Below are 46,762 nucleotides of genomic sequence, written 5' to 3'. Positions count from 1 at the left end.
GGGGGCCGCTATCTTTGTGTATCGGGGCCCGGGCATTTTGTCTTAAAACGGGCTTGGGTAAGGGGATGAGCCGCGTACGGACGCCCTCACCGACGTCCGTACGCGGCATCTCCGCCTGCCGGGGCGCTCTGCGCACCGCTCACGCCCGTCCGCGTGTCATCGCGGCCGCGGCCTCCCCGGCGGCACCGCTCCCCGTCCCCAGGGGATCGGTGCCCGTCTTCGGCCGGCCCGTGAGGGCCGGTGTCCTGCCTCCCCGCTCAGCGGGTGATCAGATCGGCGACGGCCTCGGCCTGGCTCGCCATCTGCTCCCACCCACCGAAGAGCAGCACCAGGAGCACGGCGCACGGCAGGGCCATCGCCAGTGCCACGGCCGGGTGGCGCGTGGGCTGCTCGGTTGACCGGGACTGGACGAAGGGCTGCCGGCGGCGGCTGGGGGTTCCCGTGAGCTGCGGTGGCATGTCCTTGCTCCTGATCCGGTCGAGTTGGCGCGGTGGACGGCTTACCTCGGGGGACGAGCTCCCCGTCCACCGCTGAACACAACGCTATTGGCCGAGGGGTTGTCCGGGCGTCATGCCGTCGTACTGTTCCTCGGACGTCCCGGAGGATGACGATGAGACCAGAGGCCTACTACCGCAGGGGGACGGAAGCCTCATCCGGCCCCCGGGGGAACCCTGAGGGGCAACCCCGAGAAACCCTTCGGCGACTCTGTGACCTGCGATCCAGCTCAAGATCGGACAATCGCACGGCGGCTTGAGGTGTTGCGTATCAGCACACCGCAGCGGGCAGTCCGTAAGCTGTGCCAGACAGGAACTGACGATGGCCCAACCGACGGGGCCTCACCCACCGGCTGACGGGGAACGAAACATGGCGATGATGCGGCTGAGGCGTGAGGACCCCCGCATCGTCGGGCCGTACCGCCTGCACCGGCGACTGGGCGCCGGCGGGATGGGCGTGGTGTACCTCGGGTCCGACCGCCGCGGGCAGCGCGTCGCCCTCAAGCTGATCCGCGCCGAACTCGCCGAGGACCAGGAGTTCCGCACCCGGTTCGCCCGCGAGATCGCCGCCGCCTCCCGGATCCGGGGCGGCTGCACCGCGCGCGTGGTGGGCTCGGACATCGAGACCGACCGGCCCTGGCTGGCCACCGCGTACGTGCCGGGCCCCTCGCTCTACAAGCGGGTCGGCGACGAAGGGCCGCTGAACTGGCCCGAGGCGGCCCGGATCGGGGCCGCGCTGGCCGACGGGCTGGTCAAGGTGCACGAGGCGGGGGTGGTCCACCGGGACCTCAAGCCCTCCAACATCCTGCTCTCGCCCCGCGGCCCGCGGATCATCGACTTCGGCATCGCCTGGTCGCGCGGCGCCAGCACGCTCACCCACGTCGGCACCGCGGTCGGCTCCCCCGGCTTCCTCGCGCCCGAGCAGGTGCGCGGGGCCGCCGTCACCCCCGCCACGGACGTCTTCGCCTTCGGGGCCACGCTCGCGTACGCGCTCACCGGGGACACCCCGTTCGGGTCCGGCGCGTCCTCCGAAGTGATGCTCTACCGGGTCGTCCACGAGGAGCCCGACCTCTCGGCGGTGCCGCCCCAACTGGCGCCGCTGATCCGCGCCTGCCTGGCCAAGGAACCCGCCGAGCGCCCCGGGGCGGCCGCACTGCACGAGCGGCTCAGCGAGCTGGCGGCGCGCGGCGCGGCCGCGGGAGCCTCCGGTGGTGCCCGCGCGGCACGGCACGGGCGGGGCGCGGCGGCTCCGGCACCCGCACCGGCACCGGGTCGGCCCGAGGGCGCACGGCAGGGCGTCCCCGCCCCCGGGCGCTCGCCCGAGCCGCCCGCCGCGGCGCGGGCCAGGGCGACGGCGGGCCGCCCCGGCGCACAGGCGGCCGGGGCCGGGACCGCCGGACGGCGCCCGCAGGGAGCGGGCGCACCCCTCCCCCGGGCCGAGACCACACCGGTCACCCGTCCGCTGCGGCAGCGCCCGGACCGTCCCCAGACCCCGCCCCCCAACCGCCCCGGCCCCCACGACCGGGGACGCCCCCAGGCGCGGGCGCACCCCCGGGACCGGCAGCACACTCCCGCCCCCGGGGGACGGCCCGGCACCGCACGGCAGCGACTGCTGCGGCAGCGACTGGTGGTCTTCGTCACGGTGACGATCGGGGTGGCGCTGGCCATCGCGGCGGCGCAGGGGTGCGAGAACCGGGGCGACCAGAGCGTGCGGCCACCGGCCGGGGTGGTGACGACGGCCGGTACGGGCGGCGGCCAGCAGGCCGTACCGGGGACGTCGGTCGACGTCGCGCCGCAGTCCTCGGCCGCGCCGCTCCCGGCGGCCGCGCGCAACGGTGCGGACGCCGGGCTGACGCCCCCGCAGGCACCGGTGCCGGCGGTGGACTGGCCGAACCACAGCTACCCCGACGGGGCCGGCGGGCAGACCATCGCGCTGCAGAACGGGCACTCGGTCGGCGGCGGGCCGCAGGTCACGCTGAGCGCGGTGCTGCCGGCCCGGTACAAGGGCCTGCCGGCCGCGGTCGTCGTCCTGCGCCGGGCGGAGGGCTCGGCGCCGGTCGACCTCGTCCAGCTCTACTCCTTCAACGGGGACGCCCCCGTGGCCACCACCTCCCGCACCTCGGTGGCGGACCCGCAGGCGGCGGCCACCTGGCGGCTGGACGGCAGCACGGTCGTCCGCGAGGAGCGCGCGGCCGCCACCGGCGCGGTCACCTCCACCCGCTACGCCGTCCGCGCCGACGGCACCCTCGACGAGTCCTGGCCCGGCGCCACCACCCCGCCCCCCGCCGCCGCCCCCGCCCCACCCACCTCCCCCACCGGCTGAGCAGCACCAGGTCCTGTCCGGTCGATCTTGGGGGCCCGGCAAGACCGGCCGGACAGGATCCAGCCGGGGCCAGGCGGAACGGGCACGCGTGAGAAGTCGGGCCCGCCGACTTCCGGTGCGAAGGCGGCGCCCCGCACGAGCCCACTTCCGCTGAGCACCGCCGTGACAGGGCGACACCGGCGTGCGCGAGAAGTCCAGTGGGCCGACTCCTCGCGCGGCGGTGACGTGGGTGGGGTGGTTACGGGGTGGGGGCGGTGACGGCGTAGAAGGCCACGGCCGCGGCGGCGCCGACGTTGAGGGAGTCGATGCCGTGGGCCATCGGGATGCGGACGGGGTGGTGGGCGGCCGCGATGGCGCGGGGGGTGAGGCCGTCGCCCTCGGCGCCGAGCATGAGGGCGGCCTTGGGGAGGCGGTGCGGGGTGAGGGTGTGGAGGTCGACGGCGGTGTCGGCGGGGGTGAGGGCGAGGAGGGTGAAGCCGGCGTCGCGGACGGTGTCGAGGGCGGCCGGCCAGGGGTCCAGCCGGGCGTACGGGACGGCGAAGACGGCGCCCATGGAGACCTTGACGGCGCGCCGGTAGAGCGGGTCGGCGCAGTCGGGTGAGAGCAGGACGGCGTCCATGCCGAGGGCGGCGGCACTGCGGAAGATGGCGCCGAGGTTGGTGTGGTCGACCAGACCCTCCAGGACGGCGACCCGGCGGGCACCGGCGAGCACCTCGGCGGCGTCCGGGAGGGGCTTGCGCTCCATCGAGGCGAGCGCGCCGCGGTGCACGTGGTAGCCGGTGACGGCTTCGGCGAGCGCGGGCTCGACCACGTGGACGGGGGCGTCGGCCCCGGCGATGACGTCGCCCATCACCTCCAGCCACTTGGGGGTGAGCAGCATCGACCGCATCCGGTAGCCGGCGGCGATGGCGCGGCGGATGACCTTCTCCCCCTCGGCGATGAAGAGGCCTTCGGCCGGTTCGCGGCGGCGGCGCAGCTCGACGTCGGTGAGGCCGGTGTAGTCGGCGAGGCGGGGATCGGCCGGGTCGGTGATGGTGCGGGGTTCGGACACCCTGCGATCTTGCCAAGCCGGGGCGGGGAAGGCCAAACGGCCGAGGGAGCTGGGTGGTCCCCGGCTGCCCGTGGTGCAAACATGACCGTATGGCCCGATTTCCGGGCCGATCCCGGGCTCCGTCGGCCTCTGGCGCCACTGGCTCCACCGGCTCCTCCGGTGGGCGCCCACACGGTCGGCCACAGCTGCCACGCGCCAAGCGGCGGTGGCCGGTGTGGCACCGGTCGGTGGCCGGACAGGTGTTCGCGCTCCAGATCCTGGTCGTCCTGCTGCTGGTGGCGGCGGCCGCGGTGGCGCTGGTGGTGCAGTCGCGCAACGACTCCGAGCACGAGGCGCGCAACCGGTCGGTGGCGGTGGCGCAGGCCTTCGCCAACTCCCCGGGCATGGTCGACGCGCTGCGCTCCCCCGACCCGACGGCCGTCCTGCAGCCGAGGGCGCAGGCCGCGCGGGTCGGCTCGGGCGTGGACTTCATCGTCGTGCTGAACGACCAGGGCGTCCGCTACACCCATCCGAACCCGGCGCGGATCGGTGAGAAGTTCGTCGGCACGTACGCCCCCGCGCTGCGCGGGCAGGTGGTGACGGAGCAGGTGGCGGGAACTCTCGGCCCGCTGGTGCAGGTGGTGGTCCCGGTGTACGCGCCGGACGGCTCGGTGGCCGGGCTGGTCGCGGCGGGCGTCACGCTGCGGAACGTGAGCAGCGCGAGCGAGCGGCAGCTGCCGGTGGTGCTGGGCACGGCGGCGGCCGCGGTGGGACTGGCCACGCTCGGGACGGCGCTGATCAGCCGGCGGCTGCGGCGCCAGACGCACGGGCTGGGCCCGGTCGAGATGACCAGGATGTACGAGCACCACGCGGCGGTGCTGCACGCGGTGCGCGAGGGCGTGATGATCGTCGGCGGGGACGAGCGGCTGCTGCTCTGCAACGACGAGGCGCGCCGGCTGCTGGACCTGCCGCCGGACGCCGAGGGCCGGCCGGTGGCCGGGCTGGGCCTGGAGCGGGCGCCGCTGGAGCTGCTGACCGCCGGCCGTCCGGTGACCGACGAGGTGGTGCTGTCCGGGGAGCGGCTGCTGGCCGTGAACGTCCGGCTGATCGGTCAGGGGCCCGGGCCGCCCGGCTGCGTCGCCACGCTGCGCGACTCCACCGAGCTGGCGGCGCTGTCCGGCCGGGCCGAGCGCGCGCAACGGCGGCTGCGGCTGCTGTACGACGCCGGGGTGACGGTGGGCAGCACGCTGGACGTGACGCGGACGGCGGAGGAGCTGGCGCGGGTCGCGGTGCCGCGGTTCGCGGACTACGTCACGGTGGATCTCGCGGACCAGGTGCTGACCGGCGAGGAGCCGCCGCCGGGCCCGTCGCTGGGGCGGATGCGCCGTACCGCGGTGACGGGCGTCCGGGACGACGCGCCGTTCTACCCGGTCGGCACGGTGCTGGACGTGGTGCCCGAGACCCCCCTGGCCGGGGCGCTGCACAGCGGGGAGCCCGCCATCGAGCCGCGGCTGGCGGAGTCCGGCCGGTGGCGGGAGCAGGACCCGGAGCGGTCGGCGCAGGTACTGGCGTACGGGGTGCACTCGCTGGTGCGGGTGCCGCTGCGGGCGCGCGGGGTGCTGCTGGGGGTGGCCCGGTTCTGGCGGGCGCAGCGTGCCGAGCCGTTCGAGGCGGAGGACCTGGCGCTGGCCGAGGAGCTGGTGGCGCACGCGGCGGTGTGCATCGACAACGCCCGCCGCTACACCCGGGAGCACACCATGGCGGTGACGCTCCAGCACAGCCTGCTGCCGCGCAACCTGCCGGACCAGAGCGCGCTGGAGGTGGCGCACCGCTACCTGCCGGCCCAGGCCGGGGTGGGCGGGGACTGGTACGACGTGATCCCGCTGCCGGGCGCGCGGGTGGCGCTGGTGGTCGGGGACGTGGTGGGGCAGGGGCTGCACGCGGCGGCGACGATGGGCCGGCTGCGCACGGCGATCCACAACTTCTCGACCCTGGACCTGCCGCCGGACGAGCTGCTGGGGCACCTGGACGAGCTGGTGAACCGGATCGACCAGGCCGAGGCGGCGGGCGGCGAGCGCGCCGAGCTGGCCGGGGCGACCTGCCTGTACGCGATCTACGATCCGGTGTCGCGGCGCTGCACGCTGGCCACCGCCGGGCATCCGCCGCCGGCCGTGGTGGACCCGGAGGGCCGGGTGGTGTTCCCGGAGCTGCCGACCGGTCCGCCGCTGGGGTTGGCGGTGCTGCCGTTCGAGACCGCCGAGCTGGAGCTGGCCGAGGGCAGTCGGCTGGTGCTGTACACGGACGGGCTGGTGACGGACCGCGAGCGGGACGTCGACGAGGGGCTGGAGCTGCTGCGGGCGGCGCTGGAGGGGCCGGCGCGCACGCCCGAGCAGACCTGTGCGGACGTGCTCGGGGCGCTGCTGCCGGCGCACCCGCAGGACGACATCGCCCTGCTGGTGGCGCGGACGAAGGTGCTGGCGCCGGACCGGGTGGCGCGGTGGGAGGTGCCCTCCGACCCGGCGGCGGTGGGCGAGGTCCGGGCCGCCGTGGCGGAGCGGCTGACGGCCTGGGGGCTGGGGGAGGCCGCGTTCGTCACCGAGCTGATCCTGAGCGAGCTGGTGACCAACGCGATCCGGTACGGCTCCGGGCCGATCCGGGTGCGGCTGCTGCGGGACCGGTCGCTGATCTGCGAGGTGTCGGACGGCAGCAGCACCTCGCCGCACCTGCGGTACGCGGCGACCGAGGACGAGGGCGGGCGCGGGCTGTTCCTGGTCGCGCAGTTCGCGGACCGTTGGGGGACGCGGTACACGGCGACCGGGAAGGTCATCTGGACGGAGCAGCCGCTGGAGTAGGAAGTCGGACGGGCCGACTTCCCACTCCGGGGGCGGTGCGGTCAGTGCCGGAACGCGGCGGCCAGCACGTTGACCACGTCCCCGACGACGATGACCGCCGGGGGCTTGACGCCCTCGGCCTCGACCACCGAGGCGACGGTGCCGAGGGTGGCGTCCACCCGGCGCTGGGCGGCGGTGGTGCCCTCCTGGACGATCGCCACCGGGGTGTCCGCGGGCCGGCCGTGCTCGACCAGCCGGGCGGCGATCGCGCCGATCTTGTCCACGGCCATCAGCAGCACCAGGGTGCCGCTCATCCTGGCGGCGGCCTCCCAGTTGGTGAGCGAGCGCTCGTCGTCCGGGCCGACGTGGCCGGAGATCACGGTGAACTCGTGCGTCATGCCGCGGTGGGTGACCGGGACGCCGGCCGCGGCGGGCACGCTGATCGAGCTGGAGATCCCGGGCACGACGGTGACCGGGAGGCCGGCCTCGGCGCAGGCCAGCAGCTCCTCGCCGCCGCGTCCGAAGACGTACGGGTCGCCGCCCTTCAGCCGGACCACGAACCTGCCGGCCTTGGCGTGCTCGATCAGGGTGCGGTTGATCGCCTCCTGGGCCATGAACCGGCCGTACGGGATCTTGGAGGCGTCGATCACCTCGACGTGCTCGGGCAGTTCGGCGAGCAGTTCGCGCGGGGCGAGGCGGTCGGTGACCACCACGTCGGCGTCGGCGAGCAGGCGGCGGCCGCGCACGGTGATCAGGTCCGGGTCGCCGGGGCCACCGCCGACCAGGGCCACGCCGGCGCCGTGCGAGCGGTACTGGCGGGCGGCCAGCGAGCCGTCCCGCAGGCCGCCGACGATGGCGTCGCGCAGCGCGGCGGAGTGGCGCGGGTCTCCGGTGAGGACGGCGACGGTGGCACCCGCGTCGCGGCCGCTGGCCGGGGTCCAGGCGGTGGCCGCGGCGGCGTCGTCGCTGCGGGAGCAGAACACCCGCTCGCGCTCGGCCTCGGCGCTGACGGCCTCGTTGACGGCCGGGTCGTCGGTGGCGACCAGGGCGTACCAGGTGCCGGCCAGGTCGCCGTCCCGGTACGGGCGGGCGTGCCAGGTGAGCTCGCCGGCGTCGGCCATGGCCTGCACGGCCGGGGTGGTGGCCGGCGACACCAGGTGCAGGTCGGCGCCGGAGGCGATCAGGGCGGGCAGCCGCCGCTGGGCGACCTGGCCGCCGCCGACCACGACGACGCGGCGGCCGGCCAGCAGCAGGCCGACCGGGTACGGGGTGCGGCCCTCGGTGCTGGGGTGCGGGGTGGGCGCGGTCATCGGCGGTGCTCCTGATCGGGGGTGAGGGCGGGGGAACGGTACGGCACGACACCGCTCCGCGGTCCGGCGCGCCCTCGGGCCGGACCGCGGAGCGGTGACGGGATGCGTCAGGCCTTCTCGGTGACCCCGGCGGAGTCGAAGGTGGCTACATCGTGCATCGCCCGGGCCGCGCTCTGCACCAGCGGCAGGGCCAGCAGGGCACCGGTGCCCTCGCCGAGCCGCAGGTCCAGGTCGATCAGCGGCCGCAGACCGAGCTTCGCCAGCGCGGCCTGGTGGCCGGGCTCGGCGGAGCGGTGGCCCGCGATGCAGGCGGCCAGCACCTCGGGGGCGATCGCCTTGGCGGCCAGCGCGGCCGAGCCGGCGATGACGCCGTCCAGGATCACCGGGGTGCGCAGCGAGGCGGCGCCCAGCAGGAAGCCGGCCAGGGCGGCGTGCTCCAGGCCGCCGACGGCGGCGAGGACGCCGACCGGGTCGCTCGGGTCGGGCTGGTGCAGGGCCAGCGCGGCGCGGACGACCTCGATCTTGCGGGCGTGGGTCTCGTCGTCGATGCCGGTGCCGCGGCCGGTGACCTCGGCCGGGTCGAGGCCGGTGAACACCGAGATCAGGGCCGCCGAGGCGGTGGTGTTGGCGATGCCCATGTCGCCGGTGACCAGCGCCTTGTTGCCCGCCGCGACCAGGTCGCGGGCAGTCTCGATGCCGACCTCGATGGCCTTGAGGGCCTCCTCGCGGGTCATCGCCGGGCCCTGGGTCATGTCGGCGGTGCCGGGACGGACCTTGCGCGGCAGCAGGCCGGTGGCGCGGCCCTGCTGGACGGCGTCCGGCAGCTCGGCGGCGACGCCGACGTCGACCACGCAGACCTCGGTGCCGATCTGCTTGGCGAAGGAGTTGATCACCGCTCCCCCGGCCAGGAAGTTCCCGACCATCTGGGCCGTGACCTCCTGCGGCCAGGGGCTGACGCCCTGGGCGTGCACGCCGTGGTCACCGGCGAAGACCGCCACGCAGGCGGGCTCCGGGATCGGCGGCGGGCACTTGCGGGACAGGCCGCACAGCTGGGCGGAGATGATCTCCAGCATGCCGAGCGAGCCGGCCGGCTTGGTCATCCGCTTCTGCCGGTCCCAGGCCTCGCCGAGCGCCTTGGCGTCCAGCGGCCGGATGCCGCGCAGGGTGTCGGCGAGCAGGCTCTGCGGCTCCTCGCCGGGCAGCGCGCGGTTGCCGTACTGCTCCTCGTGGACGACCCAGGACAGCGGGCGCTTCTTCGCCCAGCCCTGCTGCTCCAGCTCGGGCTCGTCCGGGAACTCGTCGACGAAGCCGACGCACAGGTAGGCGACGACCTCCAAGTGCTCGGGCAGGCCGAGCTCGCGGACCAGCTCCTCGTCGTCGAAGAAGCTCACCCAACCGACGCCCAGACCCTCGGCGCGGGCGGCCAGCCAGAGGTTCTCGACGGCCAGGGCCGCCGAGTACGGGGCCATCTGCGGCTGGGTGTGGCGGCCCAGGGTGTGCCGGCCGCCGCGAGTGCGGTCGGCGGTCACCACGATGTTGACCGGGGTCTCGAGGATGGCCTCGATCTTGATTTCCTTGAACTGCTTGGCCCGGCCCTTGGGCAGCGAGTCCGCGTACGCCTCGCGCTGGCGCTCGGCCAGGGCGTGCATCCGCTTGCGGGTCTTGGCCGAGCGGATCACCACGAAGTCCCAGGGCTGGGAGTAACCGACGCTGGGCGCGGTGTGGGCGGCCTCCAGGACGCGGATCAGCACCTCGTGCGGGATCGGGTCCGGGCGGAAGCCGTTGCGGATGTCGCGGCGCTCGCGGATCACCTGGTGGACGGCGTCGCGGCCGGCCTCGTCGAAACCGGGGGCGGCCGGACCGCGCGGCTCGGCGGGCTCGGCGGGCTGCTCGAGCTCGGCGGGCTGCTGCTCCGGCTGCTCGGCCTGAGGCTCCTGCGGCTCCTGCACCCCCTGCGGCTCCTCGGCGGCGGGCTGCGCTTCGGCGGCCTGCTCCTCGGTGGGCTCCTCGACGGCGCCCTCGGCGGGCGCGGCCTGCTCGGCGGCGGCCTCCTCGACGACGGGCTGCTCGGCGTCGGGCTGCTCGGCGTCGGGCTGGGCAGCCTGCGGCTCCTCGACGGCTCCGGCGGCGGCCTCGGCAGCGGGTTGCTGGACGGGCTCGGCCTCGGTGGCGGCCTCCACGACGGCGGCGGGCTCGGCTTTGGCCGCGGCGGGCTCGGCTTGGGCCTGGGCCTGCTCGACGGGGGCCTCGGCCTCCGGGGTGGCGGCGGGCTGCTCGGTGGGCTGCTCGACGGCGCCCTCGGTGGGCGCGGCCTGCTCGGCGGCGGGCTGCTCGACGTCGGGCTGGGCAGCCTGCGGCTCCTCGACGGCTCCGGCCGGTTCCTCGGCGACCGGCTCGGCCAGCTCGACCACGGCAGCGGCGTCCGTGGGGGCCTCGGCGGCCTGCTCCACGGCCGGCTCGACCGACTCGGCGGGCGCCTCGGCCGGGACCTCGGCCTGCGGCTGCTCGCCCTCGGCGGCGGCCTCGGCGACCGCCTGGCCGGACGGCATCTCACCGGTGCCCGCGGCGGTCTCGGCCACCGGCTCGGTGACCGGTTCCGCGACCGGTTCCGCGACCGGCACGGCACCGGCCTCCGGCGCGGTCTCGGCCGGGTGGGCCTGCTCCACGGCCTGGTCGGCCGGAGCGGACTCGGCACCCGCCACAACCCCGGCGGCCTCGACGACCTGGGCAGCCTCGACGACCTCGACGGCCTGCGGCTCGTCGGCGGCCGCTATCGGCGCGGTCTGCTGCTGGGCCGTCTCCTCGACGGCCGGAGCCTGCTCGGCCGCCGCGATCTTGGGCAGGCCGTGCGAGGTGGGGGCGGCGAGGAAGGCGGAGATCCGCCGCGGCTGACCGGCCGGGGCCGCGGCCTCGGGCTGCTCCGCCGACGCGGCGGCGACACCCTCGGCGGCGACGGGCTCGGCGGTGACTCCCTCGGCGGCGACAGGCGCGGCGACGGGTGCGGCGGCCGCCTCGGCCACCGGCTGGGCGGCGACCTCGATCGGGACCGGCTGGGCCACGACGGCCTCCGCGGTGACCTCAGGGGCCGTCACGACCTGGGCGGTCTGGGCGACCTGGACCGCCTCCGGCGTCTCCATCACCTCGATCACCTCGATCGCCCCGACCGTCTCGACGGCCAGCACGGCCTCGACCGGCGGCGAGGCGAGCGGCACCTGCTGAGCCTGGTGGGCCTGCTCGATCTGCTCGCCCTGGTGAACCTGCTGGACCTGCTGGACCTGCTCGGCCTGCGGGAAGTCCTGAGCCTGCGGCACCTGCTGCCCGTCCACGACCGGAACCCCGGGAACCCCAGGGGCCACCGGAACGGCCTGCGGCACCGCGGCCTGCACCGGGGCGACGCCCTCGGCCACCGGCGGGCGGCCGACCACCGGGATGCCGTGCGCCGGCGTGCCGCCCTGCGAGGGGCCGCGGTCGGCGAGCGAGCGGACCGGCACCTGGCCGGTCATCAGCGACGGGTCCGGGATCGGCGGGCCGGCGTGCAGTGGGCGGCGCGGCTGCTGAGCCTGCGTCACCGGCTGCTGGACCTGCGCCTGCATCTGGACGGGCTGCTGCTGGACGGCGTGCTCGGCGCCGAACACCGGCGGGTCCACCGGCGGCCAGGACGGCTCGACCGGGGTGCCGTCCGGCTGCGGAGCGGCCGCCACCGGCTCGCCCCAGGAGCCCTGCGGGCCGGGCATCAGCAGCACGTCGTCATCGTCGTCCAGGCCGTCCGGCGTGTCGGGCTGGTCGAGGAAGTGGAAGGCCGGGCGCGGGGCGCCCTGGTCGACGGCCCAGCCCTCGCCGGGAACGCCGTAGCCGTGCTGGCCCTGCGGCGGGATGACGCCGGCGCCCGGGGGCACCACACCGGGGACGCCGCCGATCGGGGCCGCCGGGTTCGGGATCACGCCGCCGTCCGTCGCGACGCCCTGGAGGGGTGCAACGCCCGCGGCGCCCTCCGGTCCGCCGAGCGGGTCCGGCCCGGCGTTCAGGTGCTCCGGCATTCCCTCGCCCGGGACGTGGCCGCCATCGGTCATTGTCAAAGCTCCTTCCAGGCCGCTGCCGCGCCCTCGGCGACGCGATCACCGATCGCAACGCCCATCCGCGCGGGCCGAACCTGCACCGACCCGCCCCTAACCACGTGCGGCCGCCGCGCCGTGGCGCTGCGGCCCAAGTCCATCCGGTGCGCTGCGGCACCCCGGCCCGGCGCACCGCCCACCCGGGGCGGCACATCGTCTGAAACAACGACAACCCGGGGCAACCGGCACGACCGCACCGGACCCTACGGCATTCTCCAGGTCCGGCACGAGGCCCGTCGAATTGCCCACACTCCGAGCAGAAGCGGGTTGCACCACGTCAAAAAGGTGACAAACCGACTGAATCGGGTGGGACGCCGACCGTTGCGGCCACCAGGACGTCACACTACCGGCCCGGTGCGGTCACCTATCGAATCGGTGTCCGGATGCGACCTGGATCACCGTCGGCGCCACCGGCGGTCCCGGGGCACACTCCGGACGGGCCCCGGGTGTGCCCCGGGTGTGCCCCAGGTGTGCTGCGGGTGTGCGCGGGGCTTCACCCGATCTGCTCACCCCAGAGCACCAGTGCGCCGCTCCCGCCCGCCCCCAGGGCCAGTTCGTCGTCCTCCCCCACCGGCCGCAACGGGGTCGCCTGGAGCAGCGCGCCGTCCGCCCGGTACCCGGCCCCGACGATGGCCCGGCGGACCTCCTGCGCCTCGCCGAGGGTCCGGGGCAGCGCGACGAAGCGCTCGGGGCGGCGGGCCAGCACCGCGCGCACCACGTCGGGCCCGCCGGACTCCACCACCACCGCGTCCGGCTCCGGCAGGCCGCCCAGCACCTCGGGGCCGCTCCCGTGCACGGCCTCCACCTCGACGCCGTAGCGGCGGGCGTTGACGGTCAGCCGGGCGCAGGCCGAGCGGGAGGCCTCGACGGCGACCACGGCGGCGCCGAACCGGGCCGCCTCCACCGCGAGGGCGCCGCTGCCGGCGCCGACCGACCAGACCAGGTCCCCGGGGCGGGCACCCAGCCGGGCCAGCACCAGGGCGCGTACGTGAGCGGGCAGTGCCTCCGGCGCGCCCGCCTCGCCCTCCGTGCGCCCGGCGGCCGCGTAGGCATCGCCGGGGAGCGCCCAGCCACGGTCCGCGCCGGGGTAGCCGACCGGGCGCCCGGCGAGCCAGCCGGCCGCCTCGTCCACCGCGGACTGGGCGGTGCCGCCGATCACCAGCACCACGTTGGGGTCGCGCCACACGTGGTCGGCGATCCGGTCGGAGGTGAGGACGGTGACGGCCTCGTCCGGGGTGCCGAGGGCCTCGCAGACCACGAAGGTCCGGTGCACCCCGCGCAGCATCAGGGCGAGTTCGGTGGGCCCGGCGCCCGGCGCGGTGAGCACCGCGACCTTGGGGTGGGCCCGGCAGATGTTGGCCGCGCGGCGCAGCCGTCCGCCGTGCGCGCTGACCACCTGGGCGTCCTCCCACGGCATGCCGGCCCGGGCGAAGGCGGCGGCCACCGAGGAGACGGCGGGCAGCACTTCCAGTTCGAGGCCGTACTCGGGGCGGCGCAGGGTGCGCACCACGCCGAAGAAGCCGGGGTCGCCCTCGGCGACCACGACGGCCGCGCCGCGGTGCTCGGCGATCCGGCGGGCGGCCTGCCGGACGTTGCCGAGGGCGATCCGCTCGGCGGACTCCGGCACCGGGAGGGCGCTCAGTTGGTAGGGGGCTCCGGCCACCAGGGTCGCCGCGGCGAGGGCCGCGCCGGCGGCCTCGGTCAGCGGTGTGCCGTCCCACCCGATGACCGTGATCCGGTCAGCCATCTGCGGCCGTTCTCCCTCGACTCGGTGCGGCACTCGATCCGCCGTCGTGCGGTGCCGGTGCCGAGGCTACCGGGTGCGATACCCGGGAACCCGACATCTCGTACACATGTCCGCGCCGGGTGAACGGACAGGTGGACATACAGGTGAACCGACGGGCCGACAGCCGGACGGACGGACCGGGAGGGGATCCGGCCGGCTCAGTCGCGCAGCACGTAGCGGCCCTCGCCGTGCCAGCCCGCGTGCTGCAGCTCCGGCGTCTCCAGGTCCTCCGGGAGCAGGCTCCACAGGATCAGGTCGCTGCGGCTCTCTCCCCCGGCCCGGCGGCCCGCGGGCGCCTCCAGGGCCGCCTCGGCGGCCCCCTCCCGGACTATCCAGGCGCTGCGCAGCACGCCCTCGCTGATCCCGCCGACCTTCTGGGCGACCTGCTGGGCGGCGGTGTTCCCGGCGGCGGTGCGCAGCTCCAGGCGCAGGAAGCCGCGGTCCTCGAACAGCCACTGGGCGACGCCGAGGACGGCCTCCGGGGCGTAGCCCTCGCCGCGCGCCCAGACGGCGGTGACGTAGGAGATCTCGGTGCTGCGCAGCCGCCAGTCGGTGTTGCGCAGCTCGACCAGGCCGACCAGGCGCTGGGTCAGGTGCTCGGTGACGGCGAAGACGATGCCGCGCCCGGCGGTCCGGTGGGCGGGGGCGAGGGTGCGGGCGAGCTCGGTCGCGTACTCCTCGGTGAAGGGCTGCGGCAGGTCCGTCCAGGCGGCCACGAGGTCGTCGGCCATCATCGTGGCCAGGCCGGGGGCGTCGTCCTCCGCAAGGGGTCGCAGCAGCAGCCGATCGGTGCTGATGGCGGTCTCGGGGAAGCTCGCTGCCATGCCGTCTCTCCTCGCCGGGTCGTGAACACAACACCGTACGCCTCGGTCGTGCTCCGGGTGCCACACGGTGCGCCCGCCCGCACGACGGTACGTCAGATCGAACGACGGTGTGTCAGGTGGCGGCCGGCCGGGTCGTCCCTGGTGCATACTGCCCGACCGGGCCCCCGCCGAGGTGCGGCGGGGGCCCGGTCGGGTCGGGACGTGGTGCGAGCGCGGCTCAGAAGGCCGGGATGACGGCGCCCTGGAAGGTGTCGTCGATGTACTTCTTGACCTCGGCGGAGTGCAGCAGCTCGGCCAGCTTCTTCACCCGCGGGTCGTTCTCCTTGCCCTTCTTCACGGCGAGGATGTTGGCGTACGGGTTGTTCTCGGCCTTCTCCAGCACCAGGGCGTCGGTGGTCGGCTTCAGGCCGGCCTCGATCGCGTAGTTGCCGTTGATGACGGCGGCGTCCAGGTCGGAGATGGAGCGGGGCAGCTGGGCGGCCTCCAGCTCCTTCCACTTGAGGTTCTTCGGGTTGCCCGTGACGTCGGCCGGGGTGGCGGCGGTGCCGGCGCCGTCCTTGAGGGTGATCAGCTTGTTGTCGGCGAGCAGCTTGAGCGCGCGGCCCTCGTTGGTGGCGTCGTTGGGCAGGCCGACGGTGGCGCCCTCCGGCAGGTCGGCGAGCGACTTGACCTTCTTGGAGTAGGCGCCCAGCGGCTCCAGGTGGACGGTCTCGACCGAGACGATGTCCGTCCCGTTCTTCTTGTTGAAGTCCTCCAGGTACGGCAGGTGCTGGAAGTAGTTGGCGTCGGCCGAACCGTCCTGCACCGCCGTGTTGGGGGTCACGTAGTCGGTGACCTCCTTGATGTCGAGCTTGAGGCCCGCCTTCTCCGCGAGGTTGTCCTTGACGAACTTCAGGATCTGGCCGTGCGGGGTGGGGGTCGCCGCGATCTTGAGCGGCGCGTTCGGGTCCGAGGAGGAGGACCCGGAGCTGCCGCAGGCGGCGAGCGAGAGGGCGACGCCGGCGGTGGCGAGGATGCTGGTGAACTTCAGGGCGTTGCGCACGAAAAGTGCCTTTCTGCGTGGAACGGGGAGCCGCGTCCGGGGTCGGACGAGGGAGGTCTAGGGGGCGACGAGGTCCTCGTCGGCGGCGGGGCGCTGGCGGGGCAGCAGGCGGGTGCGTCCGCCGCTGCGGCCCCGGCCGTTCAGCCGGCGCACGGCGTAGTCGCCGGCCAGCTGGATCACGGTGACGATGACCGCGATCTCCGCCACGATGATCCACATGAAGGAGGTCTCGAACCGCAGGTAGCCGTACCGGTACGCGAGGTCGCCGAGACCGCCGCCGCCGACCGTGCCGGCCATCGCCGAGTAGCCGATCAGCGCGATGACCGTGGTGGTGACGGAGGCCACGATGCCGGGCAGGGCCTCGGGGACCAGCACCTTGCGGACCAGCGTCCAGGTGCCGCCGCCCATCGCGTGGGCGGCCTCGACGAGGCCGCGGTCGACCTCGCGGACGGAGGCCTCCACCAGCCGCGCGAAGAACGGGATGGCGCCGACGGTCAGCGGCACGGTGGCCGCCTGCCAGCCGAGGGAGTTGCCGGTCAGCCAGCGGGTGAAGGAGATCAGCGCGATCATCAGGATGATGAACGGCATCGAGCGCGTGAGGTTCACGATCGCGCCGAGCACCTTGTTCACCGGCTGGTTCTGGAGCACGCCGCCCTTGGCGGTGAGCACCAGCAGCACGCCGAGGGGCAGCCCGAGGAGGACGGTGCAGAGGGTCGATACGCCGACCATCTGGAAGGTCTCCCGGGTGGCGGGCCACATCAGCTCCTGCATCTGGTCCCAGGTCATGCCACCGCTCCGTTCGCCGTGCCGATGCCGTTCGAGCCGAGGACGTCCACCTGGAGGCCCTGCTCGCGCAGGTAGCCGATCGGCACCACGTTGTCCTGGTGGCCGCCGGGCAGCTCCACCCGCATCCGTCCGACCATCCGGCCGGCGATGGTCTCCACCGCGGCACCGAGGATGTTGATGTCGATCTGGTAGGTGCGGGCGAGCTGGGAGACGAACGGCTGGGCCGAGCTGTCACCCTGGAAGGTGATCTCCAGCACGGTGGAGCCGGCCCGGCCGGTGCCGAACTCGCTGAGCGGGAACAGCTCGCGGGCCAGTTCCGAGCCGGGCTCGGCCAGCAGGTCGGTGAGTTCGCCGGACTCGACCACCCGGCCGCCGCGCATCAGGGCGGCGGAGTCGCAGACGGACTTGATGACGTCCATCTCGTGGGTGATCAGCAGGACGGTGAGGCCCAGCTGCTGGTTGAGGTCGCGCAGCAGCTTGAGGATCGAACGGGTGGTCTCCGGGTCGAGCGCCGAGGTGGCCTCGTCGGAGAGCAGCACCTTGGGGTCGCCGGCCAGCGCCCTGGCGATGCCGACGCGCTGCTTCTGGCCCCCGGAGAGCTGCTGGGGGTAGCTGCGGGCCTTGTCGCCGAGGCCGACCAGGTCGAGCAGTTCGGCGGCCTTGCGGCGGCGCTCGGTGCGGTCCAGTCCGATGATCTCCAGCGGGAGTTCGACGTTCTGCTGGACCGTCCGCGAGGAGAGCAGGTTGAAGTGCTGGAAGACCATGCCGATCCGGCGGCGGGCCTCGCGCAGTTCCTTGCCGGCCCGGTTCTCGCCACCGGGCAGCGCGGTCAGGTCGACCCCGTCCACGGTGACCGTGCCGGAGGTGGGGCGCTCCAGCATGTTCACGCAGCGGATGAGGGTGGACTTGCCGGCACCGCTGGTGCCGACGACTCCGTAGACCTCGCCCGGGCGGACGTGCAGGTCGACGCCGGCGAGGGCGGTCACCTCGCGGCCTCGGGAACGGTAGACCTTCGTCAGGTCCGTGGTGGTGATCACAGCGGCTTTCCGTGGGTCGGGGGCGCGCGGCGCGAGTCGGCCGGCCGACCGGCTGTGCGGTCGGCGGCGGCGTCACGGCGCTGCGCCGGGGGGATCCGGACCTGTCACCCCGAGGGCGCGGACGCGGCCGGTGGGGCCGCGCGACGGCGTGGCCCTGACAGGTCACGGCGCCCGCGGGTGGGCGGGCACGCCAGGGGGACGGGTACGGGAGGAGCGGCGCGCTCGCACGGGCGGGAGCGGCGCCGGAGTCTCGCTTCGGGGCGCGAGGGGGAGGCACCCTCGACAGGGTGCCCGGGGGCGGTGGCCCTCAGCAGTGACACATTCGACGGCACATGGCACACTCACCTGCCGGCAGCGTGCCGGTGGGGGTCCAGTTCGTCGTCGCAGTCATGTGAACCAGTAAAACAGATGGGCGGAATTCCGCCCAATTCTTTTGCCGTTGCCGTCCGCAATGCGGACACCCGGTGCCGTGACCAGCGCGGATACGTTTCGGCGCCGCCACCGGTGATCCGGATGGTGGCGGCGCCGAGGAGCGTGCGGGGCGGCGGGCTCAGGCCGTCGCGGCGAGCGGCGCCGTGACGTCCTTCTCCAGGTGGACGACGCTCAGCCGGCCGCTGACCTGTTCGACCCGGGTCTGGCGGTACCCCTGCCGAGCGTACAGGCGCAGGTTGCCGAGGCTGCGGTGGCCGGTGAACAGCCGGTAGGCGCTCACCGGCCCGTCCTGGGCGAGGCGGCGCTCCAGGGCGTCCAGCAGCCGCCCGCCGAGGCCGTGGCGCTGCATCCGCGGGTGGACGACCAGGCGCCCTATCCGGCCGACACCGTCGTCGCCGATGCGGCCGCGGACGGTGCCGACGACCTCGTCGCCCAGCCGGGCGACCAGGAAGTGCTGCTCGGACAGTTCGGCGCGCAGGCTCTCCAGGCTCTGCGTCAGGGGCTCGATCGCCCAGTCGCCGTACAGCTCGGCCTCGGGCTGGTAGCCGAGGTACTGGAGCTTGAGGATCTGCTCCGCGTCCTCGACCTCAGCAGCCGAGATGATCACGCTCATGCCCATGTGGAGGGGCCTCCCCAGTCGTCGTGCGCGGCGCGCAGAGGGTGGCGCGCTCACGCTCAGTATCCGAGCGATCGCGCCACCGTCAAGAGCTGCGTTCGCCAGCGCTCTACCCGGGTGTCAGCTCCGCTCAACCTTCCGGGGGGCGGACGTGAGGAGGGTCACCCCTTGTGCCGCACGGGATCCGGCCGGGCCGCACGGGCTCCGCTCAGGGGTAGCGCTCGGAGTGGAGCAGCATCCGCAGGCAGGCCAGACAGCGGGAACGGGTGGGGCCGATCGAGCCACGGGGCATGCCGAGCCGCTCGGAGAGCTCACGGTAGGTGGGCGGCGGGTCCTCGGCAAGGGCCGCGACCAGCTGCGGGCAGCGGCCGGGCAGGGCGGCGACGGTCTCGCGGACCACGCGGCGGCGGCGGTCGGCGAGGTAGACGTCCTCGGCGGACGGGACGGGTGGGAGGGCTGTGCACACACCGTGCATGACGGTCCGGAGCGGGGCCGGTTACGCCCGGGCCGGGGCACGGACGCCACAGGGGCGCGACGGTCGTACCGCCGCGCCCCTCTCACGCCGTGCCGGGGGTCGGCCCCGGGACGGGCCCCGGCGACGGGTCAGCGCTTCGCCCACTCCTGCTGCCGCGCCATATCCGCCTTCACCTCGGCGAGCTGGACCGCGACCGCCGAGGGGGAGGTGCCGCCGCGCCCGTCACGGGAGGCGATGGCGCCGTGGACGCTGAGCACCGAGCGCACCTCGGGGGTCAGGTGCCCCGAGATCGCGGCGAACTGCTCGTCCGTCAGGTCGGACAGCTCGATGCCCTCGGCCTCGCAGACCTTGACGCAGGCGCCGGCCACCTCGTGCGCGACCCGGAACGGGACGCCCTGCTTGACCAGCCACTCGGCGATGTCGGTGGCGAGCGAGAACCCGGCCGGGGCCAGTTCCTCCAGCCGCTCCCGGTGCACGGTGAGGGTGGCCATCATCCCGGTGAACGCGGGCAGCAGCACCTCCAGCGTGTCGCAGGAGTCGAAGACCGGCTCCTTGTCCTCCTGGAGGTCCCGGTTGTAGGCGAGCGGCAGCGCCTTGAGGGTGGCCAGCAGGCCGGTCAGGTTGCCGATCAGCCGGCCGGACTTGCCGCGGGCGAGCTCGGCGATGTCCGGGTTCTTCTTCTGCGGCATGATCGAGGATCCGGTGGAGAAGGCGTCGTGCAGCGTGATGAAGCCGAACTCCTTGGTGTTCCAGATGATCACCTCCTCCGCGATCCGGGAGAGGTTGATGCCGGTCATCGCGGTCACGAAGGCGAACTCGGCGACGAAGTCGCGCGAGGCGGTGCCGTCGATGGAGTTGCCGACCGAGCCGCCCTCGAAGCCGAGGTCGGCGGCGACGGCCTGCGGGTCGAGGCCGAGCGAGGAGCCGGCCAGAGCCCCGGAGCCGTACGGCGAGACGGCGGTGCGGGCGTCCCACTGGCGCAGCCGCTCGGCGTCCCGGCCGAGGGCCTGCACGTGCGCGAGGACGTGGTGGGCGAAGAGCACCGGCTGGGCGTGCTGGAGGTGGGTGCGGCCCGGCATCGCGGTGTCCGGGTGCGCCTCGGCGAGGCCGACCAGGGCCTCCTGGAGGTCGACCAGCAGGCCGCCGATGATCTTCGCGTGGTCCCGCAGGTACATCCGGAACAGGGTGGCGATCTGGTCGTTGCGCGAGCGTCCGGCCCGCAGCTTGCCGCCGAGGTCCGGGCCGAGGCGCTCCAGCAGCCCGCGCTCCAGGGCGGTGTGCACGTCCTCGTCGGCGACGGTGCCGGTGAAGGTGCCCGCCTCGACGTCGGCGAGCAGCCGGTCCAGGCCGGCCAGCATGCCGGCCAGCTCCTCGTCGGAGAGCAGGCCGGCCTTGTGCAGGACCCGGGCGTGGGCCTTGGAGCCGGCGATGTCGTACGGCGCGAGGCGCCAGTCGAAGTGGACCGAGGCCGAGAGCCTGGCCAGTGCCTCGGACGGGCCGTCGGCGAAGCGCGCGCCCCAGAGGCGGACGTCGGCGGACTGCTGGGCGGTCATCGCTGGCTCCTTCACACTTGTGCAGTAGGTGGCATAATTATGCATGACTCCGTATGAAACACAAAACCCCGGCCGACGGGTCACCGTCGGCCGGGGTTCGGCGGGGAAGCGGACTACTGCGCCTTGGCCTGGGCCAGCTGCATGAGGTGGTCGGCGAGCGCCTGGCCGCCGGCCGGGTCGCGGCTGATCAGCAGGACGGTGTCGTCGCCGGCGATGGTGCCGATGATCTCGAACACCTCGGCCTGGTCGATCGCCGAGGCCAGGAACTGGGCGGCGCCCGGCGGAGTCCGCAGCACCACCAGGTTGCCGGAGGCCGTCGCGGAGACCATGAGCTCGCCCGCCAGCCGGGCCATCCGGCCCTCGCTGGCCGACTCCCCCATCGGCGCCCGGGGCGTGCGGTCGCCCCCCTCCGCCGGGACGGCGTAGATCAGCGCGCCGTCCCGGTTGCGGATCTTGACCGCGCCCAGCTCGTCCAGGTCCCGGGAGAGCGTGGCCTGGGTCACCACGAGACCGTCGTCGGCGAGCAGCTTGGCGAGCTGGCTCTGCGAACGCACGGGCTGGCGGGTGAGCAGGTCCACGATCCGCCGGTGGCGCGCGGTGCGGGTCTGCGGGACCTGCGGCGTCGCGCCGGTGGAGGATGCGTCGGGGTTGGATGCGGTCATGTGGTCATTCTCCCGGACGACGGTCAGCTCGCATCGGCCGGGGCGCCCTCGCGCACCGACCGGAGGATGCCCGGCAGCGCGGCCAGGAAGGCGTCCGCCTCCTGCTCGGTGAGCACCAGCGGCGGGATCAGCCGCACGGCGTTCGGGACGGCGGCGTTGACCAGGAAGCCCGCCTCCTGGGCGGCGGCCTGGATCTTCTCCGAGACCGGCTCGGTGAGCACGATGCCGAGCAGCAGGCCGGCGCCGCGCACGTGCGAGACCAGCGGGTCGCCGATCGCCTCGATGCCGGTGCGGAGCCGGTCGCCGATCTTGTGGACGTGGTCCAGCAGACCCTCGGCCTCGATGGTGTCCAGCACCGCGAGGCCGGCCGCGGCGGCCACCGGGTTGCCGCCGAAGGTGGTGCCGTGCTGGCCCGGGGTGAGCAGCTCGGCGGCCTCGCCGAAGGCCAGCACGGCGCCCATCGGCAGGCCGCCGCCGAGTGCCTTGGCGAGGGTGACGACGTCCGGCTCGACGCCCTCGTACGCCTGGTGGGCGAACCAGTGGCCGGTGCGGCCGATGCCGGTCTGGACCTCGTCCAGGACCAGCAGGGTGCCGGTGGCCCGGGTGATCTCGCGGGCCTCCTTCAGGTAGCCGTCCGGCAGCGGGATCGCGCCGTTCTCGCCCTGGACGGGCTCCAGGAAGACGGCGGCGGTCTCGGTGGTGACGGCCGCGCGCAGCGCCTCGATGTCGCCGAAGGGGACGTGGGTGACGTCACCGGGCAGCGGCAGGAAGGGGTTGCGCTTGCCGGGCTGGCCGGTGAGCGCCAGGGCGCCCATGGTCCGCCCGTGGAAGCCGCCCTGGAGGGCGACCACGTGGGTGCGGCCGGTGCGCCGGCCGATCTTGAAGGCGGCCTCGTTGGCCTCGGCGCCGGAGTTGCAGAAGAACACCCGGCCGCCCTCGCGGCCGTCCAGCTCCAGCAGCCGCTCGGCGAGCGCGATGGTGGGCTCGGCCATGAAGAGGTTGGAGACGTGGCCGAGGGTGGCGATCTGCCTGCCGACCGCCTCGACGATCGCCGGGTGGGCGGTGCCCAGGGCGTTGACGGCGATGCCACCGAGCAGGTCGGTGTACTCCTTGCCGTCGGCGTCCCAGAGCTTGCACCCCTCGCCGCGCACCAGCGGGACGCGGGGGGTGCCGTAGTTGTCGGTGAAGGAGTGCTGCCAGCGTTCGGTGAGCTGCTCGTTGCGGGTCATGCCAGTCCCCCGGTCACGGTCGGTTCGTCGCCCGGCACGACCATCGTGCCGATGCCCTCGTCGGTGAAGATCTCCAGCAACAGGCTGTGCGGGACCCGGCCGTCCAGCACGCGGGCGGTGCCCACGCCGGAGCGGACGGCGTGCAGGCAGCCCTCCATCTTGGGCAGCATGCCGCTGGCCAGGCCGGGCAGCAGCTTCTCCAGCTCGATCGCGGTGAGCTGGCTGATCACGTCGTCGGAGTTCGGCCAGTCCTTGTAGAGGCCCTCGACGTCGGTGAGGACGACGAGCATCTCGGCGTCGAGGGCGACCGCCAGGGCGGCGGCGGCGGTGTCGGCGTTGATGTTGTAGACGTGGCCGCCGGCGCCGCGGGCGATCGAGGAGATGACCGGGATGCGGCCGTCGGCGATCAGCGCCTTCACGGCACCGGCCTCGATGTTGACGATGTCGCCGACCAGGCCGATGTCGACCTGCTCGCCGTCCACCACTGCGTAGCGCTTGACCGCCGTCATGGTGTGGGCGTCCTCGCCGGTCATGCCGACCGCGAACGGCCCGTGCTCGTTGAGCAGGCCGACCAGCTCGCGCTGGACCTGGCCGGCCAGCACCATCCGGACCACGTCCATGGTCTCCGGGGTGGTCACCCGCAGGCCGTTGGTGAAGCTGGACTCCAGGCCCAGCTTGTCGAGCTGGGCGCTGATCTGGGGGCCGCCGCCGTGCACCACGACGGGGTGCAGGCCGGCGTAGCGCAGGAAGACGACGTCCTGGGCGAAGGCGGACTTGAGCTCGTCGTCCACCATGGCGTTGCCGCCGAACTTGATCACGACGGTCTTGCCGTGGAAGCGCTCCAGCCACGGCAGGGCCTCGATCAGCGTCATGGCCTTGGGCAACGCGGTGTTGTTGCGGGCCTGTTCGCCCTTGGGTGCGATCTGCACGGTTCCGGTGTCCTTGTCGGATCAGGTGGAGTAGGCGCTGTTCTCGTGAACGTAGTCGGCCGTCAGGTCGTTGGTCCACAGCGTGGCGCTCGCCGTACCGGCGTTGAGGTGCGCGGTGATGACCACCTCGCGGCCCTTCATGTCCACCAGGTCGCGGTCCTCGCCGACGCCGCCGGACTTGCAGACCCAGACGCCGTTGATGGCGACGTCCAGCTCGTTCGGGTCGAAGGCGGCGGAGGTGGTGCCGATCGCGGCCAGCACCCGGCCCCAGTTGGGGTCCTCGCCGTGGATGGCGCACTTGAGCAGGTTGTTGCGGCTGATCGTCCGGGCGACCTCGACCGCCTCGTCCTCGGTGGCGGCACCGGTGACGTCGATCCGGATCTCCTTGCTCGCGCCCTCGGCGTCGCCGATCAGCTGACGGGCCAGGTCACCGCTGACCGTGCGGACGGCCTCGGCGAACTCGGCCTGCTCCGGGGTGATGCCGGAGGCCGCGGAGGCGAGCAGCAGCACGGTGTCGTTGGTCGACATGCAGCCGTCGGAGTCGATCCGGTCGAAGGTGGTGCGGGTGGCGCCGCGCAGCGCGGTGTCCAGGGCGGCGGCGTCCAGGTCGGCGTCGGTGGTGAGGACGACCAGCATGGTGGCGAGGCTGGGGGCGAGCATGCCCGCGCCCTTGGCCATGCCGCCGACCGTCCAGCCGGCCGGGCTGGTGTACTGGGCGGTCTTGTGCACCGTGTCGGTGGTCTTGATGGCGATCGCGGCGGCCTCGCCGCCCGTCCCGCTGAGCTCGCCCGCGGCCAGGTCGACCCCGGGCAGCAGCAGGTCCATCGGCAGCCGGACGCCGATCAGGCCGGTGGAGGCGACGGCGACCTCGCCCGCGTCGAGGCCCAGCCGCGCGGCGGCGTGCTCGGCGGTGGCGTGGGTGTCCTGGAAGCCGAGCGGGCCGGTGCAGGCGTTGGCGCCACCGGAGTTGAGGACGACGGCGGCGACCTGCCCGCCCTTGAGCACCTGCTCGGACCAGAGCACCGGTGCGGCCTTGACCCGGTTGGCGGTGAAGACGCCGGCCGCGGCGAGCGAGGGGCCGTCGTTGACCACCAGGGCCAGGTCGGGGTTGCCGGAGGCCTTGAGGCCGGCCGTCACCCCGGCGGCGCGGAAGCCCTTGGCGGCGGTCACGCCGACGTTGCTGCGCCGGCTCACGGTGCGACTCCGTTCACGGGCAGGCCGAGCTCCTCGGGCAGGCCCAGTGCGATGTTCATGCTCTGCACCGCACCGCCGGCGGTGCCCTTGACCAGGTTGTCGATCGCGCTGATCGCGATGATCCGCCCGGCGGCGGCGTCCAGGGTGACCTGGACCAGGGCGGTGTTGGCGCCGTAGACGCTGCTGGTCTGCGGCCACTGCCCCTCGGGCAGCAGGTGGACGAAGGGCTCGTCCGCGAACGCCTCGGTGTAGGCGGCGCGCAGGCTCTGGGCCGTCACCCCGGGCTTGGCCTTGGCCGAGCAGGTGGCGAGGATGCCGCGCGGCATCGGGACGAGGGTGGGCGTGAAGGAGACGGTGACGGCCTCGCCCGCGAGCGGGGTGAGGTTCTGCGCCATCTCCGGGGTGTGCCGGTGGACGCCGCCGACGCCGTACGGGCTGACGCTGCCCATCACCTCGCTGCCCAGCAGGTGCGGCTTGGCGGCCTTGCCGGCACCGGAGGTGCCCGACGCGGCGACCACCACGGCCTCCGGCTCGGCGAGCTGCGCGGCGTACGCGGGGAACAGCGCCAGGGAGACGGCCGTCGGGTAGCAGCCCGGTACGGCGATCCGGTTGCTGCCCTTCAACGCGTCGCGGTGGCCCGGGAGTTCGGGCAGGCCGTAGGGCCAGGTGCCGGCGTGCGCGGAGCCGTAGAACTGCTCCCAGTCGGTGGCGGCCTTGAGCCTGAAGTCGGCGCCGCAGTCGATCACCAGGACGTTCGGGCCGAGCTCCTCGGCGACGGCGGCGGACTGGCCGTGCGGCAGCGCCAGGAACACCACGTCGTGGTCGGCCAGCACCTCGGGGGTGGTGGGCTCCAGGACGCGGTCGGCGAGCGGGAGGAGGTGCGGCTGGAGCGCGCCCAGCCTGGTGCCCGCGTTCGAGCCGCCGGTCAGCGCCCCGATCTCCACCTCCGGGTGGCCGAGCAACAGGCGCAGTACCTCGCCGCCCGCGTATCCGCTCGCGCCGGCGACGGCGACTCGCAATGCCATGGCGTTCCTCCTTGGTCTCGGCATGAATATACGCGCGGTAGAAAATTCATGCAAGGAGTCCGTGTCGGACCCCGCCCGTGTCGGACCCCGCCCGGGGCGGGATCGCCCGGCGGGGGGTCGCCCGGCGGGGGGTCGCCCGGCGGGGACCGGACGGCTCGGCGGGGGCGGGGTCGCCCGGCGGAGTGGCCCGGTCAGCGCTTGACGGCCCGCAGCACCACGAACTTGGGGTTCCCGGCGACCAGCCGGCAGTTGCCGAAGAGCCGGCGCAGCTTGACGTGGTAACCGAGGTGGCGGTTGCCGACCACCCAGAGTTCCCCGCCGGGCCGCAGCGCCCGCTTGGCGCCGGTGAACATCCGCCAGGCGGTGGCGTCGGTGGTCGCCTGGTGGGAGTGGAACGGCGGGTTGTTGAGCACCAGGTCCACCGAGCCGGGGGCGACCGCGTCCGCGGCCAGCGCGTCGGCGGTCAGGAACTCGGCCGGGGCATCCGGGCCCAGGTTGGCGCGGAAGGTCTCCTCCGCGGAGGCCACCGCCTGGTGCGACTCGTCCACGAACACCAGCTCCGCGCCGGGCCCGGCCAGCGCGGCGGCCGTACCGACCACGCCGTTGCCGCAGCCGAGGTCGACCACCCGGGCGCCGGGGGCGGGGGCGGGCAGGTGGGCCAGGAAGAAGCGGGTGCCGATGTCGAGCCGGTCCGCGCAGAAGGTGCCCGCGTGGTTGACCACCGTGCGGCCGGAGACGGGGCCGATGTCCGACGGCAGTGCATAGCGGTGCGGCCACGGGTTGGGGCCGGGGGCGAGCGCCGGGTCGGGGGTGCAGAAGACCAGCCGGGCCTTGCGGACGGCCGGCGAGGTGCGGGTCGGGCCGAGGATCCGCTCGAACAGCCGGAGGGTGGAGGTGTGGATCTCGGTGACCATGCCGGTGCCGACCACCACGGTGCCGGCGTGCAGCGCCGGGGCGAGCCGGTGCAGCTGGTCCTCCAGCAGGGCCAGGCTCTTGGGGACGCGCACCAGCAGCACGTCGATCCGCTCCGGCGGGGCGTCCCGGGTGGTGCGCAGCCGGTCCTCGTCGATCTCGGCGCCGGCCCGGGCCAGGTTGGCCAGGGTGGCCTGCCGGCCGAGGTGGGAGTCGGTGATCTGGATCGGCCGGTGCCCGGCGAGCGCGGTGGTGAGCGCCCCCCAGCGGTCGCCGAGGACGGCCACCGTACGGCCGGCCAGCTCCGTCGCGGCGCCGGCGGCGCTGTCCGCCTCCCCCGCGAGGTGCCGCAGCAGGTACTCGTCGGCGGCGTCCCAGGCCCGCAGCCGCTCGCGCGGGTCAGCGGGGAAGCGGGTGAGCTCGAAGGTGCCCCACGGGGTGGCGAAGGCGGTGTCCGGCGGGGTCGCGGCGGGCGTGGTCTGGGGATTCATCGTGTTCTCAGGCTATCGGACGGCTCCCGGCGGCGATTACGGACGGATACTGGAAGGGCCCGACCGAGAGGGGTGAGGGCGATGGAGTGGAGACTCGAAGTCGTGGTGGTCCCGGTGTCGGACGTGGACCGCGCGAAGCTCTTCTACGAGGAGCAGGCCGGGTTCACCGTCGACCACGACACCCGGCTGCGGGACGGGATCCGCGTCGTCCAGCTGACTCCGCCCGGCTCGCCGTGCTCGATCGTGGTCGGCACGGGCGTCATCGACGCCCCGCCCGGGTCGGTCAAGGGGCTCCAGCTGGTGGTGCCGGACATCGAGAAGGCGCACGCCGAACTGGCCGCGCGGGGCGTGCAGGTCAGCCCCGTCCAGCACTTCGTGACCGGAGGCCGGGTGGACGGGCACGGCGAGGCGTGGAACAACTTCGTGTTCTTCAACGACCCGGACGGCAACGGCTGGGCGGTGCAGGAGGCGCCGTCCGCCGTTTCGGTAGGCTCCGGGAATGGCTGAACACGAGGGAAGCGTGCGGGTGGACAGCTGGATCTGGTCGGTCCGGCTGGTCAAGACGCGGGCGCTGGCGGCGGCGGCCTGCCGCGCCGGGCACGTCCGGGTGAACGGCGAACGGGTCAAGCCCGCGCAGGCGCTGAAGCCCGGGGACGAGGTCCGGGTCCGCGAGGAGGGGTACGAGCGGGTCGTGGTGGTGCGGCAGCTGATCCGCAAGCGGGTCGGCGCCGTGGCGGCCGCGGAGTGCCTGGTCGACAACAGCCCGCCGCGGCCGCCGCGCGAGTTCGTCGCGGCGGCCGGGCTGCGGGACCGCGGGACCGGGCGGCCGACCAAGCGGGACCGCCGCGAGCTGGACCAGCTGCGCGGGCCGAACTGAGCGCGGTCAGCCGAGGGTGTCGGTGAGCACCCTGGCGAGGAACTCGCCGAGGTTGCCCACCGTCCGCTCGACCTGCTCCTCCACCGGCAGCGACTCGTTCGGCCGGGTGACCAGGGTGGACTTCTTCAGCCCGCGCACGTAGAGCGAACAGGCCAGGTCGGCGCAGATGTACGTGCCGACCGTGTTGCCCTCGCGACCGGCCGCCCCGGCCCGGCGGGCGGCCAGCAGCGCGACGCCCGACCCGGCGTGCGCGGTGATGCACAGCGAGCACACGTTGGTCTTGGTCAGGCTGCGCCGCACCATCGTCGAGCGCAGCGTCACCCCGACCGGCTCGCCCTCGTACGGTGCCACCAGGTACGCCCGGTCGGGTGCGCCCTGGTCCCGCCAGCCGAGGAAGTCCAGGTTCTCCCAGGGGAGTTCGGCCAGACCCCGGGGCAGGTTGAGCCGACGGGCCTCGCCCTTGGAACAGTTGACGAAGGACGCGCGGATCTCGTTCTCACTCAGGGGTTCCATGCGCGGAAGCTAACACCGGCCCGGCCGCCGTGTCGCGCCGATTTCTCCCGGCACTTGACCTGGTGGGCCGCCTGTCACGGACCCGGCGGGCCGCCCGCTACCGGAGCGGGTGGGCGGCCTGGACGGCGAGCCGCCGCGGGGCGTCCTCGCCGATGGCGGTGAGCAGGTCGTCCAGGGCGAGGAACGCCTCCCAGCGCTCCCGTCCGCCGGCGGCGGCGAGGCGGTCGACCACCCGGTCCTCCAGGTCCCGGACCCGCTTGTTCTTCCACGCCTTGTCGGCGAGGCTGACCAGCAGTTCCTCGACGGTGGTGCCGGGTTCGTCCCAGCTCGCGTGGCTGCGGGCGAAGCGGGCGAGGCGCTCGGGGACGCCGCGCGAGAGCAGCAGGGCGTGGCCGGCCGCCTCGTGCCGGGAGCCGGGCCCGGACAGCTCCTCGGGGTGGACGGTCTTGCCGATGTCGTGGGTGGCGGCGCCGTACCGGACGGCCTCGTGGTCGGTGGGCGACGAGCCGGGGCGGGGCGTCGAGGGCGCCCAGCAGCTCGGCGGCGTCGGGGGGCAGCGGCGGCAGGGTGGTGGTCACGCCGCAGGGTAGCCGCCGCGGTGAGGGATTGTCAGTGGGGTTCCGTAGGCTCCGAAGGCCGGTCCCGGCGCAGGAGGGGGGCGTCGGGACCGGCCGGGGTCTCAGTCCTTGAAGGCGACGCCGGCGTACGCCGAGACGTCCTGCCAGCCCTCGGGGAGCTCGGCGGTCCGGACGTGGCCCGCGGTGGGGCGCCAGAGCGGGAGCTGGACGAGCCCGGGGCCGACGAACTCCCAGTCGCCGAAGAAGGGTTCGACGCCGGCCCGGGAGCGCAGCACGAGCGGGGCGCTGGCGCTGCGGTAGATGCGGGTGCCCTCGGCGGCGCTCTCGCGGGAGGCGAAGTCGGGGCTGCCGTGGGAGAGGATCAGCGCGCTGCCCGGGGCCAGCGCGTCGCGCAGGGTGCGGACGATCCGCTGCGCGCCGTCCTCGTCGCGGATGAAGTGGAGGACGGCGACCAGCATCAGCGCGACCGGCTCGCCGAGGTCGACGGCTCCGGCCAACGCGGGGTGGGAGAGGATCGCGGCCGGGTCGCGCAGGTCGGCCTCGATCACCGAGGTGCGCCCGGCCGGGTGGCTCCCCAGCAGGGCGCGGGCGTGGGTGGCCACGATCGGGTCGTTGTCCACGTAGACCACCCGGGCGTCCGGGACGACCCGCTGGGCGACCTCGTTGGTGGAGCCGACCGCCGGGATGCCGGTGCCGATGTCGACGAACTGGCGCACGCCCCGGCTCGCCACGAACTCGACGGCCCGGCCGAGGAACTGGCGGTTGGTGCGGGCCAGCAGCGGCAGCGCGGGGTAGGCGGCTATCGCGGCCTGGGCGGCCCTGCGGTCGGCCTCGAAGTTGTCCTTGCCGCCGAGGTAGTAGTCGTACATCCGGGCGGTGTGCGGGACGCCGGTGTCCAGTTCGCCCGGCGGCTGCCAGTCGTCGGCTCTGGCCCAGTCCCAGTCCACGTCCGCGGTCCGGCCACCGGACATGCCGTCCTCGTACATCCTGTCCGCCCCCCATGCCCATGCGCGATGCCGGAAGAGTACGGCGATCGCCTGTCAACTCTCGGTGCGCGGCGATCGTATCCAAGGACACAGCGGGGAGACAGCGGAAGTTCAGGTTCACGCAACACTCCGGTGACGGAGTGTGTGCACGTCAAGAAAGCCGCGGACGACCGGCCCGGATCGCCCGCCGGGACCGTCCTCTCTATGCTGGCTGCCGATGACTGCCGACCGCCGCACCGTGCTGCGCGCCACCGCCCGACTCGCCGCCCTCGCCGCCACCAGCGGCCTGCTCGCCGCGTGCGGCACCGGCACGCCCCGCCGGGCCGACCCGGGGGCGTTCGCCGCGCACCCCGGCACGGTGGACCCCCAGCACACCACCGACCCGGCCTGGAGCGGCGGTGAGGGCCCGGCCTCCGCGGCGCCCGCCGCCCCGGCGGAGCCCCAGCCCGGCGGGGAGCCGGCCGTCGCCCAGCCCACCGCGCCGCCGGCCCCGCCCGCGCTGCCGCCGCTCGCGCCCGGTACCCCGGTCGAGGTCGCGTACGGCCCGCGCACCGGCAAGAACGTGGCGCTCACCGTCCACGGCAGCGGGGACCCGAAGCTGGCCACCGCCCTGCTGGAGGCCGCCGAGCAGCGCGGCGCCAAGCTGACCGTGATGGTCGTCGGCAGCTGGCTCGACCAGCAGCCGCAGATGGCCCGGCGGATCCTGGACGGCGGCCACGAGCTGGGCAACCACACCCAGAACCACCTCAACATCTCCGCGATGACGCCGGACCAGGCCCGTGCCGAGATCGCCCAGTGCGCGGAGCGCCTGCAGAGGCTCACCGGCTCGATCGGCCGCTGGTTCCGGCCCTCCGCCGCCCAGTACGCCACCCCGATAGTGCGCGAGCAGGCCAAGGCGGTCGGGTACGAGCACGTGCTGTCCTTCGACGTCGACCCGCGCGACTACAACGACCCCTCGGCCGCCGAGCTGCAGCGCCGGGTGCTGAACTCGGTGCGCGGCGGCTCGGTGGTGGCCCTGCACATGGGACACCAGTGCACGGTGGACGCACTGCCCGCCATCCTGGACGGTCTGGCGAAGGCGGGGCTCAAGCCGGTGACCGCCAGCCAGCTCTGCGCCTGACCGGCCCTTCGGGGTCAGTCGGCACGACGCGCCCGCCCGGGTGATCAGATCATCGGGTCGTCGTCCTTGTACGGGCGCAGCCGCAGCGTCCGGGCGTCCGCCGCGCGGATCGCGTCCGCCCGGTTGACCAGCTCCTCCAGGTCGTCCCGGCCCGCGTGGACGAACCGCCCGTGCAGCCCGTCGAAGCGGCCGCGGGCGGCGTCCACGGTGACCGCGACCATGTACGGGATGGACCCCCAGTCCTTGGTGTCCCGGAACATCGGCATCCCGGCGGTCATGTCGGTGGCCACCGCGCCCGGGCTGATGTCGAGCACGACGATGCCGTTGCGGGCCAGCGAGTCCGCCATGTTGTCGGACAGCTGGAGCAGCGCGCCCTTGGACGTGGCGTACGCGGTGTAGTTGCCTTCCGGGCGCAGCGCGAAGCCGGAGTTGAGGTTGACCACCCGGCCGCGCTTGCGGGCGACCATGCCCGGCAGCACGCAGCGCAGCAGGTTGTAGGGGCCGCGCAGGTTGGTCTCGATCACCTGCCACCACTGGTTGGCGTCGGTCTCCCAGAGCGGCACCTCGGCGCGGTCGACCAGGCCGGCGTTGTTGACCAGCAGGTCGATCGGCCCGAGGTCGCGCTCGACCACCCGGACCGCCTCGCGCACCGAGCCGGGGCGGGTGACGTCGGCGGTGACGGCGACGCCCCGGGAGCCGTGCCGGGCGCATTCCTTGAGGGTGTCGGTCAGCGTCTCGTGGGTGCGGCCGACCAGTCCGACGGCCATCCCCTCGGCTGCCAGGCCAATGGCGATCTCCCGGCCGATGCCCCGGCCGGCGCCGGTGACCAGGGCGGCCTGTCCTGCGAGCGATCCCGTCGACACCCTGTGCTCCCTTCGCGCCCCCGGCCCTGTCCACGGTCCGCCCCGGCCCGTCTGCGGCATTCTGTCCGCCGCCGGGCGGCGCCGGCCCCGGGCACACGGGTCGAGGCCGCTGCCTCACTCGTTCGGGCGAGGCCCCCAGGACGGGCCTCCCGCCCGGGGAGGGGGTGACCTACTGGCCAGTACGGAGTAGTAACGTCGTCGGGACGGTGTCCGGTGCACCCATTCCGGTACACCGGCCCGTTGACCAGCAGCTCGCTGGGCCACCAGTAGCTGGGCGACCCCCAGCACCACCGAAGGGCAACTGAGTGAGTGACATCGCGCGCGTCGGAGTGATCGGCTGCGGCCTGATGGGGTCGGGCATCGCCGAGGTCTTCGCCCGGGCCGGGCTGGACGTCCTGGTGTCGGAGGCCAGCGGTGAGGCGCTGGAGTTCGGCCGCACCCGGCTGACCAACTCCCTGGACACGGCGGTCAAGCGGGGCAAGCTGAGCCCCGAGGAGCGGGACGAGGCGCTGGCCCGGCTGTCCTTCACCGTGGAGCTGTCCGACTTCGCCGACCGCGACCTGGTGGTCGAGGCCGTCGCCGAGCGCGAGGACATCAAGGTCAAGATCTTCGAGACCCTGGACCGGGTGGTCGAGCGCCGCGACGCGATCCTGGCCTCCAACACCTCCTCGATCCCGATCGTGAAGCTGGCCGCCGCCACCAGCCGCCCGGAGCAGGTGATCGGCCTGCACTTCTTCAACCCGGCTCCGGTGCAGAAGCTGGTCGAGGTCATCCCGACCCTGACCACCTCGGCGACCACCACCGAGCGGGTCGAGGCCTTCGCCTCCCAGGTGCTCGACAAGGAGCCGATCCGCGCCCGCGACCGGGCCGGCTTCGTGGTGAACGCGCTGCTGGTGCCGTACCTGCTGTCCGCGGTGCGGATGTTCGAGTCGGGCGTGGCCACCGCCTCCGACATCGACAAGGGCATGGAGGCCGGCTGCGCCCACCCGATGGGCCCGCTGCGGCTGTGCGACCTGATCGGCCTGGACACCATCGTCTCGATCGCCGAGTCGATGTACGACGAGTACAAGGAGCCGCTGTACGCCGCTCCCCCGCTGCTCTCCCGGATGGTCGACGCGGGCCTGCTGGGCCGCAAGTCCGGCCGCGGCTTCTACGACTACACCGCGAGCGCCTGACGCCCGCGGCGGAGTCGGAACGGCGGAGTCGGAACGGCGGAGTCGGAACGGCGGGGCCCGGCGGCTGTGAACCAGTCGCCGGGCCCCGCTTATTGACGGCGCATCAGCTGTTGATGGCGTAGCTGTCGCCGTAGACCTTCCACTTCAGCGGCGGGTTGAGGTCGAAGTTCTTGGCGTTGAGGAAGACCAGCTGCTCGGTGTCGACCCGGCTGGTGTCGGAGTGGGCCTGCTCCTTCTTCATGACCACCTTGCGGGCGTCCAGGAAGGCCTTGAGGTAGGTGGCCTCGTCGCCGCCCTGGGCGGGGGTCTTGGCCTTCTTCATCGCGGCGGCGCGGATGCCGCCGAAGCTGTCCGAGCTGGTGCCCGGGCCGTGCATGACGATGGCGTCGTAGTAGGCGAACTGACCGAGCGCGCGCAGGCCGTCGCTCTTGGCCTGGTTGACGGCGGGGTTGAAGTACACCCGGTCGCGCTCGTCGTTCTGGGCCTGCTGGAAGACCGTGTCCGCGGCGGCGGTGACCCAGTCCTTCTCGAACGCGGAGCCGAGGCCGGCGTGCGACTCGGTGCCGTTGACCTTCTTCAGCGCCGGCAGGTACTTGGCCAGGATGTTGCCGGGCTTGAGGTCGGTGTAGTGCTGGACCAGCTCCAGCATGTCACCGGTGCCGGAACAGAAGCCGATGATGCCGGCGGTGTAGCCCCGGCCGTCCTTGATGTCCTCGATGTACTTGTACTGGGCCTTCCAGTCCAGCGACGAGTTCTCCGCGCTGGACACCAGCTGCATCGCGATGTCCTTCTTGTGCGGGTCGTCCAGCCCGGCCGCCTGGAGCCGGACGGCCCCGGCCGGCGACGGGGCGGCCTGGGCCGCCGAGGTGGCCGCGACGGTCAGCGGCGCGGCCACCAGAGCGGCGGCGAGGGCGATGCGGAGGGCACGACGGGGCTGAGGGCGCATGGGAGCTCCGATTCCTCGATGGGTTAGGAAACTTTCCTAACAAGAAGAAGGAAACGCCCTCGGCCGCACTCCCGCAAGGGTTTTGACAGAACCTCTTCAAGTGATCGGCGGAGCCCCGGGTCGGTACGGCAAGGAGACGGGCGACGGACTGAGGCACCGTCGAACCGGGAAACGGAAAGGGCCCCGCCCCGGACTCGTGGTCCGGGGCGGGGCCCTCGTCGTTCGGGCGCTGCCGGGTCAGGCGCCGCGCAGCACCGCGCCCGTACGGGCGACGGCCTCGGCGACGGCCGCCTCACGGGCCGCGGTGGCCTCGTCGGCGGTCAGCGTGCGGTCGACCGCGCGGAAGCGCAGGGCGTACGCCAGCGACTTCTTGCCCTCGCCGACCTGCTCGCCGGTGAACACGTCGAACAGCCGGATGGCCTCCAGCAGTTCGCCCGCGCCGGAGCGCAGCGCGGCCTCGACCTCGGCGGCCGGGACGGCGGTGTCGACGATCAGCGCGACGTCCTGGGTCGCCACCGGGAAACCGGAGACGGTCGGGCCGCTGACCCGCTCGGCGCCGTCGGCGGTGAGCAGGTCGATGTCGATCTCCATCGCGGCGGTACGGGCCGGCAGCCCGAGCGCCTTGACCACCCGCGGGTGCAGCTCGCCGGCGTGGCCGACCACCCGGTCGGTGCCGGCCACCAGCAGCTCGGCGCAGCGACCCGGGTGCCAGGGAGCCAGCTGGCCCTGGCGGACGGTCAGCTCGATGCCGGCCGCGCGGGCCACCGTGCGGGCCGCCTCGACGGCGTCCGCCCAGAAGGCCTGGGCGCCCTTGCCCCACCAGCCCGACGGCAGCCGCTCGCCCGCGAGGGCGACGGCGATCCGGCGCGGCTGGTCCGGCAGCGCGGCGTCCAGCTCGGCCAGCTCCTCGTCGCTGGGCCGGTGGTCGACGGCCGGACGCGGAGCCACGCTCAGCTCGTCCTTGGGCAGGAACACGGTGCCGGTCTCGAAGACCGCCAGGTCGGTGTTGCCCCGGCCGACGTTGCGGCGCAGCGCGCCGAGCAGGCCCGGCAGCAGCGTGGTGCGCAGCGCCGGCTCCTCGTCGTTCAGCGGGTTGACCAGCTTCACCGTGCGGCGGCGCCGGTCGTCCGACTCCAGGCCGAGCGCCTCGAAGGCGGCCTCGCCGAGGAACGGGTAGTTGTTGACCTCGACGTAGCCGGCCCCGGCCAGCGCGACGCCGATCCGGCGGTTCACCCGCTGGTCCTCGGTCAGGCCCTTGCCCGGAGGCACGTTGGGCATCCGGGCGGGGACGTTGTCGTAGCCCTCCAGCCGGATGACCTCCTCGGCGAGGTCGTACGGGTCGGTGAGGTCGGGGCGCCAGGTCGGCGGGGTGACCTCCAGGACGTCGGCGCCGGAGACCGAGCAGCCGATCTCCTGGAGGCGCCGGGTGACGGTCTCGCGGCCGTACACCGTGCCGGCCACCCGGTCGGGCAGGTCGGCGGCGATGGTGATGGTGCGCAGCGGGTGCGGCGCGGCGATGTCGGTGACCCCGGCCTCGGCGGTGCCGCCGGCGATCAGGACCAGCAGGTCGACGGCGCGCTGCGCGGCGGCGCGGGCGGCCTCCGGGTCGACGCCGCGCTCGAAGCGCTTGGACGCCTCGGAGGGCAGCTTGTGCCGCTTGGCGGTGCGGGCGATGGTGACCGCCTCGAAGTGCGCCGCCTCGATGATCACCTCGGTGGTGCCCGGACCGGCGGCCGGGTCGAGGATCTCGGTGGAGGCGCCGCCCATCACGCCGGCCAGGCCGATCGGGCCGCTGTTGTCGCAGATCAGCAGGTCCTCGGCGGAGAGCCTGCGCTCGACGCCGTCCAGGGTGGTGAGGGTCTCGCCCTGCTCCGCCCGGCGGACCGAGATCGGGCCGTTCACGCGCTGCTTGTCGTACGCGTGCAGCGGCTGGCCGACCTCCAGCATCACGTAGTTGGTGATGTCGACGGTCAGCGAGATCGGGCGGATGCCCGACTTCTGGAGCCGGCGCTGGAGCCAGATCGGCGACTTGGCGGTCGGGTCGAGGCCGATGACCGTACGGGCCACGAAGCGGTCGCAGCCGGTCGGGTCGTTGACCCTCACCAGGTAGCCGAAGGAGTTCGCCGGCGGCACGTCGAGCAGCGCCGGGTCGGCCAGCGGCAGCCCGTACGCGGCGGCGGCCTCCCGGGCCACGCCGCGCATGGACAGGCAGTAGCCGCGGTCCGGGGTGACGGCGATGTCGAGCACCTCGTCGACGAGCTGGAGCAGCTCGATGGCGTCGGTGCCGGCCTCGTACTCCGGCGGGAGCACGATGATGCCGTTGTGGTCGTCGCCCAGGCCCAGCTCGCGGGCGGAGCAGATCATGCCGGCCGAGGTGTGGCCGTAGGTCTTGCGGGCCGCGATCGGGAACGGGCCGGGCAGCACGGCGCCCGGAAGCACGACGACGACCTTGTCGCCGACGGCGAAGTTGGTCGCGCCGCAGACGATCTCCTGCGGCTCACCGGTGCCGTTGGCGTCGCCGACGTTGACGAAGCAGTGCCGGATCGGCTTCTTGAAGCCGGACAGCTCCTCGATGGAGAGCACCTCGCCGACCACCAGCGGGCCCTTGAGGTCCGCGCCGAGCTGCTCGACGGTCTCGACCTCCAGGCCGGCTCGGACCAGGCGCTCCGCCACGTCGCGACCGGTCTCGCCGGCCGGCAGGTCGACGTACTCGCGCAGCCAGGAAAGCGGGACGCGCATCAGATCTCCATCCCGAACGGGAGGGTGAAGCGGACGTCACCCTCGACCATGTCGCGCATGTCGGCGACGTTGTGACGATTCATCAGGATCCGCTCCAGGCCCAGGCCGAAGGCGAACCCGCTGTAGCGGTTGGGGTCGACACCGCAGGCGACCAGCACCCGCGGGTTGACCACGCCACAGCCACCGAGCTCGATCCAGCCCTCGGAGGAGCAGGTGCGGCACGGCCGGTCCGGGTTGCCGACGCTCTCGCCGCGGCACACGAAGCACTGGAGGTCGATCTCCGCGCTCGGCTCGGTGAACGGGAAGTACGACGGGCGCCAGCGCAGCTCCAGGCCACCGCCGATCAGCTTCTCGACCAGCACCTCGATGGTGCCCTTGAGGTCGGCGAAGGTGATGCCCTCGTCCACCGCGAGGCCCTCGACCTGGCGGAAGACCGGGGTGTGGGTGGCGTCCAGCTCGTCGGTCCGGTAGACCCGGCCGGGGCAGACCACGTAGACGGGGGGCTCGCGGTCGAGCATGGTGCGGGCCTGGACCGGGGAGGTCTGGGTGCGCAGCACCACGCCGGAGTCGGCGGAGCCGTCCGGGGCCTGGACGAAGAAGGTGTCCTGCATCGAGCGGGCCGGGTGGTCCGGGCCCAGGTTGAGGGCGTCGAAGTTCAGCCACTCGGCCTCGACCTCGGGGCCCTCGGCGACCTGGTAGCCCATCGCGACGAAGGTGTCCTCGATGCGCTCGGCCATGGTGGTCAGCGGGTGCCGGGCGCCGCGCGGAGCGCGGTCGTACGGCAGCGTGACGTCCACCGCCTCCTCGACCAGCACGCGGGCGTCCCGCTCCGCCTCCAGCTCGGCCTGCCGCTTGGCGAGGGCCTGGTTGACGGCCCCGCGGGCCTGGCCGATCAGCTTTCCTGCGGCCGCCTTGGCGTGCGGGGGCAGGGCGCCGATCTCGCGGTTGGCGAGCGACAGCGCGGAGCGGTCGCCGGTGTGGGCGACCTTGGCCTGCTTCAGCTCGTCCAGGGAGCCGGCGGCGGCGAAGGCGGCGATCGCCTCGTCGCGCGCCTGCTCCACCACCTCGGGCTTGAGGGCCTCGACCTCGACCGGGTCGTACGACTTGTTGGGTGCCGACATCTCTATCTTTCCCGTGCTCCTGCTCGTCCGTGCTCAAGGTCTTTGGGCCATCGCCAAAGGTCGAGTGTAGTCGCAGCGTGTAGCGCCGCTCGGCGCCGCTTCCCGGAGCCCGCCCCGGCGGCGCCCTCACGGCATGCCGTACTGATCGTTCATGCCACTCTCAGAGCATGCCGTACTGATCGTTCACGCCTCTTTCAGAGCATGCCGTGCTGATCGTTCATGCCTCTTTCAGAGCATGAAGTCGGGCACCCCGGCGGGCAGGATGAACCGGAACCGGGCGCCACCCCCGGGAGCCCGGTCGACGCGGATCGAGCCGCCGTGGGCCTCCACGATGCCCTTGACGATGTAGAGGCCGAGGCCGGTACCGCCGCGCTTGGAGCCGCGCCAGAAGCGGGTGAAGACGCGCGGCATCGAGTCCTCGGGGATGCCGGTGCCTTCGTCGCTCACGGTGACCGCCGTGCCTTCCACGATGCGGGGCGGGGTGCCGGAGCGCTCCCAGACGGGCGCCTCGACGACCTCCTTGGCGGGTGCCACCTCGATCGTGACAGTTCCCTCCCCGTGGCGCACCGCGTTTTCCAGCAGGTTGGCGAGCACCTGGTCGACCTTGTCCGGGTCGGCCCACAGCACGGTCAGCGGCTCGGCGATCCGGATGTCGAAGCGCTCCTCGGGGATGCCGGTGGCCACCTTGCGCTCGACGTGCCGGCGCACCGCCGCGGCCAGGTCCACCACCTGCTTGCGCAGCTCCAGCCGCCCGGCGTCGATCCGGGAGATGTCCAGCAGCTCGGCGATCAGCCGGGTGACCCGGTCGGCGTCGGCGTCCACCGTCTCCAGCATCAGCCGCTTCTGCCCGTCGGTGAACCGCTCCCACTTGGCCAGCAGCGTCGCCGTGAACCCCTTGACGCTCGTCAGCGGGGAGCGCAGTTCGTGCGCCACGGTGGCGATCAGCTCGGCGTGGCTGCGCTCGGTGCGGCGCCGGGCCTCGGTGCCGCGCAGGGCGATCACCAGGCGCTCCAGCGGCCCGCCCGGCACGGCGCGCACGTACGTGGCGGAGACCAGCACCTCGCGCCCGCCGGGCAGCAGCAGGTTGCGCTCCGGCTGGCGGGTGCGGATGGCCAGGCCGCCGTACGGGTCGGTCAGCTGCCACCAGCGGCGGCCGTCCAGGTCCTCCAGCGGGAGGACGTCCTCGACGGCGCTGCCGAGCGCGGCCTGCGGGAGCACGCCGGTGAGCCGGGCCGCGGCCCGGTTGAAGCAGACCACCCGGCCCAGCCCGTCGGCGACCACCAGCCCGTCCGGCAGGTCGTCCGGGTCGAGCTCGGGTCCGCTGCCGACCATGGGTTGCCTCCCCGATTACCCACCGTGCCGTTCCCCCCACAGAGGCAGACCCTAGCGTCTCCCAGGCGCCCGCAGTAGGGCTTGCAACGGGTGATCCCGGTGCGCCCCCGGAGAGGATCAGGCGTTCGAGCGGCAGCCACCGGGCGAGCGCTGGGCGCGGGCCGAGGCGTACAGGCAGACGGCCGCCGCGGTGGCCAGGTTGAGGCTCTCGGCGTGGCCGTGGATCGGGACGCGCACGACCTCGTCGGTCAGCGCGCGGGTCTCCTCCGGGAGCCCCCAGGCCTCGTTGCCGAACACCCATGCGCCCGGCGCGCCCAGGGTGCCCTCGTCCAGTTCCCGGTCCAGGTCGCGCTCCCCCGCACCGTCCGCGGCGAGCACCCGGACACCGGCCTCGCGCAGCTTGCCGACGGCCTCCTCGACCGGCACGCCGACCGCCACCGGCAGGTGGAACAGGCTGCCCACGGAGGCCCGGACGGCCTTCGGGTTGTAGAGGTCCACCGAGGCGTCGGTGAGCACCACGGCGTCCGCGCCGGCCGCGTCGGCGGTGCGCAGCACGGTCCCGGCGTTCCCCGGGTCACGCACGTGGGCGAGGACCGCGACCAGCTTGGGGCGGGCCTTGAGCACCTCGGCGAACGGGGTGTCGATGAAGCGGCAGAGCGCCACGATCCCCTGCGGGGTCACGGTGTCGCAGATGTCCGCGATCACCTCGTCGGTGGCGGTCAGCACGGACAGCCCCTCGGCCCGGGCGGCCTCGACGATCCCGGCGTGCCGCTCGGCGGCCTCCGGCGTCGCGTAGACCTCGACCACCGCGTGCTCGCCGGTTCCCGGCAGCCTGCCGAAGGCGACGGCCTCCCGGACGGCCTGCGGGCCCTCGGCCAGGAAGCGGCGCTCCTTGGTGCGCTGGTTGCGCTTGGCCAGTCGGCGGGCGGCGACGACGCGCGGCGAGCGCAGGGAGGTCAGCAGGGGGATCTCGGTGCTCGGCATGGTCTCGATCTCTGGAGGCGCTGGAGGAGGGGGTAAAGCAGGACCGGACCCGCAGGAGAGCCTGCGGGTCCGGTCAGAGCTCAACCGATCTCGGAAGATCAGGCGGCGTCCGCGGCGGCCTTCGGGGCGTTCACGTCGGCCGGCAGCGCCTTCTGGGCGACCTCGACCAGGGAGGCGAACGCACCCGGGTCGTTGACGGCCAGGTCGGCCAGCATCTTGCGGTCGATCTCGACGCTGGCGGCCTTCAGGCCCTGCACGAAGCGGTTGTAGGTGATGCCGTTGGCACGGGCCGCAGCGTTGATGCGCTGGATCCACAGCTGACGGAAGTCGCCCTTGCGCTTCTTGCGGTCGTTGAAGTTGTAGACCAGCGAGTGGGTGACCTGCTCCTTGGCCTTGCGGTACAGGCGCGAGCGCTGGCCACGGTAGCCGCTGGCGCGCTCCAGGATGACCCGGCGCTTCTTGTGGGCGTTGACTGCCCGCTTGACGCGTGCCACTTGATTACTCCTTGGATTGGACCACGGACTACTTCACGTGGTCCGTCATTCGAATGGGTCGGGAAGGATCAGCTGCCCCGCTCGCGGCTCGCGCCGGGCGGGAGGGCGATCACTTGCCGAGAAGCTTCTTGATCTTCTTGGCGTCAGCGGGGGCCAGCTCGATCGTCCCGGCCAGCTTGCGGGTCAGCGTCGAGGGCTTGTGCTCCAGGAGGTGGCGGCGGCCGGCGCGCTCGCGCAGCACCTTGCCAGAGCCACTGATCTTGAAGCGCTTGCTGGCGCCACTGTGCGTCTTCTGCTTCGGCATTTCGCCGTATCTCCTCGTCGGTCCCGTCCACGCCCGCGCGGCTGCTGCCACGCGGGCGCGAACTGGATGGATCTGCGGTGACCGGGCGGGTCGCCCCGTCACCCTGTGGGCCGGTCTCCCGGACCTCCTGGCCGGTGAAGGCTCAGGCGCCCTGGGAGGCGGCCGGCTGCTCGACCGGAGCGTCGGCCTCGACGGCCGGCGCCTCGGCCGGGGCGTCCTGCGCCTCGGTCTCGACGTCCTCGGTCACGACGTCGTCGACCTCGGTCTCGACGTCCTCGGTCACGATGTCGTCGAGCTCGTCCTCCGCAGCGGCGTCGGAGCCGACGGTGCGGCCCTGACGCTCGGCCTTGCGGGCGTCCGCGAGGGCGCGGGCCTCGGCCATCGCCTCGGTCTTCTTCTTGTGCGGACCAAGGACCATGATCATGTTGCGGCCGTCCTGCTTGGGCGACGACTCGACGAAGCCCAGGTCCTGGACGTCGTCGGCGAGCCGCTGGAGCAGACGGAAGCCCAGCTCGGGGCGGGACTGCTCACGACCACGGAACATGATCGTGATCTTGACCTTGTCGCCCTGCTTGAGGAACCGGACGACGTGACCCTTCTTGGTGTCATAGTCGTGCGGGTCGATCTTCGGCCGGAGCTTCATCTCCTTGATGACCGTGTGCGCCTGGTTCTTGCGCGCCTCACGGGCCTTCATGGCCGACTCGTACTTGAACTTGCCGTAGTCCATGAGCTTGCACACCGGCGGCCGGGCGGTCGCCGCGACCTCGACCAGGTCGAGGTCGTACTCCTGCGCGAGCTCCAGCGCCTTGGCAAGCGGCACGATGCCGACCTGCTCGCCGCTGGGACCGACGAGTCGCACCTCGGGGACGCGAATCCGGTCGTTGATGCGGGGCTCGGTGCTGATGGGGCCTCCTCGGTTGCACCTTCTGCGATGCGGCCGTCGGACGGCGGTCGCACGTAGTGGACTCGACCACTGGGCGGGGCTTCATTCGTGCTGCGCTGTCCGGTACGTACACCGCCACACGAAAAAAGCCCCGCTCGGTACAAGCGGGGCTCCACACAATCCGGGGGCGGCGCCCGGTGAGGGGCGCTGCGGCGACTCGGCGCCAAGGGCGCCCGTCGCGGACCGGGACCCGTCGACCGTGAGGTCGATCGGGTGGGAGACTTTCGCGGTTGCCCTCTCGGGCCTCCTCAGTGGAGCCTCCACTTGCTGGCCGAGTGCCCACGCGGGATCCCGGCCGGTCAGTCTCGAAGCTTACAGCGTCGGGGGGTCGAACGCTATTCCGGCTCGGCGTGGGGCCCCTTGTACGCTCCAGGTGTACCCACACGACACGATGGAACGAGCCCCCCTTGAGCAGCGAGCCCACCCAGAACCCCGGCGCGGACGACGACGCGATCGGCTTCGACGACCTCACGCGTGACATCGCCGAGGTCCCGGCCGTCGAGGTGATCACCACCGTCGCGGTGCACCTGATGAGTGCCGCCGCCGTCAAGTGCGGTCTCGCCGAGGGCGGCGAGAAGGACAAGGACCTGGACGAGGCCCGCAAGCTCATCACCGCGCTGGCCGGGCTGGTCACCGCCGGCGCCCCGGAGATCAGCAACTTCCACGCCGCGCCGCTGCGCGACGGACTGCGCTCGCTCCAGCTCGCCTTCCGCGAGGCCTCCATCGTCCCGGACGCCCCGGGCGCGGGCCCGGGCGAGAAGTTCACCGGGCCGGTCTACTCCTGAATCCTGCACCTACTCACATGAGTAGGTGCCAGGAAAGGGCCAGCCCACTGGTCAAGTGGGCTGGCCCTTTTCCGTGCTCCTACCGCTGTTCCTACCGCTTGTAGAGCGGCTCCCCCGGCAGCTCCGCGCCGGCCGGCAGCACCGCGAGGTCCAGCCCCCGGTCCAGCCGCACCCGCAGCAGCGGATCCGCCGCCACCGCCCGCCCGACCCGCTGCGCGGCCGCCTGGAGCCCCGCCTGGTCCAGCGCCGGGTCGAACACCACCGCGAGCACCCCGTCCGAGCCCTCCGAGGCCTCCAGCAGCCCGGTGACCACCTGCGGCTCGGCCGCCAGCAGCCCGCGCACCGCCTCGCGCACCTCCGGGTCCCGGGCCGGCGGCAGGAACGGGCGGTTCTCCGCGAGCGCCCGCAGCCGGGCACCGCTCAGCTGGAACGGCACCGGCCCGGCCGGGTCGACCAGCAGGGTGTCGGCGCGCTCCGAGAAGGCGACCATCGCGGCCTGCGGGGCCGCCGTCGGCGCCGGGCGGGCGTCGGCGCGCCAGCGGGCGAGCGACTCCAGCGACGTGAAGGCCGGCAGCGCGCGGCGCCCGTCCGGGGCCTCCAGCACCGGGACGGCCATGTCGCTGGTCTTCTCGTGCCGGTGCCCGTTCGCGTCCACCTCGACCTCGCCGAGGATCGCGACGATCGGGACCATCAGCCGGGTCGGGGTCAGCGCCGCCAGTACCTCCGGCTCGGCCGCGCGGTCCCGCGACCAGCGGGCGAGGGCCTCGGTGAGCGCCTGGTCGGCGGTGCCCTCGTCGTCGGAGAAGCCGGGATTCGGGATGCTCTTGCCGACGAACGCCGGGTTGGAGAAGTCTTTGCGGTCCACCCGCCCGACCCTATGCCACCGTGCCCGAGCGTCCCCATTTCCCTGCACGTTCCCCGTGTCCCTGCACGTTCCCCGCGCACGAGGCCTACCCACCGGTAGTGCGGTGTGGCACCCTGCGCCCATGGTGATCCTCGACGCGCCCGCGACCGCGCCCGCCCCGGTCTCCGACCGCCTCCGGTACGACCGCGCCACCGCCCACCTGGACGGCCCGGTGGCCGTCGTGGACCTCGCCGCGTTCGACGCGAACGCCGCCGACCTGGTGCGCCGGGCGGGCGGCAAGCCGATCCGGCTGGCCAGCAAGTCGGTCCGCTGCCGGGCGCTGCTGGACCGGGCGCTGGCCGTGGACGGCTTCCTCGGGGTGATGAGCTTCACCCTCGACGAGTCGCTCTGGCTGGCCCGCACCGGCGTCCGGGACGTCCTGCTCGCCTACCCGTCCGCCGACCGGGCCGGCTTCGCCGAGCTGACCGCCGACCCGGAGGCCGCCCGCGAGATCACCGTCGTCCTGGACGACCCGGCCCAGCTGGACCTGATCGACGCGGCCCGGGCCGGCGACGCCGAGGTGCGGGTCTGCCTGGAGCTGGACACCTCGCTGCACCTGCTCGGCGGCCGGGTCCGGGTCGGCGCCCGCCGCTCGCCGCTGCGCACCCCCGAGGAACTCGGCGCCTTCGCCGAACTCGTCCAGCGCCGCCGGGGCTTCCGGGTGGTCGGCCTGATGGCGTACGAGGGGCACGTCGCCGGGGTGGGCGACCGGGTGCCCGGACGGCCGGTGCGCTCGCGGCTGATCCGGCTGATGCAGGCCAAGGCCCGCACCGAACTGGCCGAGCGGCGCGCGGCGGCGGTCCGGCGGCTGCGGCAGGTGGCCGACCTGGAGTTCGTCAACGGCGGCGGCACCGGCAGCGTGGAGTCCACCGTGGCCGAGCGCGCCGTCACCGAGGTCGCCGCCGGCTCCGGGCTGTTCGTGCCGCAACTCTTCGACCACTACCGCTCGTTCCGGGGCCGACCGGCCGCGCTGTTCGGCCAGCCGGTGGTGCGCCGCCCCGGCCTCGGCGTGGTGACCGTGCTCGGCGGCGGCTACCCGGCCTCCGGCGCGGCCGGCCCGGACCGCTCGCCGGTGCCGTACCTGCCGGCCGGGCTGCGCTACGACCCGATGGAGGGCGCCGGGGAGGTGCAGACCCCGCTGCTCGGTCCGGCCGCGGACGACCTGCTGATCGGCGACCGGGTCTGGTTCCGGCACGCCAAGGCGGGCGAGCTGTGCGAACGCTTCGCCGAGCTGCACCTGATCGAGGGCGACCGTGTCGTCCGGACGGTGCCGACGTACCGGGGCGAGGGTAGGACGTTCCTCTGACGCTTCGCCCGTCGTTGCCCTACCGTGGTGCCGACACTGCGAACGCGAAGGGGGCGGCATGGACGCCGGGCTCGTACAGGAGATGGTGAGGTCCGGGGCGACCTCGGTGGCCGGTCTGATGGCCACGGCCGCCTGGAACCAGGCCAGTTCGCGGATCGCCCGGTTGTTCGGGCGCGGCGAGCGGGACGAGGAGGCGAGCGCCGAGCTGGAGGTGATCCGCGCCGAGGTGCTGGAGGCGGGCGGCGACGAGGAGGTCCTGGCCGACCAGGCGGCGGCCCTTCGCAACCGGCTGCGCGCGCTGTTCCGGGAGAACCCGCAGGCAGCCGAGGAACTCCGGGAGATCCTGGCGGAGTTCATGCCGAAGCCACCCCAACAGGTGGTCCACAACACCTACAACCAGACGATCAACAACGGGACCTACAGCGGGCCGGTGGTCATGGCGGGCAAGATCAACAACATGAACACCTGACCTTTCCGGAGCCTTAACAGGGCCCGATGGAACGGCTAACCCCAGCGTTCCGTCGGGCCTTTGCGCTGCTCGTGGGCCTACAGTCCGTCAACAAGCACAGTGCGCCCGACTATTGCCTTATGGTCCAGACCAATCCTACGCTCTGGCCCGGGGGCCGTGCGCCGGGCCGGCGGCTCCCGAACGGGCAGGCGTGTCCGTTCCCCCACACCCGCCCGGAACGACGGTCAAGGAGCCCCACCCCATGTCCATCAAGCGAAGTGCCCTGTCCGTCGGCGTGATCGGCGCCGCCGTCCTCGCGGTGGCCGGTGCCACCGCCGGCACCGCCAGCGCCCACGGCACGATGACCAACCCCGTGAGCCGCGTCGCCGCCTGCTACGCCGAGGGCCCCGAGCACCCGGTGTCCCAGGTCTGCAAGGACCTCGTCGCCGCGAGCGGCACCCAGCCGCTCTACGACTGGAACGAGGTCAACATCGCCAACGCCGCCGGCAACAGCCAGGCGCTGATCCCGGACGGCAAGCTCTGCTCGGCCAACCGCGACAAGTACGCGGCGCTGGACTGGCCGCGCGCCGACTGGCCGGCCACTGCGGTGAAGCCCGGTGCGTTCACCTTCCAGTTCCGCACCACCGCGCCGCACGTCGGCACCCAGACCGTCTACATCACCAAGGCGAGCTACGACCCCACCAAGCCGCTGAAGTGGTCGGACCTCGACCCGACCCCGGTGGCCCAGGTGCAGGTCGACCGCAACGCCGTCAACGGCTCCTACAGCTACTCCGGCACCCTGCCGCAGCGCACCGGCCGCCAGGTCCTGTACACGGTGTGGCAGCGCAGCGACAGCCCGGAGGCCTTCTACGCCTGCTCCGACGTCGACTTCGGCGCCAAGACCGCCGCCGTGTCGGCGCTCGCCGCCCAGGCTCCGGCCGCGCCCAGCGACGCCCAGATCGCGGCCGACGCCTCGAAGTCCACCGTCGCCCACCACGGCCACGGCGGGGACCCGGACTCCCCGGCCGGCCAGGTGATCCCGACCGCCTCGGCGGCCGTGGGCGGCACTTCCTCCACCGGCCCGCTGCTGCTCGCCGGCGCTGCCGCGATCAGCGTCGGCTGGGCCGGCATGGTGCTCCGGCGCCGTCGCGTCGAGGCTGTTCGACGCGACTCCTGACGCCGGGCGCGGGACCGGGCCGGCCACTCCCCCGTCCGGCCCGGTTCCCGTGACACGCGCGACCACGAGAAGGC

The 46,762-nt window shown here is 73.7% G+C and carries 40 protein-coding genes and 2 pseudogenes; 10 read left to right on the top strand and 32 right to left on the bottom strand.

Going from position 1 to position 46,762, the window contains the following annotated elements:
• Positions 1–257: 257 nt before the first annotated feature.
• On the bottom strand, positions 258–458 hold the full coding sequence (locus tag ACFRAR_RS25615; RefSeq protein WP_380700524.1) for a hypothetical protein: 201 nt from the start codon (positions 456–458) through the stop codon (positions 258–260).
• Positions 459–864: 406 nt separating this feature from the next.
• Between ACFRAR_RS25615 and ACFRAR_RS25610 the strand changes: the two are divergent.
• Positions 865–2,184: pseudogene (locus ACFRAR_RS25610) on the top strand (serine/threonine-protein kinase); the annotation flags it as partial.
• Positions 2,185–3,055: 871 nt separating this feature from the next.
• Here ACFRAR_RS25610 and ACFRAR_RS25605 read toward each other — a convergent pair.
• Entirely contained in the window at positions 3,056–3,868 is an 813-nt protein-coding gene (locus ACFRAR_RS25605; RefSeq protein WP_380700523.1) for a TrmH family RNA methyltransferase, read from the bottom strand.
• 89 nt (positions 3,869–3,957) lie between these two features.
• On the opposite strand from ACFRAR_RS25605, the gene ACFRAR_RS25600 reads away from it, so the two are divergent.
• Entirely contained in the window at positions 3,958–6,699 is a 2,742-nt protein-coding gene (locus tag ACFRAR_RS25600; RefSeq protein WP_380700522.1) for a SpoIIE family protein phosphatase, read from the top strand.
• A 41-nt stretch (positions 6,700–6,740) separates the two neighbouring features.
• On the opposite strand, the gene cobA is transcribed toward ACFRAR_RS25600, so the two are convergent.
• The 16 genes from cobA to ACFRAR_RS25520 form a co-directional block, all read right to left on the bottom strand.
• Complete coding sequence (gene cobA, locus ACFRAR_RS25595) at positions 6,741–7,988, bottom strand: uroporphyrinogen-III C-methyltransferase (RefSeq protein ID WP_380700521.1); 1,248 nt, start codon at positions 7,986–7,988, stop codon at positions 6,741–6,743.
• 107 nt (positions 7,989–8,095) lie between these two features.
• On the bottom strand, positions 8,096–12,058 hold the full coding sequence (gene cobT, locus ACFRAR_RS25590; RefSeq protein WP_380700520.1) for a nicotinate-nucleotide--dimethylbenzimidazole phosphoribosyltransferase: 3,963 nt from the start codon (positions 12,056–12,058) through the stop codon (positions 8,096–8,098).
• 535 nt (positions 12,059–12,593) lie between these two features.
• Complete coding sequence (gene cbiE, locus ACFRAR_RS25585; RefSeq protein WP_380700519.1) at positions 12,594–13,847, bottom strand: precorrin-6y C5,15-methyltransferase (decarboxylating) subunit CbiE; 1,254 nt, start codon at positions 13,845–13,847, stop codon at positions 12,594–12,596.
• A gap of 197 nt (positions 13,848–14,044) precedes the next feature.
• A complete protein-coding gene (locus ACFRAR_RS25580) occupies positions 14,045–14,710 on the bottom strand; it encodes a GNAT family N-acetyltransferase (protein ID WP_380700518.1) in 666 nt (221 codons plus the stop codon).
• A gap of 217 nt (positions 14,711–14,927) precedes the next feature.
• The gene (locus ACFRAR_RS25575; RefSeq protein ID WP_380700517.1) at positions 14,928–15,752 is read right to left on the bottom strand and encodes a MetQ/NlpA family ABC transporter substrate-binding protein; all 825 of its coding nucleotides are present in this window, start codon (positions 15,750–15,752) and stop codon (positions 14,928–14,930) included.
• Positions 15,753–15,809: 57 nt separating this feature from the next.
• A complete protein-coding gene (locus tag ACFRAR_RS25570) occupies positions 15,810–16,538 on the bottom strand; it encodes a methionine ABC transporter permease (protein WP_380700516.1) in 729 nt (242 codons plus the stop codon).
• A complete protein-coding gene (locus ACFRAR_RS25565) occupies positions 16,535–17,575 on the bottom strand; it encodes a methionine ABC transporter ATP-binding protein (RefSeq protein WP_380700515.1) in 1,041 nt (346 codons plus the stop codon). The genes ACFRAR_RS25570 and ACFRAR_RS25565 overlap by 4 nt, the downstream gene beginning before the upstream one ends.
• Before the next feature lie 550 nt (positions 17,576–18,125).
• Positions 18,126–18,626 (bottom strand): GNAT family N-acetyltransferase, encoded by a 501-nt coding sequence (locus tag ACFRAR_RS25560; protein ID WP_380700514.1) that lies wholly within the window; start codon positions 18,624–18,626, stop codon positions 18,126–18,128.
• 205 nt (positions 18,627–18,831) lie between these two features.
• Positions 18,832–19,089, bottom strand: coding sequence for a hypothetical protein (locus ACFRAR_RS25555; RefSeq protein ID WP_380700513.1), 258 nt, complete (start codon positions 19,087–19,089; stop codon positions 18,832–18,834).
• Between the two features lie 137 nt (positions 19,090–19,226).
• Positions 19,227–20,651 carry an argininosuccinate lyase gene (argH, locus tag ACFRAR_RS25550; RefSeq protein ID WP_380700512.1) on the bottom strand — a complete coding sequence of 475 codons (1,425 nt, stop codon included), beginning with the start codon at positions 20,649–20,651 and terminating at the stop codon, positions 19,227–19,229.
• A 113-nt stretch (positions 20,652–20,764) separates the two neighbouring features.
• Complete coding sequence (locus ACFRAR_RS25545; RefSeq protein WP_380700511.1) at positions 20,765–21,313, bottom strand: arginine repressor; 549 nt, start codon at positions 21,311–21,313, stop codon at positions 20,765–20,767.
• Positions 21,314–21,336: 23 nt separating this feature from the next.
• Complete coding sequence (locus tag ACFRAR_RS25540) at positions 21,337–22,542, bottom strand: acetylornithine transaminase (RefSeq protein WP_380700510.1); 1,206 nt, start codon at positions 22,540–22,542, stop codon at positions 21,337–21,339.
• On the bottom strand, positions 22,539–23,414 hold the full coding sequence (gene argB / locus ACFRAR_RS25535; protein WP_380700526.1) for an acetylglutamate kinase: 876 nt from the start codon (positions 23,412–23,414) through the stop codon (positions 22,539–22,541). Before argB ends, ACFRAR_RS25540 begins: the two co-directional genes overlap by 4 nt.
• Positions 23,415–23,492: 78 nt before the next feature.
• Positions 23,493–24,665: a bifunctional glutamate N-acetyltransferase/amino-acid acetyltransferase ArgJ gene (gene argJ, locus ACFRAR_RS25530; RefSeq protein WP_380700509.1), complete on the bottom strand. Its 1,173-nt coding sequence runs from the start codon at positions 24,663–24,665 to the stop codon at positions 23,493–23,495.
• Entirely contained in the window at positions 24,662–25,690 is a 1,029-nt protein-coding gene (gene argC, locus ACFRAR_RS25525) for an N-acetyl-gamma-glutamyl-phosphate reductase (RefSeq protein WP_380700508.1), read from the bottom strand. Before argC ends, argJ begins: the two co-directional genes overlap by 4 nt.
• A gap of 191 nt (positions 25,691–25,881) precedes the next feature.
• Complete coding sequence (locus tag ACFRAR_RS25520) at positions 25,882–27,093, bottom strand: methyltransferase (protein WP_380700507.1); 1,212 nt, start codon at positions 27,091–27,093, stop codon at positions 25,882–25,884.
• Between the two features lie 81 nt (positions 27,094–27,174).
• Here ACFRAR_RS25520 and ACFRAR_RS25515 point away from each other — a divergent pair, with 81 nt between their 5' ends.
• Together ACFRAR_RS25515 and ACFRAR_RS25510 are read left to right on the top strand one after the other, a co-directional pair.
• Complete coding sequence (locus ACFRAR_RS25515) at positions 27,175–27,600, top strand: VOC family protein (RefSeq protein ID WP_380700506.1); 426 nt, start codon at positions 27,175–27,177, stop codon at positions 27,598–27,600.
• Positions 27,593–27,970 carry an RNA-binding S4 domain-containing protein gene (locus ACFRAR_RS25510; protein WP_380700505.1) on the top strand — a complete coding sequence of 126 codons (378 nt, stop codon included), beginning with the start codon at positions 27,593–27,595 and terminating at the stop codon, positions 27,968–27,970. The genes ACFRAR_RS25515 and ACFRAR_RS25510 overlap by 8 nt, the downstream gene beginning before the upstream one ends.
• A 6-nt stretch (positions 27,971–27,976) precedes the next feature.
• On the opposite strand, the gene ACFRAR_RS25505 is transcribed toward ACFRAR_RS25510, so the two are convergent.
• The 4 genes and pseudogenes from ACFRAR_RS25505 to ACFRAR_RS25490 form a co-directional block, all read right to left on the bottom strand.
• Positions 27,977–28,483, bottom strand: a complete 507-nt coding sequence (locus ACFRAR_RS25505; protein WP_380700504.1) for an FBP domain-containing protein — start codon at positions 28,481–28,483, stop codon at positions 27,977–27,979.
• 97 nt (positions 28,484–28,580) lie between these two features.
• The gene (locus tag ACFRAR_RS25500) at positions 28,581–28,715 is read right to left on the bottom strand and encodes a hypothetical protein (protein WP_380700503.1); all 135 of its coding nucleotides are present in this window, start codon (positions 28,713–28,715) and stop codon (positions 28,581–28,583) included.
• 99 nt (positions 28,716–28,814) lie between these two features.
• Positions 28,815–28,937: pseudogene (locus ACFRAR_RS25495) on the bottom strand (phosphohydrolase); the annotation flags it as partial.
• A 225-nt stretch (positions 28,938–29,162) separates the two neighbouring features.
• Entirely contained in the window at positions 29,163–30,032 is an 870-nt protein-coding gene (locus ACFRAR_RS25490) for an SAM-dependent methyltransferase (protein ID WP_380700502.1), read from the bottom strand.
• A gap of 232 nt (positions 30,033–30,264) precedes the next feature.
• Between ACFRAR_RS25490 and ACFRAR_RS25485 the strand changes: the two genes are divergently transcribed.
• Positions 30,265–31,167 (top strand): polysaccharide deacetylase family protein, encoded by a 903-nt coding sequence (locus ACFRAR_RS25485; RefSeq protein WP_380700501.1) that lies wholly within the window; start codon positions 30,265–30,267, stop codon positions 31,165–31,167.
• A 44-nt stretch (positions 31,168–31,211) separates the two neighbouring features.
• Here the strand turns inward: ACFRAR_RS25485 and ACFRAR_RS25480 are convergent, their stop codons facing one another.
• Entirely contained in the window at positions 31,212–32,030 is an 819-nt protein-coding gene (locus ACFRAR_RS25480; RefSeq protein ID WP_380700500.1) for an SDR family NAD(P)-dependent oxidoreductase, read from the bottom strand.
• A gap of 305 nt (positions 32,031–32,335) precedes the next feature.
• On the opposite strand from ACFRAR_RS25480, the gene ACFRAR_RS25475 reads away from it, so the two are divergent.
• Positions 32,336–33,205 carry a 3-hydroxybutyryl-CoA dehydrogenase gene (locus tag ACFRAR_RS25475; RefSeq protein WP_380700499.1) on the top strand — a complete coding sequence of 290 codons (870 nt, stop codon included), beginning with the start codon at positions 32,336–32,338 and terminating at the stop codon, positions 33,203–33,205.
• Between the two features lie 103 nt (positions 33,206–33,308).
• Here the strand turns inward: ACFRAR_RS25475 and ACFRAR_RS25470 are convergent, their stop codons facing one another.
• The 8 genes from ACFRAR_RS25470 to infC all read right to left on the bottom strand — a co-directional run bounded on the left by ACFRAR_RS25470 (position 33,309) and on the right by infC (position 42,029).
• A complete protein-coding gene (locus ACFRAR_RS25470; protein WP_380700498.1) occupies positions 33,309–34,151 on the bottom strand; it encodes a chitosanase in 843 nt (280 codons plus the stop codon).
• A 237-nt stretch (positions 34,152–34,388) separates the two neighbouring features.
• Complete coding sequence (gene pheT, locus ACFRAR_RS25465; RefSeq protein ID WP_380700497.1) at positions 34,389–36,890, bottom strand: phenylalanine--tRNA ligase subunit beta; 2,502 nt, start codon at positions 36,888–36,890, stop codon at positions 34,389–34,391.
• Positions 36,890–38,011: a phenylalanine--tRNA ligase subunit alpha gene (gene pheS / locus ACFRAR_RS25460; protein WP_380700496.1), complete on the bottom strand. Its 1,122-nt coding sequence runs from the start codon at positions 38,009–38,011 to the stop codon at positions 36,890–36,892. The genes pheT and pheS overlap by 1 nt, the downstream gene beginning before the upstream one ends.
• 228 nt (positions 38,012–38,239) lie before the next feature.
• Complete coding sequence (locus tag ACFRAR_RS25455) at positions 38,240–39,343, bottom strand: ATP-binding protein (RefSeq protein ID WP_380700495.1); 1,104 nt, start codon at positions 39,341–39,343, stop codon at positions 38,240–38,242.
• A 117-nt stretch (positions 39,344–39,460) separates the two neighbouring features.
• Positions 39,461–40,327 carry a TrmH family RNA methyltransferase gene (locus ACFRAR_RS25450; protein ID WP_380700494.1) on the bottom strand — a complete coding sequence of 289 codons (867 nt, stop codon included), beginning with the start codon at positions 40,325–40,327 and terminating at the stop codon, positions 39,461–39,463.
• 98 nt (positions 40,328–40,425) lie between these two features.
• A complete protein-coding gene (gene rplT / locus ACFRAR_RS25445; RefSeq protein ID WP_030055649.1) occupies positions 40,426–40,821 on the bottom strand; it encodes a 50S ribosomal protein L20 in 396 nt (131 codons plus the stop codon).
• Positions 40,822–40,930: 109 nt separating this feature from the next.
• Positions 40,931–41,125, bottom strand: a complete 195-nt coding sequence (rpmI, locus tag ACFRAR_RS25440) for a 50S ribosomal protein L35 (RefSeq protein ID WP_045701618.1) — start codon at positions 41,123–41,125, stop codon at positions 40,931–40,933.
• A gap of 142 nt (positions 41,126–41,267) precedes the next feature.
• Positions 41,268–42,029 carry a translation initiation factor IF-3 gene (infC, locus tag ACFRAR_RS25435; protein ID WP_380700525.1) on the bottom strand — a complete coding sequence of 254 codons (762 nt, stop codon included), beginning with the start codon at positions 42,027–42,029 and terminating at the stop codon, positions 41,268–41,270.
• 446 nt (positions 42,030–42,475) lie between these two features.
• Between infC and ACFRAR_RS25430 the strand changes: the two genes are divergently transcribed.
• A complete protein-coding gene (locus ACFRAR_RS25430; RefSeq protein WP_316520291.1) occupies positions 42,476–42,853 on the top strand; it encodes a DUF1844 domain-containing protein in 378 nt (125 codons plus the stop codon).
• A 91-nt stretch (positions 42,854–42,944) separates the two neighbouring features.
• Here the strand turns inward: ACFRAR_RS25430 and ACFRAR_RS25425 are convergent, their stop codons facing one another.
• Positions 42,945–43,718: an SseB family protein gene (locus ACFRAR_RS25425; protein ID WP_380700493.1), complete on the bottom strand. Its 774-nt coding sequence runs from the start codon at positions 43,716–43,718 to the stop codon at positions 42,945–42,947.
• Between the two features lie 121 nt (positions 43,719–43,839).
• Here ACFRAR_RS25425 and ACFRAR_RS25420 point away from each other — a divergent pair, with 121 nt between their 5' ends.
• The 3 genes from ACFRAR_RS25420 to ACFRAR_RS25410 all read left to right on the top strand — a co-directional run bounded on the left by ACFRAR_RS25420 (position 43,840) and on the right by ACFRAR_RS25410 (position 46,688).
• A complete protein-coding gene (locus tag ACFRAR_RS25420) occupies positions 43,840–45,063 on the top strand; it encodes an amino acid deaminase/aldolase (protein ID WP_380700492.1) in 1,224 nt (407 codons plus the stop codon).
• A gap of 58 nt (positions 45,064–45,121) precedes the next feature.
• The gene (locus ACFRAR_RS25415; protein ID WP_380700491.1) at positions 45,122–45,532 is read left to right on the top strand and encodes a hypothetical protein; all 411 of its coding nucleotides are present in this window, start codon (positions 45,122–45,124) and stop codon (positions 45,530–45,532) included.
• Positions 45,533–45,773: 241 nt separating this feature from the next.
• On the top strand, positions 45,774–46,688 hold the full coding sequence (locus ACFRAR_RS25410) for a lytic polysaccharide monooxygenase (RefSeq protein ID WP_380700490.1): 915 nt from the start codon (positions 45,774–45,776) through the stop codon (positions 46,686–46,688).
• Positions 46,689–46,762: the final 74 nt, after the last annotated feature.

The organism is Kitasatospora sp. NPDC056651 (genome assembly GCF_042792155.1).
Taxonomy (GTDB): Bacteria; Actinomycetota; Actinomycetes; order Streptomycetales; family Streptomycetaceae; genus Kitasatospora.
Note: the sequence above shows the minus strand (reverse complement) of the source record. Positions and strands in the feature narration are given on the sequence as shown.

Excerpts from the sequence above, each read along its gene's own strand:
- ACFRAR_RS25615 (WP_380700524.1), bottom strand. The coding sequence starts at position 458 with ATGCCACCGCAGCTCACGGGAACCCCCAGCCGCCGCCGGCAGCCCTTC.
- ACFRAR_RS25600 (WP_380700522.1), top strand. The coding sequence starts at position 3,958 with ATGGCCCGATTTCCGGGCCGATCCCGGGCTCCGTCGGCCTCTGGCGCC.
- cobA (WP_380700521.1), bottom strand. The coding sequence starts at position 7,988 with ATGACCGCGCCCACCCCGCACCCCAGCACCGAGGGCCGCACCCCGTAC.
- cobT (WP_380700520.1), bottom strand. The coding sequence starts at position 12,058 with ATGACCGATGGCGGCCACGTCCCGGGCGAGGGAATGCCGGAGCACCTG.
- cbiE (WP_380700519.1), bottom strand. The coding sequence starts at position 13,847 with ATGGCTGACCGGATCACGGTCATCGGGTGGGACGGCACACCGCTGACC.
- ACFRAR_RS25580 (WP_380700518.1), bottom strand. The coding sequence starts at position 14,710 with ATGGCAGCGAGCTTCCCCGAGACCGCCATCAGCACCGATCGGCTGCTG.
- ACFRAR_RS25570 (WP_380700516.1), bottom strand. The coding sequence starts at position 16,538 with ATGACCTGGGACCAGATGCAGGAGCTGATGTGGCCCGCCACCCGGGAG.
- ACFRAR_RS25560 (WP_380700514.1), bottom strand. The coding sequence starts at position 18,626 with ATGGGCATGAGCGTGATCATCTCGGCTGCTGAGGTCGAGGACGCGGAG.
- argH (WP_380700512.1), bottom strand. The coding sequence starts at position 20,651 with ATGACCGCCCAGCAGTCCGCCGACGTCCGCCTCTGGGGCGCGCGCTTC.
- ACFRAR_RS25545 (WP_380700511.1), bottom strand. The coding sequence starts at position 21,313 with ATGACCGCATCCAACCCCGACGCATCCTCCACCGGCGCGACGCCGCAG.
- ACFRAR_RS25540 (WP_380700510.1), bottom strand. The coding sequence starts at position 22,542 with ATGACCCGCAACGAGCAGCTCACCGAACGCTGGCAGCACTCCTTCACC.
- argB (WP_380700526.1), bottom strand. The coding sequence starts at position 23,414 with ATGACGCTGATCGAGGCCCTGCCGTGGCTGGAGCGCTTCCACGGCAAG.
- argC (WP_380700508.1), bottom strand. The coding sequence starts at position 25,690 with ATGGCATTGCGAGTCGCCGTCGCCGGCGCGAGCGGATACGCGGGCGGC.
- ACFRAR_RS25520 (WP_380700507.1), bottom strand. The coding sequence starts at position 27,093 with ATGAATCCCCAGACCACGCCCGCCGCGACCCCGCCGGACACCGCCTTC.
- ACFRAR_RS25515 (WP_380700506.1), top strand. The coding sequence starts at position 27,175 with ATGGAGTGGAGACTCGAAGTCGTGGTGGTCCCGGTGTCGGACGTGGAC.
- ACFRAR_RS25510 (WP_380700505.1), top strand. The coding sequence starts at position 27,593 with ATGGCTGAACACGAGGGAAGCGTGCGGGTGGACAGCTGGATCTGGTCG.
- ACFRAR_RS25505 (WP_380700504.1), bottom strand. The coding sequence starts at position 28,483 with ATGGAACCCCTGAGTGAGAACGAGATCCGCGCGTCCTTCGTCAACTGT.
- ACFRAR_RS25490 (WP_380700502.1), bottom strand. The coding sequence starts at position 30,032 with ATGTCCGGTGGCCGGACCGCGGACGTGGACTGGGACTGGGCCAGAGCC.
- ACFRAR_RS25485 (WP_380700501.1), top strand. The coding sequence starts at position 30,265 with ATGACTGCCGACCGCCGCACCGTGCTGCGCGCCACCGCCCGACTCGCC.
- ACFRAR_RS25470 (WP_380700498.1), bottom strand. The coding sequence starts at position 34,151 with ATGCGCCCTCAGCCCCGTCGTGCCCTCCGCATCGCCCTCGCCGCCGCT.
- pheT (WP_380700497.1), bottom strand. The coding sequence starts at position 36,890 with ATGCGCGTCCCGCTTTCCTGGCTGCGCGAGTACGTCGACCTGCCGGCC.
- pheS (WP_380700496.1), bottom strand. The coding sequence starts at position 38,011 with ATGTCGGCACCCAACAAGTCGTACGACCCGGTCGAGGTCGAGGCCCTC.
- ACFRAR_RS25455 (WP_380700495.1), bottom strand. The coding sequence starts at position 39,343 with ATGGTCGGCAGCGGACCCGAGCTCGACCCGGACGACCTGCCGGACGGG.
- ACFRAR_RS25450 (WP_380700494.1), bottom strand. The coding sequence starts at position 40,327 with ATGCCGAGCACCGAGATCCCCCTGCTGACCTCCCTGCGCTCGCCGCGC.
- rpmI (WP_045701618.1), bottom strand. The coding sequence starts at position 41,125 with ATGCCGAAGCAGAAGACGCACAGTGGCGCCAGCAAGCGCTTCAAGATC.
- ACFRAR_RS25420 (WP_380700492.1), top strand. The coding sequence starts at position 43,840 with ATGGTGATCCTCGACGCGCCCGCGACCGCGCCCGCCCCGGTCTCCGAC.
- ACFRAR_RS25415 (WP_380700491.1), top strand. The coding sequence starts at position 45,122 with ATGGACGCCGGGCTCGTACAGGAGATGGTGAGGTCCGGGGCGACCTCG.
- ACFRAR_RS25410 (WP_380700490.1), top strand. The coding sequence starts at position 45,774 with ATGTCCATCAAGCGAAGTGCCCTGTCCGTCGGCGTGATCGGCGCCGCC.